The 55,769-nt window shown below is 69.1% G+C and carries 43 protein-coding genes (1 of these 43 only partly in view); 21 read left to right on the forward strand and 22 right to left on the reverse strand.

The annotated features are described in order from the left end of the window. On the forward strand, positions 1 to 1,169 hold the 3' portion of the coding sequence (gene fadJ / locus Q664_RS30290) for a fatty acid oxidation complex subunit alpha FadJ (RefSeq protein ID WP_043403510.1). 1,069 nt of this gene lie to the left of the window's left edge; 1,169 of the gene's 2,238 nt are visible here — the last part of the coding sequence; its start codon lies off the left edge, out of view; it ends in the stop codon at positions 1,167 to 1,169. A 54-nt stretch (positions 1,170 to 1,223) separates the two neighbouring features. Here the strand turns inward: fadJ and Q664_RS30295 are convergent, their stop codons facing one another. Further along, on the reverse strand, positions 1,224 to 3,143 hold the full coding sequence (locus Q664_RS30295; protein ID WP_043403551.1) for a CocE/NonD family hydrolase: 1,920 nt from the start codon (positions 3,141 to 3,143) through the stop codon (positions 1,224 to 1,226). Positions 3,144 to 3,304: 161 nt separating this feature from the next. On the opposite strand from Q664_RS30295, the gene Q664_RS30300 reads away from it, so the two are divergent. Both Q664_RS30300 and Q664_RS30305 read left to right on the forward strand, forming a co-directional pair. Continuing rightward, on the forward strand, positions 3,305 to 4,432 hold the full coding sequence (locus Q664_RS30300) for a mannosyltransferase family protein (RefSeq protein WP_043403511.1): 1,128 nt from the start codon (positions 3,305 to 3,307) through the stop codon (positions 4,430 to 4,432). Then, positions 4,429 to 5,121, forward strand: a complete 693-nt coding sequence (locus Q664_RS30305) for a class I SAM-dependent methyltransferase (RefSeq protein ID WP_043403512.1) — start codon at positions 4,429 to 4,431, stop codon at positions 5,119 to 5,121. Before Q664_RS30300 ends, Q664_RS30305 begins: the two co-directional genes overlap by 4 nt. Here the strand turns inward: Q664_RS30305 and Q664_RS30310 are convergent. Next, positions 5,070 to 5,984 (reverse strand): carbohydrate deacetylase, encoded by a 915-nt coding sequence (locus Q664_RS30310; RefSeq protein WP_052518862.1) that lies wholly within the window; start codon positions 5,982 to 5,984, stop codon positions 5,070 to 5,072. The two genes, Q664_RS30305 and Q664_RS30310, sit on opposite strands and share 52 nt — an antisense overlap. Beyond that, positions 5,947 to 6,741, reverse strand: a complete 795-nt coding sequence (locus tag Q664_RS30315) for a glycosyltransferase family 2 protein (protein ID WP_043403513.1) — start codon at positions 6,739 to 6,741, stop codon at positions 5,947 to 5,949. Before Q664_RS30315 ends, Q664_RS30310 begins: the two co-directional genes overlap by 38 nt. 249 nt (positions 6,742 to 6,990) lie before the next feature. Between Q664_RS30315 and Q664_RS30320 the strand changes: the two genes are divergently transcribed. The 5 genes from Q664_RS30320 (at position 6,991) to Q664_RS30340 (ending at position 12,891) form a co-directional block, all read left to right on the forward strand. Further along, positions 6,991 to 7,833, forward strand: a complete 843-nt coding sequence (locus tag Q664_RS30320; protein ID WP_235216939.1) for a GGDEF domain-containing protein — start codon at positions 6,991 to 6,993, stop codon at positions 7,831 to 7,833. Positions 7,834 to 8,043: 210 nt separating this feature from the next. Continuing rightward, positions 8,044 to 9,603: a response regulator gene (locus Q664_RS30325; protein WP_200883787.1), complete on the forward strand. Its 1,560-nt coding sequence runs from the start codon at positions 8,044 to 8,046 to the stop codon at positions 9,601 to 9,603. Next, positions 9,600 to 11,078, forward strand: coding sequence for a sigma-54-dependent transcriptional regulator (locus tag Q664_RS30330; protein ID WP_043403515.1), 1,479 nt, complete (start codon positions 9,600 to 9,602; stop codon positions 11,076 to 11,078). Before Q664_RS30325 ends, Q664_RS30330 begins: the two co-directional genes overlap by 4 nt. A 189-nt stretch (positions 11,079 to 11,267) precedes the next feature. Next, positions 11,268 to 12,113 carry an NAD(+)/NADH kinase gene (locus Q664_RS30335; protein ID WP_043403516.1) on the forward strand — a complete coding sequence of 282 codons (846 nt, stop codon included), beginning with the start codon at positions 11,268 to 11,270 and terminating at the stop codon, positions 12,111 to 12,113. Positions 12,114 to 12,120: 7 nt separating this feature from the next. After that, complete coding sequence (locus tag Q664_RS30340; protein WP_043403517.1) at positions 12,121 to 12,891, forward strand: YdcF family protein; 771 nt, start codon at positions 12,121 to 12,123, stop codon at positions 12,889 to 12,891. A gap of 6 nt (positions 12,892 to 12,897) precedes the next feature. Here Q664_RS30340 and Q664_RS30345 read toward each other — a convergent pair whose 3' ends face one another. The 6 genes from Q664_RS30345 to Q664_RS30370 form a co-directional block, all read right to left on the reverse strand. Beyond that, positions 12,898 to 13,632: a TfuA-like protein gene (locus Q664_RS30345; RefSeq protein WP_043403518.1), complete on the reverse strand. Its 735-nt coding sequence runs from the start codon at positions 13,630 to 13,632 to the stop codon at positions 12,898 to 12,900. Beyond that, complete coding sequence (locus tag Q664_RS30350) at positions 13,629 to 14,891, reverse strand: YcaO-like family protein (protein ID WP_043403519.1); 1,263 nt, start codon at positions 14,889 to 14,891, stop codon at positions 13,629 to 13,631. Before Q664_RS30350 ends, Q664_RS30345 begins: the two co-directional genes overlap by 4 nt. After that, the gene (locus Q664_RS30355; protein ID WP_152622423.1) at positions 14,888 to 16,051 is read right to left on the reverse strand and encodes a hypothetical protein; all 1,164 of its coding nucleotides are present in this window, start codon (positions 16,049 to 16,051) and stop codon (positions 14,888 to 14,890) included. Before Q664_RS30355 ends, Q664_RS30350 begins: the two co-directional genes overlap by 4 nt. A gap of 162 nt (positions 16,052 to 16,213) precedes the next feature. After that, on the reverse strand, positions 16,214 to 16,945 hold the full coding sequence (locus Q664_RS30360; protein WP_043403521.1) for a hypothetical protein: 732 nt from the start codon (positions 16,943 to 16,945) through the stop codon (positions 16,214 to 16,216). A 115-nt stretch (positions 16,946 to 17,060) separates the two neighbouring features. After that, positions 17,061 to 17,981, reverse strand: a complete 921-nt coding sequence (locus tag Q664_RS30365; protein ID WP_043403522.1) for an SDR family oxidoreductase — start codon at positions 17,979 to 17,981, stop codon at positions 17,061 to 17,063. 84 nt (positions 17,982 to 18,065) lie between these two features. Continuing rightward, on the reverse strand, positions 18,066 to 21,548 hold the full coding sequence (locus Q664_RS30370; protein WP_084610461.1) for a serine/threonine-protein kinase: 3,483 nt from the start codon (positions 21,546 to 21,548) through the stop codon (positions 18,066 to 18,068). 326 nt (positions 21,549 to 21,874) lie between these two features. Here Q664_RS30370 and Q664_RS30375 point away from each other — a divergent pair, with 326 nt between their 5' ends. Next, the gene (locus Q664_RS30375; protein ID WP_043403524.1) at positions 21,875 to 23,869 is read left to right on the forward strand and encodes a CHAT domain-containing protein; all 1,995 of its coding nucleotides are present in this window, start codon (positions 21,875 to 21,877) and stop codon (positions 23,867 to 23,869) included. 2 nt (positions 23,870 to 23,871) lie between these two features. After that, on the forward strand, positions 23,872 to 27,258 hold the full coding sequence (locus Q664_RS30380; RefSeq protein ID WP_043403525.1) for an ATP-binding protein: 3,387 nt from the start codon (positions 23,872 to 23,874) through the stop codon (positions 27,256 to 27,258). Positions 27,259 to 27,266: 8 nt separating this feature from the next. Here Q664_RS30380 and Q664_RS30385 read toward each other — a convergent pair whose 3' ends face one another. The 9 genes from Q664_RS30385 to Q664_RS30425 all read right to left on the reverse strand — a co-directional run bounded on the left by Q664_RS30385 (position 27,267) and on the right by Q664_RS30425 (position 37,050). Next, a complete protein-coding gene (locus Q664_RS30385) occupies positions 27,267 to 28,940 on the reverse strand; it encodes a bifunctional metallophosphatase/5'-nucleotidase (RefSeq protein ID WP_052518865.1) in 1,674 nt (557 codons plus the stop codon). Positions 28,941 to 29,133: 193 nt separating this feature from the next. Further along, a complete protein-coding gene (locus tag Q664_RS30390; RefSeq protein WP_043403526.1) occupies positions 29,134 to 29,880 on the reverse strand; it encodes an MBL fold metallo-hydrolase in 747 nt (248 codons plus the stop codon). Continuing rightward, entirely contained in the window at positions 29,880 to 30,377 is a 498-nt protein-coding gene (gene coaD / locus Q664_RS30395; protein ID WP_043403527.1) for a pantetheine-phosphate adenylyltransferase, read from the reverse strand. The genes Q664_RS30390 and coaD overlap by 1 nt, the downstream gene beginning before the upstream one ends. Next, positions 30,377 to 31,621 (reverse strand): MFS transporter, encoded by a 1,245-nt coding sequence (locus Q664_RS30400; protein WP_235216940.1) that lies wholly within the window; start codon positions 31,619 to 31,621, stop codon positions 30,377 to 30,379. The genes coaD and Q664_RS30400 overlap by 1 nt, the downstream gene beginning before the upstream one ends. After that, the gene (locus tag Q664_RS30405) at positions 31,618 to 32,223 is read right to left on the reverse strand and encodes a TetR/AcrR family transcriptional regulator (protein WP_075207548.1); all 606 of its coding nucleotides are present in this window, start codon (positions 32,221 to 32,223) and stop codon (positions 31,618 to 31,620) included. The genes Q664_RS30400 and Q664_RS30405 overlap by 4 nt, the downstream gene beginning before the upstream one ends. A gap of 138 nt (positions 32,224 to 32,361) precedes the next feature. Further along, positions 32,362 to 34,938 (reverse strand): MSCRAMM family protein, encoded by a 2,577-nt coding sequence (locus tag Q664_RS30410; RefSeq protein ID WP_084610459.1) that lies wholly within the window; start codon positions 34,936 to 34,938, stop codon positions 32,362 to 32,364. An 84-nt stretch (positions 34,939 to 35,022) separates the two neighbouring features. After that, positions 35,023 to 35,460, reverse strand: coding sequence for a hypothetical protein (locus Q664_RS52885; RefSeq protein ID WP_052518866.1), 438 nt, complete (start codon positions 35,458 to 35,460; stop codon positions 35,023 to 35,025). Positions 35,461 to 35,503: 43 nt separating this feature from the next. Further along, complete coding sequence (locus tag Q664_RS30420; protein WP_052518867.1) at positions 35,504 to 36,067, reverse strand: adenine phosphoribosyltransferase; 564 nt, start codon at positions 36,065 to 36,067, stop codon at positions 35,504 to 35,506. Then, positions 36,064 to 37,050, reverse strand: a complete 987-nt coding sequence (locus tag Q664_RS30425) for a 2-hydroxyacid dehydrogenase (RefSeq protein WP_043403529.1) — start codon at positions 37,048 to 37,050, stop codon at positions 36,064 to 36,066. Before Q664_RS30425 ends, Q664_RS30420 begins: the two co-directional genes overlap by 4 nt. Positions 37,051 to 37,210: 160 nt before the next feature. On the opposite strand from Q664_RS30425, the gene Q664_RS30430 reads away from it, so the two are divergent. The 4 genes from Q664_RS30430 to Q664_RS30445 all read left to right on the forward strand — a co-directional run bounded on the left by Q664_RS30430 (position 37,211) and on the right by Q664_RS30445 (position 44,431). Continuing rightward, a complete protein-coding gene (locus tag Q664_RS30430) occupies positions 37,211 to 40,513 on the forward strand; it encodes a DEAD/DEAH box helicase (protein ID WP_043403530.1) in 3,303 nt (1,100 codons plus the stop codon). 148 nt (positions 40,514 to 40,661) lie between these two features. After that, on the forward strand, positions 40,662 to 42,401 hold the full coding sequence (gene recN / locus Q664_RS30435) for a DNA repair protein RecN (protein ID WP_043403559.1): 1,740 nt from the start codon (positions 40,662 to 40,664) through the stop codon (positions 42,399 to 42,401). 93 nt (positions 42,402 to 42,494) lie between these two features. Further along, positions 42,495 to 43,256 carry a Stp1/IreP family PP2C-type Ser/Thr phosphatase gene (locus Q664_RS30440; protein WP_198956148.1) on the forward strand — a complete coding sequence of 254 codons (762 nt, stop codon included), beginning with the start codon at positions 42,495 to 42,497 and terminating at the stop codon, positions 43,254 to 43,256. A gap of 257 nt (positions 43,257 to 43,513) precedes the next feature. Then, on the forward strand, positions 43,514 to 44,431 hold the full coding sequence (locus Q664_RS30445) for a M23 family metallopeptidase (protein WP_043403532.1): 918 nt from the start codon (positions 43,514 to 43,516) through the stop codon (positions 44,429 to 44,431). A gap of 90 nt (positions 44,432 to 44,521) precedes the next feature. Here the strand turns inward: Q664_RS30445 and Q664_RS30450 are convergent, their stop codons facing one another. Next, the gene (locus Q664_RS30450; RefSeq protein ID WP_043403533.1) at positions 44,522 to 45,211 is read right to left on the reverse strand and encodes a diguanylate cyclase domain-containing protein; all 690 of its coding nucleotides are present in this window, start codon (positions 45,209 to 45,211) and stop codon (positions 44,522 to 44,524) included. 27 nt (positions 45,212 to 45,238) lie between these two features. Continuing rightward, positions 45,239 to 46,303, reverse strand: coding sequence for a 23S rRNA (cytidine(2498)-2'-O)-methyltransferase RlmM (rlmM, locus tag Q664_RS30455; RefSeq protein WP_235216942.1), 1,065 nt, complete (start codon positions 46,301 to 46,303; stop codon positions 45,239 to 45,241). A gap of 272 nt (positions 46,304 to 46,575) precedes the next feature. Between rlmM and secA the strand changes: the two genes are divergently transcribed. From secA to Q664_RS30485, 6 genes are all read left to right on the forward strand, one after another. Next, positions 46,576 to 49,416: a preprotein translocase subunit SecA gene (secA, locus tag Q664_RS30460; RefSeq protein ID WP_043403534.1), complete on the forward strand. Its 2,841-nt coding sequence runs from the start codon at positions 46,576 to 46,578 to the stop codon at positions 49,414 to 49,416. A 251-nt stretch (positions 49,417 to 49,667) separates the two neighbouring features. Further along, on the forward strand, positions 49,668 to 50,639 hold the full coding sequence (gene rpsB / locus Q664_RS30465) for a 30S ribosomal protein S2 (protein ID WP_063934780.1): 972 nt from the start codon (positions 49,668 to 49,670) through the stop codon (positions 50,637 to 50,639). A 140-nt stretch (positions 50,640 to 50,779) separates the two neighbouring features. Continuing rightward, entirely contained in the window at positions 50,780 to 51,433 is a 654-nt protein-coding gene (gene tsf, locus Q664_RS30470; protein ID WP_043403535.1) for a translation elongation factor Ts, read from the forward strand. Between the two features lie 163 nt (positions 51,434 to 51,596). Further along, the gene (gene pyrH, locus Q664_RS30475) at positions 51,597 to 52,349 is read left to right on the forward strand and encodes a UMP kinase (RefSeq protein WP_043403536.1); all 753 of its coding nucleotides are present in this window, start codon (positions 51,597 to 51,599) and stop codon (positions 52,347 to 52,349) included. Between the two features lie 41 nt (positions 52,350 to 52,390). Then, on the forward strand, positions 52,391 to 52,945 hold the full coding sequence (frr, locus tag Q664_RS30480; protein ID WP_043403537.1) for a ribosome recycling factor: 555 nt from the start codon (positions 52,391 to 52,393) through the stop codon (positions 52,943 to 52,945). 1 nt (position 52,946) lies between these two features. Beyond that, entirely contained in the window at positions 52,947 to 53,885 is a 939-nt protein-coding gene (locus Q664_RS30485; RefSeq protein ID WP_043403538.1) for a diguanylate cyclase, read from the forward strand. A gap of 91 nt (positions 53,886 to 53,976) precedes the next feature. On the opposite strand, the gene cyaY is transcribed toward Q664_RS30485, so the two are convergent. Both cyaY and Q664_RS30495 read right to left on the reverse strand, forming a co-directional pair. Next, on the reverse strand, positions 53,977 to 54,309 hold the full coding sequence (gene cyaY, locus Q664_RS30490) for an iron donor protein CyaY (RefSeq protein WP_043403539.1): 333 nt from the start codon (positions 54,307 to 54,309) through the stop codon (positions 53,977 to 53,979). Positions 54,310 to 54,336: 27 nt separating this feature from the next. Next, positions 54,337 to 54,846 (reverse strand): SixA phosphatase family protein, encoded by a 510-nt coding sequence (locus Q664_RS30495; RefSeq protein WP_043403562.1) that lies wholly within the window; start codon positions 54,844 to 54,846, stop codon positions 54,337 to 54,339. Between the two features lie 223 nt (positions 54,847 to 55,069). Between Q664_RS30495 and Q664_RS30500 the strand changes: the two genes are divergently transcribed. After that, entirely contained in the window at positions 55,070 to 55,765 is a 696-nt protein-coding gene (locus tag Q664_RS30500; RefSeq protein WP_043403540.1) for a hypothetical protein, read from the forward strand. Positions 55,766 to 55,769 lie beyond the last annotated feature (4 nt).

A 55,769-nucleotide genomic window follows, 5' to 3' on the forward strand; every position in this document is an offset into this window, starting at 1 on the left:
GAGGGCTGATGGGCGGCGGCATCGCCTACGTCAGCTCGGCGCTGCAGGGCGTGCCGGTGCGCGTGAAGGACAAGGACGACGCGGGCGTGGGCCGGGCCCTCAAGCAGGTGCAGGGGCTCTACGATGAGCGGGTGAAGAAGCGCTCGCTCACGTGGCGCGAGGCGGCCGCGAAGATGGCGCTCGTCACCGGCGGCACCGGCTACGAGGGCTTCAAGAGCGTGGACGTGGTCATCGAGGCCGTCTTCGAGGACCTGGCCCTCAAGCATCGCATCATCGGCGAGGTGGAGGCCGTCACCCGCGAGGACTGCATCTTCGCCTCCAACACCTCCAGCATCCCCATCACCGATCTGGCCAAGGGCTCCAAGCGGCCCGCCCAGGTCATCGGCATGCATTACTTCAGCCCGGTGAACAAGATGCCGCTGCTGGAGATCATCACCCACAAGGGGACCGCCGACTGGGTGACGGCCACCTGCGTGGAGGTGGGCAAGAAGCAGGGCAAGACGGTCATCGTCGTCAACGACGGGCCGGGCTTCTACACCTCGCGCATCCTCGCGCCGTACATGAACGAGGCCGCGCACCTGCTGGCCGATGGCGCCGACATCGCCGAGCTGGACAAGGCGCTCGTGGAGTTCGGCTTCCCCGTGGGCCCCATCACCCTGCTGGACGAGGTGGGCATCGACGTGGCGCAGAAGGTGGGCCCCATCATGGAGTCCGCCTTCGGCAAGCGCATGGCCGCGCCCCGCGCCCTGGAGAAGGTGGTGGCCGACGGACGGCTCGGCCGCAAGAACAAGAAGGGCTTCTACACCTACGACGGCAAGAAGAAGGAGGTGGACCCCACCGTCTACGAGCTCCTGCCGCACGGGAAGAACCGCAAGAGCCTCGACGCGCGCGAGATGGCCGAGCGGTGCGCCCTCCAGATGGTGAACGAGGCCGTGCGCTGCCTGGGCGAGGGGATTCTTCGCAGCGCGCGGGACGGCGACGTGGGCGCCATCTTCGGGCTCGGCTTCCCGCCGTTCCTCGGAGGTCCCTTCCGCTACGCGGACAGCCTCGGCCCCGCCGAGCTGCTGCGGCGCCTGGAGCACTTCCAGGACAAGTTCGGCGAGCGCTTCACCCCCGCGCCGTCCCTCGTGGAGATGGTGAAGGCGGGCAAGACGTTCTACCCGCGCTAGTCACGAGGCAGGGGAGGGCAGGGGGCTCGTGTGCTCCCCGCCCTCCCGTCCGTGTCAGTCGTCCACCGCGGGCAGCACGCCCACCTTGAGCGAGCTGGGGTGCGCCGCCGAGCGGTACACGCGGTGGAAGGCGCGCACGAAGTCCTCTTCCTTCGCCTCGAAGATGTTGGGCACGAAGGTCTGCGGGTTCCGGTCGATGAAGGGGAACCAGCTCGACTGCACCTGGATCATCACCCGGTGTCCACGCTCGAAGGTGTGGAAGACGTCGTTGATGACGAAGCGCACCTTCGTCACCTCGCCCGGCTTGAAGGGCTTGGGCTCGCTGTAGCTGTCGCGGAAGCGGCCGCGGAACGGCTCGCCGCGCACCAGCGTCTGCTGGCCTCCCCGGTTGCGCTTGTCTTCCTCCTGCTCGCCCCACACCGGGCCGGGCATCTTGCCCGGGTTGACGTCCACCAGCTTCACCACCCAGTCCGCGTCGGTCCCCGTGGTGGACACCCACAGCTCGGCCTCCAGCGGGCCCGCGAACGTCAGGTCCTTCTCCAGCGGCTCCGTCTGGTAGACGAGCACGTCCGGCCGGCGCGAGGCGAAGCGCTGGTCCTCCGTCATGTAGTTCTTGGCCCAGCCCGTCGTCAGCTCCGTGGTGTAGGGCACCGGCTTGCTGGGATCACTCACGTACTCGTCGAAGGACTCCTCGACGGCCGTGGGCGCGGAGTAGGTGAGGCCGCCCTTCGGCTGGAAGTAGAGCCGCGCCTCGCGCACGCCCTTGGGCGGCCACGTGTCGAAGCGCCGCCAGCGGTTGGCGCCCGTCTCGAACACCAGGGCCTCGGGCAGCTCCGGCTTGTCGCCTCCCTTGAGGTGGTGCTTGAAGAAGGCGAGCTCCAGCTCCTGGTAGAGCGCGCTCGTGCGGAAGCCGAAGTCGGCGTCGCCGAGCCCGGAGCCGTCCCCGCGCGTCCAGCCGCCGTGCGGCCATGGGCCCATGATGAGCGTGTTGGTGATGCCCGGGTTCTGCTTCTCGATGGCGGCGTAGGTGCGCAGCGGGCCGTACAGGTCCTCGGTGTCGTACCAGCCGCCCACCACCATCACCGCGGCCTTGATGTTCTTCAGGTGCGGCAGGAGGTTTCGCGCCTGCCAGAAGGCGTCGTAGTTGGGGTGCGCGACGATGTCCTTCCAGAAGGCGATGTCGCCCTTGAAGTGGCGCGTGTCCGCGTTGGACAGCGGGCCCAGGTCGAGGAAGAACTGGTAGCCGTCCGGCGTGCCGTGCTCGAAGCGGTCCCAGTGCTCCTTGACGATGGGCTGGGGCCGGGGCTTGCCGAACCCGGAGAAGAAGTTGAACGAGAGCGCCAGGTTGAAGGCGCCATGCCGGTGCATGTCGTCCCAGAACCAGTCGGCGATGGGGGCCTGCGGCGACACCGCCTTGAGCGCCGGGTGCGAGTCGATGGCGCCCGCCGACGCGTAGAAGCCCGGATACGAGATGCCCCACTGGCCCACGCGGCCGTTGTGGCCCGGCACGTTCTTCAGCAGCCACTCGATGGTGTCGTACGTATCGGTGCTCTCGTCGATGTCCTTGGGCCCGCTCTTCTTCGCCAGGTGCGGGCGCACGTTGATGAACTCGCCCTCGGACATGTTGCGGCCGCGCACGTCCTGGAAGGCGAAGATGAAGCCCTGCTTCTCGTACTCGGCGGTGGGCCCGAGCCCGCGCGCGTACCGGTCCTGCCCGTACGGCGCCACCGTGTAGGGCGTGCGCGTGAGCAGGATGGGGTAGCGCTTGTGGGGGCTCGCGTCGTTGGGGATGTAGACGGACGTGAAGAGCCTCGTCCCATCTCGCGTGGGAACGCGGTACTCGAACTTGGTGTAGCGCGAGCGGATGTAGTCGGCGCGCTCGGATGCGGCGTTGGGCGTCTGGGGCTTCGCGGCCTGGGCCCTCGCGGGACCGGCGAGCGCGACAAGCACGAGCACCATGAGGCTGCGGAACATGAGGTGCATGCACTCTCCTGTGGGGGAAGGCGGGCATTGTCGGCGAAGGGGGGGCGATGCGGAAAGCGCCGTCTCGTGCTCGTGGGGCGGGAGCGCCCTCGCACTCCATGTCCAGGTTCCGTCCTTGACCCCGGCGCCTTTCTGGACGATGCCTGCGCCGCATGTCCCGCTCCGCGTCCCGTACCCTGGCCCTCGTCATCCTGGCCGCCGTCCTGGCCTGTGCCGTGTCGGGGGGGCTCGCCGCCTGGCGCTTCCACCACAAGAATCCCCAGGCTCCCGTGGTGGGGCTCGACGAGTACGTCGTCATGGGCTGGGTGGGCTGGGATTCCAGCTGGTACATGCGCATCGCCCAGGAGGGCTACAGCTTCACGCCCGGCGAGCAGAGCTCCGTGGCCTTCTTCCCGCTCTACCCGCTGGCCATCCGCGCCGTCCAGGCGCTCGGGCCGGACGTGTACCAGGCCGGGGTGCTCGTCACCTTGTTGTGTGGACCGCTCGCCCTCCTCCTCTTCCTGCGCTGGGCGCGTTTCCGGGCGGAGGAGCCCCTCGCGCTCCAGGCCTCGTTGCTGCTCGCCCTCTACCCCTTCACCTTCTTCCTCTACGGGGTGATGTACTCCGACGCGCTCTTCCTCCTGCTGGTGGTGGGCGCCTTCCTGCTGCTGGAGAAGGGACACCTGGGGCTGGCCGTGCTGCTCGGCGCGGTGGCGACGGCGGCGCGGCCCGTGGCGCCCGCGGTGGTGCTCGGCCTGTTGGCCCGCAGGCTCGAGTGGAAGCGTGAGAGGGGAGAGCGCTGGACCGCGCTCGACTTCCTGCCCGTGCTGTCCGCCCTCGGCTTCCTCCTCTACATGCTCTACCTCGACAAGCAGTTCGGCGCGCCCTTCGCCTTCGCCGAGGCCCAGGCCGGGTGGGGTCAGGAGCCCGGCTGGCGCTCCCTGCTGAAGCTGTCCTGGTTCAAGACCGTGTTCCTTCCCGGCTCCAACGCGGAGACCCGCCTGCGCTTGTGCCTCCACGCGCTGTTGACGCTGGGCGCGCTCGCGCTGGTGCGGCCCACCTTCCGGAAGCTCGGGTGGGGCTATGGCGTGTACTGCGCCGTGCTGGTGGGCATCCCCACGGTGACCACCAAGGACTTCATGGGCATGGGGCGCTACCTCATCTCCGCCTTCCCCCTCTTCCTCACCCTCGCGCTGCTGCTGCGCGAGCACCCGCGCGTGCGCCAGGGCCTCCTCGCCGTGGGCGCCGTGTCGCTCGTCCTCCTGTCGGCCGCCTTCGGCCTGGACCACTACATCTCGTGAACGCTCCTCTCGCCCCCGCCCTGGCGCTGTTCTCCCACCTCCCGTTGAGCGAGCGCTTCCACGTGCACGCCCGGGCCTTCTCCGCCCCGCTCGAGGCCGTTGCCTCCCGCGTGCCCTCCGGCGGCACGGTGGCCGATGTGGGTTGTGGCCACGGCCTGCTCTCCGCCCTCCTGGCCCTGGGCGACTCCCGGCGCATCGTGCATGGGGTCGATCCCGACCCACGCAAAATCGAGTGGGCCCGGAGCGGCCCCGGCCGTCTGCCCAACGTGAAGGCCGAGGTGGGCACCGTGGAGTCGCTCGCCGAGCGGCTCCCTGGCCAGTTCGACGCGGTGGTGGTGAGCGACGTCCTCTACCTGCTCCCCGTGGAGCGCTGGCCCGGCTTCCTGCGCGAGGCCCGGCGGCTGCTGCGTCCCGGGGGGCGGCTCCTCCTGAAGGAGGCCGAGGGGGACCACTCCTGGAAGCACTACAAGTGCCTCGCCCAGGAGGTGGTGATGGTGAAGCTGCTCGGCCGGACGAAGGCCGGGGGCGCGCTGGTGCTCCAGCCTCGCGAGGCGATGGAGGCCCTGCTGCGTCAGGCCGGCTTCACCCCGCGCGAGACGGTGGAGCTGGGGGCGGGCTATTCCACGCCCCACATCCTCTATGTGGCGGAGGCCACCGCCGGAGACGGAGCGGCTTCCAGCGCGCCGTAGGTGGTGAGCTCCACCCCGAGCTGCTCGAGCCGGGCCCTCACCCGGGGGCTGGTGAGCGCGTCCAGCTCGGATTGCCAGCCGTACGTCCACGCCGGATCCTCCGGCACGTGCGGGCGGCCCTCGCCCGGGTGGCAGCCCAGCTCGAAGTCTCCCGGGGGCAGCGACTCCAGCAGCGAGAGCAGGGCGGACTCGGTGAGCTGGCCCGCCTCGAAGATGCCACCCGCGCTCACCCGCCGGACTCCCGGCAGCGGCCCCGGCGCGCTCCGGGCCAGCAGCGACAGCAGGGACGTCTTCACCGCCGGCCCGGGAGCCCTCAGCCACGACATCCGCGGCAGCCGGTCCGGCCAGCGCAGGGGCAGCCCCTCCCGGAGTGCCAGGGCCTCCACCAGCGGGCGCACTCCGGGCAGCAGGTGCAGGTGTTGGTGGCCGTCCAGGTGGTCCACCTCCGCGCCCAGCTCCCGCGCGCGCCGCACCTGCGCGGCCAGCTCCAGCTCCAGCTCCTCGCGGCGCACCTGTCCGGTGAGCCAGGCCCGCGCGAAGTCCGCCCAGCTCCCGCGCAGGCGCCCCTCCGGAGCCATGGTGGGCACGTGCGAGGCGGGCGCCGCCGGGGGCAACCGGGTACAGAAGGCCAGGTGGACGCCCAGGGCGAGGCCGCGCTTCCGGGCCTCGGGCACCGCCTCCCGGGCGCTCGGGCCGCTCACCAGCACGGTCGCGCTGGTGACGATGCCCTCGCGGTGCGCCCGGAAGATGCCCGCGTCCAGCGCCGGGTGCAGCCCCAGGTCATCCGCGTTGACGACGAGGCGTGTGCGTGCCCGTCCCACCTCGCTACCCGTGGCCGCGCGCCTTCTCGCGCGCCGAGCCATGCAGCGGGGCCACCGACGGCGGCAGCCGCACCGGGCGCTTCGCCGCCTGCGGATGGCGCGTCTCCGGGTACAGCTTCATCAGCTCCCGCACCATCTTCGCGATGACGGCGGGCGAGGACAGCGTGGACACCCCCCGCGTGCGCGGGAAGTAGTCCACCCCCATCTGGAACACCTTGAAGCCCTGGTGGATGGCCTTCACCACCAGCTCCGCGTCGATGAAGGAGCCCTGGCTGTTGAGCTCCACCGCCTCCAGCACCCGCCGGTGCATCACCTTGAAGCTGAAGTTGATGTCCTTCACGTGCACACCGAACAGCGTCCGGATGAGCAGGTTGTAGGCGAAGGAGTACACGATGCGCTTGGGCCCCTCGCTCGTGCGGTCGAACCGGAAGGCGCAGATCATGTCCGCCTCCAGGTACTTCATCAGGTGCAGCGCCCGCTCCAGCTCCTTCAAGTCGAAGGGCAGATCGATGTCCGAGTACACCACGATGTCCTTGGTGGACGCGGACAGGCCCGTGCGCATGGCCCCACCCAGCTTCAGGTTGACCGGGTGCGTGATGACCCGGAGCTGGGGGATGCGCGAGGCCATCTCCTCGCAAATCTCCTGGGTGCGGTCCGTGGAGGCGTCGTTGACGATGATGATTTCGAAGTCATCCGTCAGCCGGGGGAGCACCTCCATGGCTCGCGCGACCGAGCGCTCCACATAGTCCTCCTCGTTCCAGGCGGGAAAGAAGAGGCTGATGCTGGGAGATTTACCCACGAGGTGACCTCGGCGATGTGCCCCTGTGACAGGCGTGGCGGAAGCAGGCGGGGTGGCTATCAAACATCGCGGGGCAAGCGCAATCCAACGGTCGCGACTCCGCGCTCGGCCGTGGTAGCGTGAGGGCTTGGGTTGGTTTCGGGGATAGATGTGGGAGACAGGCGCCTCATTCTGTTGGTGGACGAAGTGCCCGAGCGGCAGGCCGAGCTGGCAAGCACTCTGGAGCAAGGGGGGTTCTCCGTCCGATTGGTGTCGGCCGGACCCGAGGCGCAGCGGCGCCTCGCCGAGACGGATCTCGTGCTCCTCGCCCTGGGTCCCGCCGGCGCGCCCTCGCGCGCGTTGCTGCAGCATTTGATGGCCCGGGACGACAATGGGTCCGGTCCCGGCATCATCGCGTTGGTGCCCGCGGAGGAGCGCGCCGCCGTCGTGGCCGTGCTGCGCCTGGGGGCCGAGGTGGTCTGCACCCCGGTGGGGCCCGAGGAGTTGATGGCCCGGATGGAGCGCTGCCTCCGGGAGCGCCAGCGCGTCAACGAGCTGCTCACCCGCGTCACCTCCCTGGAGCGCCTGTCCGTCACCGACGGCCTCACCGGCGTCCACAACCACCGCTACTTCCAGGAGCGGCTGCGCGAGGAGTTCCGCCGCGCCCAGCGCTACGACGACACGCTGTCGCTCATCCTCATCGACCTGGACCACTTCAAGGCCTTCAACGACACCCACGGCCACCAGGTGGGTGACATCGTGCTGTGCGACGTGGCGGGCTCCCTGCAGCGCAGCGTGCGCGAGACGGACCTGCTCGCCCGCTATGGCGGCGAGGAGTTCGCCATCCTCCTGCCGCGCACCCCGTTGGCCGGCGCCCTCACCGTGGCCGAGCGCGTCTGGCGCGAGCTGGGCCAGCTGCACACCGGCCCCCAGCGCACCCTGCGTGTCACCGCCTCACTGGGTGTCTCCACCTTTCCCCACCACGCCGTCAGCAGCGCGGAGTTGCTGGTGCGTGCCGCCGACCAGGCCCTCTACCGCGCCAAGGATGAGGGCCGGAATCGCATCTGCCTCTACGTCGCCTCCTCTCCCTTCGACAGACTCACCCCTCGCTAGCCCACTTCCCGTACTCGGAGTGGGTCAACATTGACCCGATTCATGGGTCGGGGTATGGAGGGACCCAGGGTGGTCGCAAGCCCCGGGTGCGGAAGCACCCGGTATCAATGGGGTTTGCGAGGTGGCGGACGTTGGCAGCGTCATTGCAAATGCTCGGGTCTCGGACCCAGGACGAGGTTGCCACTGGAACTGGCGCAGACACAGGGAGCGGTGCCACGCGGTCGGCTGCTGCTGGTGGACGACGAGGAATACATCCTGAAGTCCATCCGGCGGGTGCTCCGTCGCGGCGATTGGCAGATCGAGACGGCCTCTGATGCGGAGGAGGGCCTCAAGGCCCTCGAACGCTTCACGCCCGAGGTGGTGATCTCCGACTTCAGGATGCCGGGCATGAACGGCGTGGAGTTTCTCAGCCGGGTGAAGGCGCAGGTGCCGCGGGCCCAGCGCATCATGCTCACCGGACAGGCGGATCAGCAGGCCATCGAGGAGGCCATCAACCGGTCGGAGATCTTCCGGTTCATCTCCAAGCCTTGGAACGACAGCCATCTGGTGCTGACGGTCAAGAGCGCCTTCGAGCAGTACGCGCTCCAGGCGGAGAACGAGCGGCTGTTGCGGGTGACGCAGCAGCAGAACGAGGAGCTGCGGCGGCTCAACGCGGAGCTGGAGACGCGCGTGGCGCTGCGCACACACCTGCTGAGCCAGGCCAAGCGCGAGTGGGAGCTGTCGTTCGACTCCATCGAGACGCCGCTGGCGGTGGTGCGCCGGGACTTCGGGGTGCGCCGCGCCAACCGGGCGTACTCGGACCTGTCCGGGGACAGGCTCAAGGAGCCGCTGTCCGAGCTGTCCGAGGAGGGCGCGGAGCCGCTGTGCCACAAGCTGCTGTTCGACCGGGACACGCCGTGTCCGGGCTGTCCGCTGCCCGAGGCGCTGGAGAGCGGCAAGGGCGCGCGCGCGGAGATCAGCCAGCGGGGGCGCACCTACGCCATGGCGGCCTACCCGCTGACGACCGAGGGGCGCGCCGTGTGCTCCTACCGGGACATCAGCGACGAGCGCGAGATGACGCGCCGGCTCATCGACACGGAGAAGATGGCGGCGGTGGGCCAGCTCGCCGGCGGCGTGGCGCATGAAATCAACAACCCGCTGGGCGGCATCCTCGCCTTCGCGCAGTTGATGAAGCGCGACGAGGGCCGCAACGCCTCGGATCTGGAGTCGTTGGACCTCATCGAGGAGAGCGCGCTGCGCTGCAAGCGCATCGTGGAGAGCCTCCTGAAGTTCAGCCGCCACAGCCGGACGGAGGATCGCCGGGCCTTCCAGCTCAACAAGTGCGCGGAGGACTCGGCGGTGCTCTTCGGGGCCCAGCTCAAGGCGTACTCCAAGGTGAAGCTGGAGCTGCGCCTGGCGCCGGAGCTTCCGGAGCTGTTCGGAGACCCGAGCCAGCTGTCGCAGGTGATGCTCAACCTGCTGCAGAACGGGCTGCACGCGCTGCCTCCCGCGGGGGGCGTGCTGTGCCTGGAGACGGGGAAGGAGGGCGACCGGTGCTACTTCCGCGTCGCCGACACGGGCACGGGTATCGAGGAGCGCTACCTGGGCCACATCTTCGAGCCGTCGTTCACCACCAAGCCGCCCGGCCAGGGCACCGGCCTGGGCCTGTCGATCGCCTACCGCATCGTCGAGGACCACGGCGGCATCATCAAGGTGGACACCCAGATGGGTGAGGGCTCGCGTTTCACCGTCTACATCCCCATTCCCCTGCAGTTGGAGAGGTTGCCATGACGCCACAGCCAGTTGCTGCCCCCGGCGCCAGGCGCGCCAAGATCCTGGTCGTGGATGATGATCCGATCGTCCTCAAGGCGGTCACGTCCATCCTCAAGCGGGAGGACTACCAGGTCGTCTCCATCGACGACGCCGTGGAAGGCCTGACGGCGGCGAAGGATCCGTCCATCGACGTGGCCGTCCTGGACATCAAGATGCCCAACCTGTCCGGCATGGACCTGCTGCGCGGAATCAAGGCGGCACGGCCGGACGTGGAGGTCATCATGATGACGGCCTTCGCCACCGTGGAGACGGCGGTGGAGGCGGTGAAGGCCGGCGCGTACGACTACCTCACCAAGCCCTTCGAGAACATCGACGAAGTGAGCATGACGGTGGCCAAGGCCGCCGAGCGCAAGGCGCTGCGAGACAGGGCGCGGGCGCTGGAGGAGGCGCTCACCGCGCGCAACCAGTTCGAGGAGCTCATCGGCCAGTCGTCGCAGATGCGCGGCGTCTTCAAGCTGGTGGAGACGGTGAGCCACTCGACGGCCACGGTGCTCGTGCAGGGCGAGAGCGGCACGGGCAAGGAGCTGGTGGCCCGGGCCATCCACTACCGCAGCGCGCGCAAGGACAAGCCCTTCGTGGCCGTCAACTGCTCGGCGCTGTCGGACACGCTGCTGGAGAGCGAGCTGTTCGGCCACGTGAAGGGCAGCTTCACCGGGGCCACGTCCAACAAGAAGGGCCTCTTCGAGGCGGCCGACGGCGGCACCATCTTCCTGGACGAGATTGGCGACGTGCCTCCCGCCACCCAGGTGCGCCTGTTGCGCGTGCTCCAGGAGGGCGAGGTCAAGCGCGTGGGCGCCAACGAGCCGGTGAAGGTGGACGTGCGCGTCATCGCCGCCACGCACGTGGACCTGAACCGGGCCAAGGAGCAGGGCAAGTTCCGCGAGGACCTGTTCTACCGGCTCAACGTCATCACCATTGATCTGCCGCCGCTGCGGGACAGGCCCGAGGACGTGCCACTGCTGGCGCACCACTTCCTCAAGCTGTACGCGGTGAAGGTGGGCAAGCGGGTGACGGGCTTCTCGCCGCGCGCCATGGAGGCCCTCACCTGCAACCGGTGGACGGGCAACGTGCGCGAGCTGGAGAACGTCATCGAGCGCGCGGTGGTGCTCACCTCCAAGGAAGTGCTGGAGGTCGACGACCTGCCGCCGGGCTTCCAGGACGCGCCGCAGGCCGGGGCCCAGGTGGAGGTGTTCAGCCTGGCGCACCTGCCGTACGCCCAGGCGAAGCGGCTGGCCATGCGCGCCTTCGAGCGGCGCTACCTCACGGCGTTGCTCGAGAAGCACAACCACAACGTCTCCAGCGCCGCGCGCGCCGCGGGCGTGGACCGCTCCAACTTCCGCCGCCTGCTCAAGCAGTACGAGGTGGCCGGGCGCTCCATGAAGCGCGGCAAGGACGGCGACGGCGACGACGACGCCCTGGAGGCCGCCTCCTGAGTGTCGAGGGCTGAGGCCGCTCAGCCTTCCTCCCCCGGCTCGCGGGAGCGCTCCGCGAGCTGGCGTTGGATGTCCTCGTAGCGCTCGGCCAGCTCCCGCTCGAGGCCACCGGGTCCTGTCACAGGGTCATCGAAGCGGCCATTTCGTCCAGCGCCCCCCTGGCCGCCTGGACTAGAACCTGGACCCATCGTGCAGACCCTGTTGCTCGTCGCGAAGAAGGACAAGCCCGAGGCGGCGGAGCTGGCCGCTCGCATCCGGGAGCGCTACCCCACCCATGAGGTGCTGGGAGACCGGCTCCTGGCCCATACGCTCGGCTGGCCCCGGGTGGAGGACCGCGAGCTGGCCACCCGGGCGGACCTGGTGGTGGTGCTGGGTGGAGATGGAACCCTCATCCACGCGGCCCGGCTGCTGGACGGACGCCCCACGCCGATTCTCGGCGTCAACCTGGGCAGCCTGGGCTTCATGACGGAAATCCCCGTCGAGGAGCTGTTCCTCGCCCTGGACGAGGTGCTCGCCGGCCGCTTCAAGACGGACTCGCGGATGAAGCTCTGCTCCCGGCTGGTGCGCGACGGCAAGGTGCTGGTGCAGGACGAGGTCCTCAACGACGTGGTCATCAACAAGGGCGCGCTGGCGCGCATCGCGGACCACGAGGTGTCCGTCGAGGGCGTGCCCATCGCCACGTACAAGGCGGACGGCGTCATCCTGTCCACGCCCACCGGCTCCACCGCGTACTCGTTGTCCGCGGGAGGGCCCATCGTGCACCCCTCGGTGGACTGCACGGTACTGACGCCCATCTGCTCGCACGCGCTCACGCACCGCCCCATCATCGTGCCGGCGGACCGGACCATCCGCATCACCCTGGCCAGCGATACGGCGGACACCTTCCTCACGCTGGACGGGCAGACGGGCCACGGCCTGCAGTGCGGCGACAGCATCGAGGTGGTGCGCTCGCCCAACCGGGTGAACCTGGTGCGCAACACCCGCGTGGGCTACTTCACCATCCTCCGGCAGAAGCTCCACTGGGGCGAGCGGTAGCGCGGACGTGTTCGTCTTCCTGTCCAAGGTGTTGGATCTGCTGCTCGCGCCGCTCTCCTGGGGCCTGCTGCTGGGGCTGATGGGGCTGCTGCTGTGCCGGAGGCGTGCGCGGTTGGCGGCGGTGCTCCAGGGGCTGGGGCTGTTGGTGGTGTACGTCTTCTCCCTGGAGCCCACGGCCACGGGCCTGCAGCGGTGGGTGGAAGCGGAGGCGGTGTCCACGTACCAGCCGGACACGGTCTACGACGCCGTCATCGTGCTGGGGGGCGCGGTGGACGCGGACGCCACCGAGCGCTCGGGCCTGCCCGAGTACACCCACCCGGTGGAGCGGATCCTCCGCGGCTACGAGTTGCTGCGGCAGGGGAGGGCGCGTCAGGTGCTGATTTCGGGAGGCACGCTGGACACGCGGCCCGGGGCGCTGGTGGAGGCGGACATCCTGGCGTGGCAGTTGCGGCTGTGGGGAATCGAGCCGGAGCGGATGGTCCTGGAGAGGCGCAGCCGCAACACGCGGGAGAACGCGGTGGAGGCGGAGCGCCTCATCCGGGAGAAGGGCTGGCAGCGGCTGGTGCTGGTGACGAGCGCGGCGCACATGCCGCGGGCGCTGGGCACCTTCGAGGCGGTGGGGCTGAAGCCGGACACGCTGGTGGTGGACGTGCGCGCGCACGACTGGCACCTGCGTGGGTCGTGGTGGCAGCCGCGGGCCTCCAACCTGTCGGCGGGGACGGACGCCCTGCGTGAGCTGTTCGGGCGCTTCGTCTACCGGCTGCGCGGCTGGGCCTGACGCCACTCACCCGGAGTTCTCCCCGTGGCGGCAGGCTTCTTCCCAGGCATCGGTCCGTGAGAACCAATAGGTGACCTGTTTCGGACCGGGATGGGCCGCCAGCTCCTCGCGCATGGTGCGCAGCATGGCCAGGGCATCCTCCCGCTTCTGATTGACGCGGCCGTGGGGCAGCCAGGCGCGGAGCCGCTCCAGCTCGGTGGCTGGCAGTCCCTCCTGGTGCCCCCGGGCCAGCAGGGCGGGGTAGCTCCGCTCCGGGTAGTGGAGCCCCTTGGCGAGCCGCTCCAGGGCCATCCGTGTCGCCTCGCGGAGCACCTCCGCGCGTTCCGCTCCCGCCAGCGTGGCCCGGATGTTGACCATCGCCTCGGAGAGCGGGCGGAAACCCTCCTCCTCCGGGGCATGCACCACCGTGACCTCGTCATCGTCCTCGAGGTCTCCATGCAGGAACGCCTCGTAGGTGGCCCCCACTCCGCGCATGCCGAACGGCGTCAGCTCCGCCGCGCGCAGCGCCCCCATGCTGGCGCTGCCGTACACGTGGATGCCCTCGGCCATGGCCCAGAGGATCTCCTTGTGCCACACGGCGGGAACGCGCTCGAAGTACCCATCGATGATGCCGATGGCCTCGGGGTGCTCGCGTGCGACCCGGTACACGTCTCCCTGTGCCACCGGTGGCAGGAACACCGCGTCGAGCTCGGCCCTGCCTTCCCCGGTGGAGAGGGTCGGTCCAGCGAAGACGTAGATCATTGCAGACGCTCCTCCAGGAGCCGGCGGGCGCGGGCTCCCGGCATGTAGCCCGGGGCGTCGTGGATGGCCTCCAGGCCGGGAACGACCACCCGGGCCACGGCGATCCCGAAGGCGGGTTTGGACAGGTCCACCGCCACCACCTGCTCGAGCCCCGCCGCCGCCAGACGCGCCAGCTCCCAGGCCACGTCCTCGTCGAAGCTGCCGGACTCGAAGGTGGGGACCTCGTGGAAGTGCCGCGGAGACTCGCCCGAGCGCATCACCGCGTGGACCTGGCGCCAGAGGGCCGGGTCCTGCATGGCCTCGTAGTACCGGGCCGTGCCCAGATCGTCCCGGGAACCGGAGATCAGCGTGGCGCGCACCTGGGCCGCCTCGGTGAGCGCTCGGAGCAGGGCCACCTGGCGGGCGGGATGACACCCCGCGCCCGTGGTCGGGTAGAGCGGTCGGAAGGGCTCCGGCGAGCGCTCCGCGGTCATGCAGAAGAAGGAGGGCAGACCCACGTCCGTCGTCGTCTCCCAGACGGCCACGTCCACGCCGCCGCGCTCGAACTTCTCCAGCACCTCGCGGCAGCCCGGGTCCTCCACGGTGTCCAGGGCGAGCCGGGTCTGGTGCCGCTCCCCGGCGCTCCGCAGGTGCCAGAGGGTGGTGGCGTCGCGCTCGACCACCTCGCAGAGGCCGTGGCTGATCGCCTCCAGCAGGTGGTTGCCGGAGGCCAGCCCGTTGGAGCTCATGAAGAACGAGCCGCTGCCGGAGGGGAGGGGCACGGTGTAGTCGGTGTGCACCAGCTCATGGGGCAACCACATGGGCGAATTGCCGAGCAGCTCGCGTCCTTCGATCCACAAGAGCCGCAGGTTGGGATGGAAGGAGCCCACCGACAGCCGGGGAAGGCGGGTGACGTCCACCAGGGGGCGGTTGAAGCGCAGCTCGTTGTAGGTGGCGAGCGTGAGCGGGAGGGTGATGTGCTCGGCGTGGTACGTCTCCACGGCCTCCATGAGCCCGGAGGCCTTGGCGGAGGGGAGATCCAATCCCTTGCCCTGGGAGACGGCCAGGGAGCGCGAGTTGGGCCGGCAGACCGTCACCACGGGAATGCCCAGACGGTCCAGCCCGGTGATGTTGGCGATGCGGGTGATGCCCATGACCGCCATGAGGGGGCGCACCCGGCGCAGCGTCTCCTCCGGAGACATCAACCGGTGAGTCCCCTCCCGGTAGCGCTTGGGCGCCACCGGTCCAACGGCCCCGGTGCTGGCGGACGGCACAATCATTTCTTCCCACCTCGTGGACCATGGCGGGCCGTGGATGTCCGTTTTCCGGGCACACGCTTGCTCCGCGCCGAGGCGGTCTGAATCCTCCGCTGTCCTTTGCCAGGCTCGGATGGCGGCGGCTGCTCGGTTTGCAATTTGTCTTTCAGCGCGAGCAGGGGGACTCGTTTGGTATCGATGATTCGCAGTTGTTGCTCGATCTCCCTCTGGAGCTGAAGAACACCCGTTTTGCGTTTTTCCTCATCCTCCTCACGCCTGGCTCGGTCGAGCCATTTCTCCAGCCGGGCCATGTCCTCCTGCTTCTTTTGCAGGAGAGCGTCGTTCGCGGCTTTCCTTTCTGCCTTGAGCGTTGGGTGGAACCCTGGGCGCCTGGCGAGCTGGATGTTCTCCGCGAGGAGTTGAGCGGCATGACTGCTCCCACGCCTGACTGAGGCCAGGTTCAACAGGAAGCACGCCGTACCCGCTGTCGGTATCCTGGGGATGTCCGCGACCACCACGCCCAGCATCACCATGAGCTCGGGGGCGCTTCTCAGCTCTTCGTGGAGTTCTCTCGACGAAGAAGCATAGTCATCTTCCTTCACCCAATAGAACTTCTTGTCCTCGTTGAAGATCACCAGATCGTCCGGGCCGATTGTCTGGCTGTGGTTGCCCGTGCCTTCTTCCGCGGGAGTTGTGCGGCGGGATTCCTTGCCTGCAAGGTGCTTGCGGGCGCGGTGCTTGCCCGCATGGCGCTCGTTCCCAGGGGGAGCGAACTGCTTCCACGCCCTGCGTTCATGGCCGTCTGCTCGATGCATGAAGGTGATGGGCTTGTCCTTCTTTTCGCTGATCTGCCGGATGGCGGCCAAGTTCAACACAATGCATGCGCAGGTGTCCGTCAACTGCTTCCACGGGACTTCCCACTCGAAGGCCGAGACGTCCGCAACCACTGCACCCAATCCCACGAGGAACTCCGCCGTGCTTGTCAGCGAAGCGGGGAGCTCGTGCGCCGTGTATGTCGCCTTCTGGATCAGGTGGAATTGCCCGTCTTCGCCGAAGACAACCAGGTCATCCTGCTCGATTTGCAGGTTCCGCCGGAAGTTCATCATGGTTTCTTCCGGTCTACAGGGCGTCTGCTCGGCTTCGATGGGAGGTTCCTTCGTTTCAAGTATCGGTTTGTCTTCCATGGTGCTTCTCCCTCCTGGGTTGCTTCGCTCGATTCCTCAGGACCTCAAATGGCCAGGGGTAATCCTGGCAGCAGCGGATAGTGCTGATAGTGGCGTGAGATGTTCCTGCAGATGTGCTGATCCTGGGTGCAGAGTGAATCGAGTGTGGAATATGTCTGGTTCTCAGCGAGCCGTGACATCAGTTGCTTGGGGCTGTCGGGGTCCTCGAACTCCCAGACATTCAAGATTGAGATGGGGGGGGGGGCTCGTGGGTTCGGGTTGGGGCTCGTTTCTTCCCGGCGTGGGAAGAAGCTCGACCGCTTTCGCGTACTGGCCCGCGACGAGCAGGTTCAGGCCTGATTCCGCGAAGGTCTCGAGCAGGACTTTCATGCAGGCATTGAACTCGTCCAGGTATTGATCCGAGATCAGGGTGCATGTGACCTGCAGGAGGTAGGGGTCTTTCGCACGTGCCTGTGCGTAGTACTGCTGGCTCTTGAGTGTGAACAGGTAGTCCAGTTGGGTCAGTGTCTGCAGGGGGGGCGGAACTTCCTGCGAGGAGACCTGTCTCGAGGAGAGTTTGTCGTCGGAGGAGCGTTTGTTGTTTGGGGTGAGTTGATTCTCGGTGAGGAGTGAGTGGATGCGTACGTCCTCGATGAGTCGGTGGCATGCCTGGAAGGCAGGGTCCTTCGAGAGGAGGTACTCGAGGGTTTCGATGGGCTGGTAGTGCTCATCGACGTAGTAGATCTCGAAGACCCTGTCCGGGTTGCCCGTCAGCGCGGAGGACTTCACCTGCCGGTAGATGCCGTAGGGCTCCAACAATCGTTTCCGCACCTGGGCGGCGAGGAGATAGCGCAGCAACTCGCCGTGCTTCACCAGACTCGTGAAGAGCAGGTACTGGGGTTGTGTATGGGTCATCGTTGCCTCCTTGGGTGGAACAGCGTGTGTTGCAAGGGAATGAGCAGAGGTGCGCGCGAGGGCTCTCCCCTGAAGACATCCTGGGGGCGGAAACGTGGAATGGGACCGGCTCCGCTCAGGGTCGTGATTCGTGGGCGGTCACCTGCTGCCCGGCCAGCACGCGCTCCACGTAGTCACGTACGGGGAGGGGGCGTAGCTCCAGGGCCTCCATCGCCGGTCCGGGGTCGATCGGGCCGCCGAGCGCCACGTGGAGCATCATCGCCGCGAAGGAGCGCTGGAGTGGATCCGTGGCCGCCTCGAGCTGCTCGCGGAGCGTCTGCTCGGAGGTGTACGACAGCGTCCACGGGCGTCCGCTCCGCTCCTCGAAGAGGCGCACCACGTCGAGCTGGCCGAGCGCCTCCTCCGCGCCGAGCGGGAGGACCGCGTTCCAGGCTTGCGGCCGCTCCAGCGCCCGGGCGGCGCAACGGGCCACGTCCTCGAGGGAGATCCAGTTCAGCTTGCCGGTGCCCGTTCCGAAGAGCCGGGCCTGGGCATGGAGGTAGTCGAAGCCCAGGGCGGGGCCCAACCAGACCTCGGCGAAATAGGTGGGCTGGAGGAGGGTGTAGCGAGGCATGCCGCTCTCCCTCAGCGCCCGCTCCACCGCGCGCTTGGCGTCCTGCAGGGGGAAGCTGAGCGGGTTGGGCGGGAACGAGATGAAGACGAAGTGCTCCACCCCGGCGCGCCGGGCGGCCTCGACGAGGGCGAGCTGGCCTTCCAGGTCCACCGTCTGGAGCGAATCTCCCTCCTGCCGTGAGAGCGCGGCGGAGGCCGTCGAGATGACGGTCCGGGCTCCCTCGCACAGCGCCTCGAGCGAGGGCGGGTCCTTCAGATCTCCCCGACGCAGCTCGAGGCCCCAGCGCTCGAGTCGTGCGACCCGTTCCGGATCCGAGGTCGACCGGACCAGGGCTCGCGTGGGCTCCCCCGCGGCGGCCAACCGTGCGCAGATGGCTCCGCCCAGCAGTCCCGTGGCTCCTACGACGGTCGTGATGTGACTCATGGCCAGCCCCCGGCAATCACCCTCTGTCTTGAGGGTGAGGCGTCCCCGGGTGTGATGCCAGGGGGCCCCGGAGGCATCCCCGGCTCACAGGAATCTCAACCGCTGGGCGGATTGCACGGCGTGCTCCAGGTGTTCCCGTGACGCCTCCCGCTGGTCCTGGTCCCAGGCGGTGATGGCCGCTTCCAGGCTGGTGGTCAACGGTTCGGGCAGTCGTTGCTGCGTCGGGTCCAGCAATGCGCGCGCATGCTTCACTGCCTCCGCTACGTCCTGGCGCTGGAGCTCCACCGCCAGCAGCACCCACAATCCCTGCCACTGGATGGGATAGGGATAGACCGCCGACAATTCGTTCCAGCACTCCAGGGCCGCTCGGGCCGTCTGTCTGGCCTCGTCCAGCCGCCCCTCCTTCCAGGCCACCCATGCCAGGTTGGCCCGGGCCGCGCCCACGTAGTCGGGCATGCCCGAGGCGAGCACCACCTCCAGGTTCCGCTGGCCGTACTCGCGCGTGCGTTCCACCTGGCCGAGCTCGCGGTAGAGCAGCGTCAGGTACGTGAGGATGCGCGACTGGAGCGTCATGTCACCGAGTTGCTCCGCCATCTCCAACGCGGCGAGATCCTGCCGCTCGGCCTCCTCGAAGTCCCCATGGAACAGGAGGGCGAAGGCATTGTTGAAGCGGGTCAGCGCGCGCGTGGAGATGTCACCGGAGGCATCGGCGGCCTCCACCGCCAGGCGGCCATACTCCAGCGTGTCGGAGCCCATCACGTAGCGGCGCTGCCGCAGGGTCGTGTTGACGAGCAGCACGAAGAAGCGGGCCCGCTGCAAGGGCGTTCCCCGGGTCTCCACCACCGGGCGCACCTTCCTCAGCTGCGCGTCCATCTCCTCCCGCCGGTTCATCCAGTAATACGTCCAGTGCCGATCCTCGTGGATCTGCATCCATTCCTGCCACCACCGGGTCGTGTGCGGAGCATCCTCCGGGGGGACGGACCCGAGGGCGGCCTCGGCCTCGTCGTGGGCGCGCAGGGCCTCCTCGTGCTGGTGACGCATCTCCCAGGTCTTGCCCCTCTTGAGGTGGAGGCGCGCCTGGCGGAGCCGCTCGTCTGGCCCGAGCCGCGCCAGCGCCTCGTCGAAGGCCGCGCGGGCCTCCTCCTGCTGTCCGGTGAGCGCCAGCACATCTCCCAGGTTCTCGTGGAGGCGGCGCAGGGTCGGCCGCCAGTCCTCCAGCTCGTTCCGCTCCCGCGCCAGGTGCTCGCGGGCCTCGGCCAGGGCCGCCCGGTAGAAGGTGATGGCCTGCTCGTTGGCATGGGCCACGCGCGCGCGCTCGCCCGCCCGCAGGAAGTAGCGGCTGGCCCGGTCGTGGAGACCGGCCTTCGCCCAATGGTTGCCCAGACCCGGGAAGTACAGGGCGAAGTCGAGCGCCTGCCTGTAGCGGTGCTCGATGGCCTCGGCGGCCCGGTGGTGGTGCTGCCGGAGCCGCTGGGGCGGGATGCTGGCGTAGGTGAACTCGCGCAGCTTGTCGTGGAGGAAGCGCGACTCGTTGCCCGCGGACTTCTCGAGGATCTGCCGCACCCGCAGCGTCTGCAGCGCCTCCATGGCCACCGGGCGCTCCAGGGGCACCGTCTCCAGCAGGAGCTCGGTGTCGAACTCGCGCCCGAGCACGGCCGCGGCCTCCACCAGCACCTGGGCCCGGGAGTCCAGCTCCCTCAGCCGCCGGTGGATGATCTCCGCGATGGCGCCAGGCAGCGACAGCTTCTCGAGCAGGCCCACCGTCCGTGCCCGCTCGTCCAGGCGCCACTGCCCGGCCTCGTCGCGGTGGAGCAACCCCTCCGAGATGGTGGCCCGCAGGTACTCGGCGACGAAGAACGGGTTGCCCTCGGAGCGGTGGACCAGCCTGTCGAAGTCCCGCGGCAGCGAGGGCAGCGCGAGCATGCCGCGCGCCATGGACTCGATGCTGCGCTCGTCGAGCCGCCCCAGCTCCAGCTGGAGGGAGCCCCGAGCGGACACCACCTCGCGCAGCGGGTCGCCCATCTCCTCCATGCGGTAGGTGCCCAGCAACAGCACCCCGTGTTTGACCAGCTCCTCGTGCCGTAACTGCCGCAGGAAGGCCAGGGTCATCTCGTCCGCCCACTGGAGGTCATCGATGATGAGCAGCATGGAGTCCTCCTCGGCGAGGGCGAAGAGGACCTCCTGGAGGGCGGCGAAGATGCGGGCGCGCGCGGCGTCGGGATCCGCGAGAGGGCGCGGCGGGGGCAGCTCCCGCTGACCGGGAAGCTCGTCCAGGGTGGGCTCATAGGCGACCAGCAACTTGCCCCGGGGCCCGAGCAGGTGCGCCGTCTCCTGCCTGCCACCATGCTTGCAGCGGTCCGCCACGGCGGCCAGCAGCGAGCGGAAGGGATGGAGCGGTGAGGCCTTCATGCCGGTGTCCACCCGCGTGCCGGAGAGACCGAGCGGGATGCACTCGCAGGTCACCACCGGGAGCTCCCGGTAGAGGGCCTCACGGGCCACCTCCAGGGCCAGCCGTGTCTTGCCCACGCCGCTGCCCCCGCCGATGAAGGCCCTGCCGCCCCTGGCGGACAGCAGGCCGTCCAGCAACTCGCGCAGCCTGCTCATGACCACTTCTCGCCCCTGGAAGGGCGGGCGGTAGAGGTAGGGCCGGGGCCGGGGCAGCTCCGCGGGCTCGTCCGTCCGCAGTCCCAGCTCCGAGAGCACCCGGGCCACGTCCTCGGCATAGCCCATCCGGTCCTCGGGCCGCTTGGCGAGGAGCTTGAGGATGAGCCACTCCAGCTTTTCCGGCAGCGGCTCCTGGAGGAGCTCGGAGGGGCGGGTGGGGGACTCATGGAGGTGAGCGCGGCGGAGCTCCCGGACCGTCTGGCCGCGGAAGGGCGCGAAGCCGGTCACGCATTCGTAGAGGATGCAGCCGAGTGAATAGAGATCGGCGCGGGCGTCCACGAGGTCTCCGCGGATCTGCTCGGGTGCCATGTACAGCAGCGTGCCCAGCCCGGTGCTGTCCACCTGGAGGACCTCCCGTCCGAAGGCCCCGCCGAACTCCACCGAGACGCCGAAATCCCCGAGCGCTGGAGTGCCATCCTGGCGGATGAAGACGTTGCCGGGCTTGAGGTCGCGGTGGACGAAGCCGCAGCCGTGCATATAGGCCAACGGCGCGCACAGCCGCCGCACCCACTCCAGCAACGGGCGGGCGGGCGGTCCCCGCGTTCCCTCCCGCGCGCCGGGTGGACCGGCCCGCGGGTGGTACCGCTCGATGCGTTGCCGGAGGGTGTCTCCCTCCACCAGCTCCATGGCGTACCAGGGCAGCCCCCTCCAGACGCCGTGGTCGATGATCCGCACGATGCCCGGATGATGGATGCGGCTGAGGGACTGGACCTCGCGCCGGATGCTCGCCAGGGTGATGGTCCGGGTGACACGCACGGTCTTCAGCGCCACGCGCTCGCCCGTCTCCCGGTGGACCGCCAGGTAGACGATCCCCATGCCGCCGCTGCCGAGGATTCCCTGGAGCAGGTAGGGGCCCATCTCCCGAGGGACGGACGGCTCCTGCGTCGATGAAACGCTCTCCATCTGGTTCACGGCTCCCCCTGTTCCAAAGGGCCCCCCACCCAGGCAGCACATCGAGGGCCGCGCCGCTCGCCAGCGAGCCGGTGGTGCCCGCTACCCCAGGCTCTTCATGCCCATATGGGTAGGGAGGGCACGGGCGAAGTGACAACGAGACACGGCGGGCGGCTCCAGCCCTTGTTGTCATCCTCTCCTCACGGGCAGGCCTCCATCGGGCTCGAGCCGTGGCTCGCCCGCCAGGTTCCTCGAAGTCGTATGGCGGGTACTAGTTTTCACGTCGGGAGGGATGGAGCCCGCCCTGGCGCGGCGGGACACCGAGGGAAGGAGCCGCCGTGGCGCTCGACGGACAGGCGAAAGGGTTGTCGTGCCGCTTCGAGCTGGTGCGTGGACCGGAGGGGTATCTCGTGCGCTTCGTGGCGGATGGGGGCGAGCCCATCGAGCGCCCGTTCGGCTTCGAGCTCTCGTCCACCTCCAGGTCCCGGGGCGTCATCGCCCGCATCGAGCAGGGCATCTGCACGCGGCCGGACCTGCAGGACGTGGGCAGCCAGTTGTGGAACGCGCTCCGTCCTCCGGGCATCCAGGAGGCCTTCGCCGCGCTGGAGCGCCAGGCCGACGAGTCGAGGCCCTTGCAGGTGTGGCTGGACATCCCCGCCGAGGCCGAGGTCGAGCGGCTGCCGTGGGAGGCGCTCCATGACGAGATGGCGAGCAGCTTCCTGGGGACCGACCTGCGCTACTGCCTGTCGCGCATGCCCCCGCGGGGCTGCCCGCCCTGTCAGCTCCAGCCCCGGAGCGAGCAGCCCATCCGGGTCCTGGTGGTCATCCCCGAGGGCAGCGGCCTCCAGGTGCAATACGAGTGGAACAACCTGCGCAGCGCGGCCAGGGATCTACGGGACGTGCTGCACCTCGGGCTGATGGAGGGGAGGGTGACGCCGGATCAGCTCCTGAAGGAGCTCCGGTCCTCTCCCTGGGACGTGTTGCACTACATCGGCCATGGCGAGGTGAGCGACGAGGGTGTCTGCATCCGGCTCAATGGCGAGGAGCCGGGCACGGACCTGTGGATGGATGCCTCCACCTTCGCCAGCCTGGTGCAGGGCCAGCGCCTGCGGCTGGCGTTGCTCAACTGCTGCCTGGGTGCCTCGCCCTCGGTGTCGCGGACGCTCTTCGGGCTCGGGCCCCACCTCATGCGCACGGCGCGTGTCCCCGCCGTCATCGCCATGCGGTATGAAATCCCCGACGCCGTCTCCATCCGGTTCGCGGACGGCTTCTACCGCGAGCTGCTCACGGGCCGGGAGCCCGGGCGGGTGGACATCGCCATCCAGCAGGCGCGGCGCGCGCTGCGCATCAACGCGAGCGGCGACACCGTCCGGGGTTTCGTCACCCCCGTGCTCTACCTGAGCCCCGGTTGCGAGCACCTCTTCGACGTGCACCCGGTGCAGGAGACGCTCGTGTCTTCCCGGGTGGAGCCGGTGACGCAGACGCCTGTCGTCCCGTTGCCGCGGGCGCTGGTGGCGAGCTTGCGCGAGGGCCGCTGCATTCCGGTGGTGGGGCCCGGGTTGTACCAGCTCCCCGGAGTGACGCGGCGGCACGTGGTGGATGCTCCCGTCCCCGCGCCCACCCTGGGGCAACTCATCCACCACCTCGCGAGCGAGAGTGGCTATCCGGAGGAGGAGGAGCTGCTGCGGATGCAGACGGCGGGTGACTGGTACCTCTCCCTCCTCCTGGCGCGTGTCTGCCAGCACTTCCAGCGCGACGGCCATCGCTACCGCCTCATCGCCTCCCTTCAGGCCGCGTGCGGACGGGCGGAGCCTCCGGCGACCCTCATGCAGCTCGCCGCCTGGAACGTCCCCGGCATCTTCTACCTGCACTTCGACGGGTTGATGGAGGAGGCGCTCAAGCGGGCCCGGAAGATGGCCCGGGTGCTCAACCGCGTGGAGCAGGCCCAGACGGGGGGGGAGCACGCCGCGCCGCTGCTGGTGAACGTGTTGGGCACGCTCACCAACGCTCCCTCGCTCATGCTCACCGAGATGGACCACGAGCACGTCTGGGAGCGGATGTCGCACGCCAGCTCGGACGTGGTGGACCTGGTCCGCCAGATGGGCCGCAGCTTCCTCTTCCTGGGCGTGTCTCCTCGCGACCAGCTCGCCCGCCGGCTCTCCTGTCTGCTCGAGACGGGCGATGCCTCCATGCAGGGCCCCTGCTTCTTCGTGTCCCGGGAGGCCACCGAGGTCGACACCGCCTACTGGCGGCCCTTCAACGTGCTGTGGATTCGCGAGGAGCCGGCCACGGTCATCGAGGCGCTCACCGCCCGGATGGATGCGGAGGGATAGGGATGAACGAGGACGCATGCCAGGAGCCCACCGGGACTCCCTTCAAGTACTTCGACCATTTCGAGGAGCACGAGCAGTGTCTCTTCGCCGGGCGCGAGGATGAAATCCAGGAGGTCCTGACGGGGGTGGCGCGGGGCCGGACCTTCGTGCTGTATGGCCCCTCGGGCGTGGGCAAGACGTCGTTGCTGCTCGCGGGCCTGTTCCCCCTCTGGCGCCAGCGGGGCTTCCATCCGCTCCGGGTGCGCATCCTCGAGTCGCCCGTGGAGGAGCTGTGCGCCGCGCTGGCCAGCGAGCTCCAGTGCCCCGAGCTGGCCCGGGAGAAGGCCCCGCACCTGCTCGTGGAGCTCTCCGCCCGGCAGCCCCTCATCATCGTGCTGGATCAGTTCGAGCAGTTCTTCATCCGGTTCAAGCACCGGCCCCAGGAGCGCGAGGACTTCATCGCGTTCCTGGGCCGCATCTACCGGGAGGCCGCCGCCAACGTGCGGCTCGTCTTCTGCCTGCAGGATGACTCCTACGCCCGGTTGGAGGAGCTGCGCGCCGAGCTGCCGGACCTGACCCAGCATGGGCTGCGGCTGCCGCCACTCACCGCCTATGGGGCGCGGCAGGCCATCATCCGGCCGTTGCTCCAGGTGGGCGCCCACTACGACGAGGCCTTCGTCAACGCCCTGGTGGACCAGTTGGCCGGCTGGCAGCTGGAGCCGTTCGTCCTGCAGGTCGTCTGTGGGGAACTCTACCGGGATTCCGTCGAGCGCCGGGAACGGCCCGTGCGGCTCACCCGGGAGGACCTGGAGCGGATGGGGGGGGTGGCGGGCATCCTCCAGGGTCATTCCCGTTACCTGGCGGCGAAGCTCTCGGCGGAGCGGTTGTTGCTCTTCCGCGGAGTGTTGGTGGGCCTCATCACCTCCGAGCACACCCGGAGGACCGCCCGCGTCGAGGATCTGCTCGCGGGCATCACCCGGATGGAGCCAGGGGAGACGCGGGAGGTGCTCCAGCGCCTCGTCGCGCGGCGGCTGGTGCGCGTGGTGAACCGCCCGGATGGAACCTGGTACGAGCTGATGCACGAGAAGCTCGTGGCCATCATCGAGAAGTGGCTGGACGAGGACCCGGAGTTCACGCGCTTCCGGATGACGTGTCACCTCGTCTCTTCCTTGAGCGAGGATACCCAGTGGCGGGCGGACCCCCACTGGCTGCTCACGGCGGAGCAGCTCGCGGAGCGGGTGGACCCCTGGAAGGAGCGGTTGCGGCTGGGCGAGGAGGCGACGGAGTTCATCCTGCGCAGCAGCCTCCACGCGCATGCGGACACCATCGCGTACTGGGCGTCCCGCCATGACGAGTTCGGCCCCGGGCGCACGACGGAGCTGCTGCTGAAGCTGTTGGAGCACCCGGACCCCGCCGTGCGGGTGGGCGCGGCCCTCGCGTGCGCGCGCCTGGAGGACGGCTCGGGCCGGCTCACCACCCGGTGCCTGAAGCTGGCGCTGGAGGCGCCGGACAAGGAGACACGCCGCGCGGCGGGAAGCTCGTTCGCCCGGCTCATGCGTCCAGAGGATGCCGCCACGCTCCAGCGCGCGTTGACGGTACCGGAGCAGCGGGTCCGTGCGCTGGAGGTGATGGCGGACCTGGACGAGGCGGGGCGCTCGTTCCGGGCCGCTCCAGCCAGGGAGCGGTTGCGCGCGAGGCTCATCGTCCGCAGGAGGCGCGTGGAGCGCAACCAGCCCCTCATCCAGCGCCGGGCCGCCATCGGTGCCTTGACGGGCGCGAAGATGACCCTGGTCTGGGTGTTGACCATCGGTCTGGCGCTCATGTTCGTCCTGTTCATCACCGTCTACCCGCAGCAGGTGACGCTGCACTGGTACCGGGATTTCCTCCGCAACAGTTTCGGCGTGGTGCTCGTCCTCGTCCCCTTCGTCCTGGTGCCCATCGGGATGCTCATCGGCTGGCGGGTGGCGAGGCGGACCGCCATCCTGCTCGCGCTGCACGGGCACGAGCATTGGGGCTACCCCACCTTCCGCAGCGGGACGATCATGCTCAGCTCCGTGCTGCTCTCCTGCCTGGGGCTGCTCTTCCTCGTGGAGCGCTCGGCGGTGGTGGATGCGCTGTCGCTCAGGGTGGGCGTACCGTCGTGGCTCCTGTTGCCGCTCATCGTGCTGGCCTCCTCCTTCGGGGCCTGGATGCTGACGTGGCTGCTCGTCGCGCTCGCCAGCCATTGCATTCCCGAGAAGGCGCGTGCCCCCATCATCTATCTCTGGGCCTTCCTCGGCAGTGCGTGCCTTCCCATCGCCTTCGAGATGTTCCTGTCCCGTTCCATCCTCTGGGCGGGGAGCTGGGACCGCGACCTCCCGGCGCTGGTGAGCTTCGTCGCGGCGGTCTCGTCCGTCATCGCCAGCTTCCAGTCCTTCGTCGTCACCTGTGCGCTGGCCGTGGCGCGCAAACGGCTCGGTGCAGATCAGCCCTCCCCGCGGCGCTTCGCCATCCGGCTGGCACGCGTCGGCCTCGTGCTGACGGCCCTCCTCGTCGTGGGCAGCAGCATCTTCTTCTGGGGGGCCGATACGCTGCCTTTCCGGCTTCCCCTCGTGCTCGGGCAGGAGTTGTCCCTGGAGGGAGCCGTGTGGAAGGTCCGGGATACGGACTACTTCACCATCCAGGGACCGGGCTCGGAGAGCTTCGCGATGTCCGTCCAGGGCGGGGACGTCCGGACCCGGCTGCTGCTCGACGGGATTGATGTCACCGAGGGCTCGATCCTGGTCTCCGCGCGCCCGCGGGTGCTCGCGGCCATCACCCCCGAGCCCCCGAATCCGGACCCGGACCCGGACAGTCCAGCGCCCGAGCTCCCGCCCCGCGTGCGCTACCACTACGGGCTTGCCGAGGAGCCCATCCAGTGGAGCGCTCCCGAACGGGTGGATGGACAGCACTGGACGCTGCTCTCGCTCCCGCTCTACTCCTTGCCATCGACGCCGCTGGGGGATGCCCAATGGCAGGCCCGCGTGGAGAGCGTCTTGCCCCCGGATTGGAGGAAGGAGGGCGCGGTGGTGCTCGTGCATCCCGTGCTGCTCCATCTTTCCGGCATGGAGAAGGGTCGGTGCCTGGGCGTCTTCGGCTCCAGTGACAGGGTGTCCGGCTTCATGAACGCGCTCGTCATCCGCAATCGGGATGACTCCGCCCTCGTGCCTCCTCCCAACTCCCAGGCCGAGCTCTTCCTGGACGCCTTCCGCGTGGCGCCCGGGCCCGGGGGCCACTGGTCCCTCTCGATGACCGTCTCCCCGTCGCGCGACGTCGATCCCCAGCAGTGCGTGCCGGTCCGCGGCCTCTCCATGGTGATGGAGGACGGGCGCAAGGAGCCCAGGCTCTCCGGTGATACCTCATGGATGCTGGTGGCCATGAAGATGTACTGAGGGGGTTCCTACTTCCCCGCGCTCGCCGGACCCGGGCAGAGCGGAGCGTCATGGCCGTCCTTGCTCGCGACCTCCCGGGCGCCCCCGCGCAGCCGCTCGATGCGGCCGGTGGTGGTGGGGGCAATGGCCTCGGCGGAGGCGAAGGCATCGCGCAGCACGTCCTGCGTGGTGCGGCCCTTGTCCGGAGAGACGCGGTACTTCGCGCCCTTGAACATGGAGTACCCGTCACCGCCGCCGGACATGTACGAGTTGGTGGCCAGCGTGTACGTGCGCTTCACGTCCAGCGGCTCGCCATTCACGGTGACGCGGACGATCCGGTCGCCCGCGGGGCGGCACACGTCGAAGGCGTACTGGATGCCGGAGACCTGGGGGAAGCGGCCGGGGTCCGTCTCCTCGGCGCTGCGGCTGACACCGTGCTCGAGCGCCTGGCGCAGCACCGCGCCCGACACCTCGATGCTCACCACCGAGCCCGGGTAGGGGTGGATGGCCAGCACGTCGCGCCGGGTGAGCGGGCCCGGCCTCAGCACCGAGTCCGAGCGGATGGAGCCCCCATTGATGAGCGCCACCTCCGCGCCGGCGGCCTCGCGGTAGGCGTCCGCGACGAAGGAGGCCAGGTTCGTCTCGTGGCTGCGGTTGGAGCCCTCGAGGGCATCCAGGGGCACCCGCGTGCGGCCCACGGGCTGGGAGAGATCGGCCATCATCGCGTCGTACTCGCGCATGGCGCTGGCGAAGGCGGGGTCCTCCGGCACCTCGGGCGTCACCGGCAGCACGTCGAAGTCCATGCTCTTGAGCTTGCCGCTCTGGGTGCCCACATGCAGGGTGACGCGCCCCAGCTCCCGCGCCTCGGAGGACATCTTGACGATGGGCGTGCCGTTGGACACCGCCTGCATCATCACGTGCTCGTGGCCACCGATGATGAGATCGATGGGGGCGCAGCGGGCGAGCACCTTGTCCTCGGCGACGAACAGGTGCGTGAGCCCGATGACGATCTGCGCGCCCTGCTTGCGCATCTGCGGCACCAGCTCGCGCGCCTTGGCGCACGTGTCCGTGAAGAACACGTCCGGGCCGGGCTTGGAGCTGTACTTCGTCTTGCCCAGCAGGACCCCGAAGATGCCCACCTTCACGCCGCCCACGTCGCGGATGACGAAGGGCGGGGTATCCGCGAAGGTGCGGCCCGTCTGCTTGTCCATGACGTTGGCGCCCAGCCAGGTGAAGCGGGACTCCTGGATGCGCTCGCGCATCACGTCGGGACCGAAGTCGAACTCGTGGTTGCCCAGCACCGCGAAGTCCAGGCCCAGCGCGTTCCACGCGTCGATCATCTGCTTGCCCTTGTGGACGGTGGACTCCACGGAGGGCCCCAGCGTGTCACCGGCCATGAGGAACAGCGTGTTCGGCGACTCGGCGAGCACCTGCTTGCGCAGCGTGGAGAGCCGCCCCAGTCCGCCCCGGGCCCCGAAGTCCACCGGGGTGAACTGGTACACGTCGTTGACGTGCAGCAGCGTGAGCGTGACGGTGGGCTCCTCGTCCTGCGCCGCCTCGGTGGCCGCGTCGTCGGCCGGTTTGGGCTCCGCGGCCGAGGAGGACGTGGGGGCGCTCCCGGGCAGCGAGGCGCAACCAGCGGCGAGAAGCAGGGCGGCCAGGAGTGTGGCCAGGGGGCTCGGCGGGCGGAACGGGAGGGCCATGGGTGTTCGTCGGTGGGGCCAATGTCCCATGTCCGGCTCGCTTGTGCATCCTTTCGCGTGACCTCACCGTGACGCGGTGTGGCGATGCCCGGCTCCCTCCTCGCCCGGGGGGCGGCACCGGGCGGAAGCGCTTCACTACGGGTGGGAGACGCGGACGGAGATGGAGCACGCCCGCTCGCTCGGGAAGCGGAGCTCAGACGGTGTAGCGGCGCCCCTGCGTGAGCGGCTCGATGTTGCTCGCCCCGAGGTCGAAGTCATCCGGGTAGTGGATGAGCCGCATCTTCGCGCGCAGGGCGGCGGGCAGCGCGGCCAGCTTCTCGTAGGGTGTGTGCACGCCGTAGTTCGTCTCGTGCACCACGAGGTCCGCCTCGGCGAGCCAGGAGATGAGGCCCTCGTCGTAGGCGGTGTCGGCGCTGTAGCCCAGGCAGCGCCCGCCAGCGCGGATGCGCAGGGCCGTGGTGGGCACGTGGTGGTAGGTGAGGCGGCTCTCGATGGAGAAGGGACCGAAGCGCACGGCGGCCTCGGTGGAGAGCGGGAGGGGCTCGAAGTAGTCCTCGAAGCCATGGCGCTGGGGCTCGCCGCCGGGCTTGCGGATGAGGTCCTCCATGCCCGCGGCGAGGTGGCCGTCCCACAGCCGGCGCGTCACGTCCGGGTGGGCGAGCAGCCGCAGCTTCCGTTTGAGCACGAAGAAGGAGAAGTATCCGAGCCCCTCCACGCCAGAGCTGTGGTCCGCGTGCAGGTGGGTGAGGACGAGGCCCGACACGCGGTCCGCGTCCAGCTCCACGCCCGAGGAGAGGCTGGCCTCGCGCATCATCTTGCGGATGGGGTGGGGGCAGTCGATGAGCAGCACCTGGCCCTCGGCTTCGAGCGCCAGACACGAGGAGTAGTGCAGCGCGGAGAAGGCATCGCCAACGCCGAGGGTGACGAAGGACAGGCTCATCACGGGCTCCGGAGGGAAGGGGGGCTCAGTCGCGACCGCAGCTTCGCCGCGACGGCGGGCGGGCAGAAGTCGGAAACGTCCTCGCCGCGCGCCAGCTTCTCCTTGAGGCTGCTGCTGCTCACCTCGGCGAGGTGGGACTCGGCGGGGAGGAAGAGGGTGGCCAGGTCCGGGGCGAGCGCGCGGTTGGCCTGGGCCAGCGTCGTCTCGAACTGGGCATCCGTGGCGCCACGCACCCCGCGCAGCAGCACGCTGGCGCCGATGGCCCGCGCGTAGTCCACGATGAGGCCCTCGGTGCTGGCCACGGTGACGTTGGGGTGGAGCGCCACCACCTCGCGCAGCAACTCCACGCGCTCGGCCACGGAGAGGAGGGTGCGCTTCTCGGGGTTGATGGCCACCACCACCACGACATGGCCGAAGAGGCGCGCGGCCTGACGGATGACGGAGAGGTGGCCGGCGGTCACCGGGTCGAAGCTGCCGGCGTAGACGGCGATGGTCATCACGACACCTCCGGGTGAGCCCCGGGCGCGAGCGTCCGGGGGGTATGAAAGGTGAAGGCCACCCAGACGACGGCCAGGGCGCAGACGGCCGCCGAGAGCGTGAAGTGCCACGCGTAGCCGAAGGCCTGGGCGCTGAAGCCACTCACGGCCGCGGCGGCGCCGGTGGCGAGCACCACGAGCGAGGCCTGCAGCGTGTAGTCGGAGGCGGCGTGCTCCGGGCGGCACTGGTCCATCATCACCGTGAAGAGGGTGGCGGTGGCCATGCCGCTCGCCAGGTGCTCCACGCCGCAGACGAGGGCGAGCACGGGCACGGAGGCCCCGAGCGCGGCCAGGGCGTAGAGGAGCACCGCCGCCGCCTGCAGCGTGCCGAAGACGAGCAGCGCGCGCCGTTGGCCCAGCCGGTTGACGAGCGCCCCGCCGATGAGCGCGCCCAGCAGCCCCGTGGTGAAGCCCACGATGCCGAGCATCCATCCCACCTGGGCCAGCTCCAGCCCCACGTCGACGAGGAAGGTGCGGAGCATGCCCGTGGCCAGGTGCTCGCCCGCCTTGAAGAGGACGAGCAGGGTGAGCCACGTGCCCGCGCCGGGGCGCCGCGTCCAGGACAGCAGGGATTCGCGGAGCCAGGGCCCGAGGCGCATGGCCTCGTGTCCGGACGCGGGGGAGGCGGGCTCGCGGAACAGGGCCACCGGCACCGTGGCCACGAGCAGCATCACGCCCATGCTCAGCAGGGTGGAGCGCCAGCCCAGGGTGTCGATGAGGATGAGCATCAGCCCGCCGCCGAGAATCATGCCCACGCGGTAGCCGGCCACCTGGATGCCGTTGCCCCAGCCGCGCTCGTGGCGCTCGAGCAGCTCCACCGCGAGCCCGTCCGTGGCCACGTCCTGCGTGGCCGCCAGCAGGTTGACGAGCAGCACGGCTCCGAGGAGCGCGGGGATGCTCACCGTGCCCTCGGGAAGGGCGAGCCCCAGGAGCAGCGCCGCCGAGAGGACCTGCAACGGGAGGATGTAGCCGCGCCGCCGGCCCAGGCGCTCCGAGCCGTACCGGTCCATGAGCGGGGCCCAGAGGAACTTGAGCGCCCAGGGCAGCGCGAGCAGGTTCGCCAGGCCGATGTCCGGCAGCGACATGCCCTGCATGCGCAGCAGCACGGGCAGCGTCTGGGTGAAGAAGCCGAAGGGCAGGCCCTGCGAGAGGTAGAGGCTCGTGAGCAGCCCGAGCTTCATGGGAGTGTTCAGCGAGGTCTTCATGTGCCCTCCGGAGACTCGGCCGCGTCGAGCAGCCCCGCGGCCATGCGCTTCACCGTGCCCGCGGCGGAGCCCGGAGGCGTGAGGCCCGGTGCCGCCGTCGAGAGGACGAAGTAGCCCTGCACCGCCGCGAAGAGGCCCGCCGCCACCGCTCGCGCCCGTCGGCGGCCGATGACCGCGCCCACCAGCTCCTCCAGGTGCTCGAGGTCCGCGCGCACCACCTTCTCGTAGGCCGCGCGCACCTCGGGCTGCCGCACGGCCTCCGCGCTGATGGTCACCCACGCGGCCACCGAGGCGGGGTCCGCGTCCTCCCCCGTGGCCAGGAAGGCGTCGAGGAACGCGTCCACCTGCGCCCGGGCTCCGCCCTTCACCCGCTCCAGCCGCGTCTTCACCCGCTCGCGCACGCGCCCCGCCAGTTGCTCCACCAGCGTCAGGAGGATCTCCTGCTTCTCCGTGAAGTGGTAGTGCACCAGCCCCGGGCTGAGCCCCGCCGCCTTCGCGATTTCCGCGATGGACGCGCGCTCGTAGCCGCGCTCGGCCATGACGCGCAGCAGACCCTCGACGATCTGCTGCCGGCGCTCCTCCGTGTTCGATGGGCGGGCCATCCGCGGCTCCGTTTCTAGGTTGGTCAACCAACTTATAAGCCCGTGGACCCACGGCGTCAACCCGGACGCTGGGGTTCAACCTGGGGTGCGAGATACCCTCACCCCGTCCCTCTCCCGGGGGGAGAGGGGAGTTGTGCGTTATTCGGACGGGACGCTCACGAGGGGCTGCCAACGCGGTTTCACGGTGAGGGACATCGTCTCCCGGGCGGGGACGTCCACCTCCTCGCGATGGAGGGAGATCTCGAGCGCGTGCCAGTCTTGTACGGCGAAGAGGGTGTAGTGGCCCGCGGGCAGCATCCGGAAGCGGAAGTGGCCCTCTCTGTCCGGCTCGGTCCGGTGTCCGAAGGAGAAGCGCTGGTAGATCTGCTCTCGCGATCCTGGGAGGGGCTGCGCGCCCGTCACGAGGATGACCTCGGCGGCTTCTTCGGCGATGCGCACGTCCACGGCGGTTCCAGTCCGCTGGGCCTCGAAGTCCAGCGTCACCGTCCCGCTCGCCGGTACCTCCACCTCTCTGGGCAGGAATACGGGAGCCGGCTCCTCTCCTGGCAGGTGGATGCTGTCCACCTGCGCGATGTAGCGCCCCGCCTTCACCGGCCCCAGTGAGTACGTTCCTTCATCGAGGCTCGCGGAGTCCGCGTACTCGCCCTGGGGGGTGCTCAACTTCACCAGTCCGTGGTCGAGCAGCGTCCCTCCGGCGCGGATTTCACCCTGCACCCAGGCGCCCGCGCGCAGGGGGACCGTCACCTCCCGTGCCTCCGCCCCGAGCGGCACACTCGCCTTGAGGTACTCCGGGTGGCTCACGAGCACCAGCAAGGGCCTCGACTCCACGTTCTCCAGCACCAGTGTCCCATCGAAATCCGACTGGGGCGGGGGACGCGCTTCGTACTGGTGGGTGCCATCGGGTCCGGTGTGGACCTCGCGGATGTCGTAGATCAGCGAGCGATTCTCTTCAGGGTCCGCGCCCGAGGGATCTCTCAAGTCCACGATGGCGCTGTGCACGGGTTCGGACGTGGCCGCGTCCACCACGCGCACCCGCACCTGCCGCCCGCGGCTCAGCACCACGTCACCCAGATTCGAGTCCTCACCCTCGCGTCCCAGCACCTTGCGCACCGTGCCCGCCAGCCCGGATGCGGCGAAGGCCAGCACCATCTCGCCATTGCCGTGGATGGGCCAGCGGAACTCTCCCCGTGCGTCTTCTTGCACGAGCTCGTTGAGCAGGAAGCGGGTGACGGGCGAGCCATCCGGGCCCACCACCCGTCCGCGCACGTAGCCCAGGGACTCCAACACCAGGCGCACGTCGCTCGTCCCGGCGGAGAGCAGCACCCCCGAGAGCGGCCCGAGCGGCCGTCTCGTGCCTCCCGTGGCCCGGCTGTCGAAGGCGTAGCCGTCCTTGAGCGCCGTCACCAGCCAGGTCCCTGGACGCAGGTGGGGCACGGTGAAGCGTCCGTCAGGCCCCGTCTGGTTCGTCTGCCCGGTTCCCGAGAACCACGCTTCATCCAGTCGATCCGTGTAGGGCTCCAGCTCGGGATGCTCGTACTTGTGCGGGTCGACCATGGAGGCCGGAGCCAACCGCACCTCCGCGCCCGCCACGGGTCTTCCCTTCTGGTCCACCACCACGCCCGACAGCCGCAGGCCCTCCTCGAATTGCAGCCGGACCCGCTGCCGTTCCGAGTCGCGCAGCTCCACCACCCGCCGCACCGTGCGCAGGGGCGTGCTCTCCGGCATCGCGGCCACCACCGCGTATCGGCCGGGCTCGAGCCCCCTCAGCGTCACCCGTCCGGTCTCGTCCGTGTGGCCGGGCTTGTCATGGTAGGGGCTCTGGATGGGCTCGGGGAGGACATGGAGCTCGGCCTTCGCCACGGGCCGTCCGGACTCGTCCACCACCTCGGCTTCCACCGCCGCGCCCGAGCGCAGCACCAGCCTTGCTCCCTTCGCCGGGGCCTGCACCGGCCGCTCGGTCTCGACGAACTCCGCGTGCATCATGCGCACGGAGTACTCCCCGGGCTCCGGCGCATCCATGCGGAACGTCCCGTCCTCGCGGGAGTCCGTGAAGTCGAGGAGCCCTTCCGCCCCCGTTGCTTCCTCTCCAGGCCTGCGCAGCCAGAGCGACACCGCGCCCACCGGTTGGCCGGCCTCGTCCACCACCGTGCCCTCCACGAGCACCGCGTGCCGCAGCGTGAAGTCCAGGGTCTCCGACTCGGAGGCGATGGGGTGCGCCTGGCGTTTCGTGCCGACGTAGCCGTCCCCATCGGCGAAGACGGTGTAGAGCCCCGGCGCGAAGGGCCCTATCCGGTAGCGGCCGTCCGCGTCCGTCTGGGTCTCCTCGAAGACCCGCAGCAACGCGCGTCCCATGCCATCCGTCACCTGCACCGTGGCGCCTGGAAGGGGCTGGCCGTCCTCGTCCGAGATCCGGCCGCTCAGCCAGCACTCGCGAGCGAGCCCGAACCGCCAGCGCGAGCCCCATCCTCGTGAGGGCCATATCCTCCAGCCACCCTGGGAGGAGCCCTGTCCTCCTTCCGAGCCCGATAGCAGGCCCCAGAGGGAAAAGCCTCCGGGTGTTTCCCGCGGCTCGCCGTCACCGCGTGCAGTGGTCTCCGCGGAGGTGGGACTTGCTTTCGTGGAGGCAGCCGTCTTCGCGGGTGCTTCCCAGTAGGCGAACCAGAGCGCCGCGGCCAGCAGCGCGGCGCCGATGAGGATGCCCAACCATCGCCCCATTCGGATGTCTCCCTCGCGAGTGATGTTACAGGAGGCTCCAGCGCTGGGTCGCAGGTCACTCTCCCGTGGGCCGGGCGGCGGGCCTCAATAGTCGTAGTCGATGGCGTGGCGCTCCCAGTCGAGCTCCCTCAGGTGCTTCATCACCGCGGGGTCGATGGGGAAGGCGAACTCGTCCTGGAACCAGAGCACGGCCAGCCCCGAGTAGTCCTTGGAGGGGTCACTGGCCTCGTAGTGCGAATAGAAGCGGGCGATGCACACCACCGGGGGGAGGAGCATCGGCTGACTGCTTTGGGCGAACGGGGGCAGTGGGTCCCCGATGGGCCGCTCGGGAGGAGGGATCAAGTAGGGCGCGTACCCATTGGAATGTTTGCGTGCCCTCTCCAGGATGCGTTCGACGAAACGCTGGCTGTCCTCCCATTTCGGAACTCCCGGAATCGGCTCCTCGTACACCAGTGACTGCTCAAGGAACCGCAAGTGGATGGTCCGGCCCGATACCAGCTCTATCGTGTTCTGTTTCGCCATGGTTGCTCCCGGGGAATGGCCCTCACCGCCATGAGCTCGGCGCTCAGTAGGACAGCAACGCGCAGACCTTCTCTCGGCCCAGCCGCTCGCGCCCGGGCAGGAAGTCCAGCGAGATGAGGACGCTGAAGCCCACCACCTCTCCGCCGAGCTTCGTCACCAGGCGCGCCGTCGCCTCCGCGGTGCCGCCCGTGGCCAGCAGATCGTCCACGATGAGCACCCGGTCCCCACGGCCCACCGCGTCCTCGTGGAGCTGCAGCCCGTCGTCGCCGTACTCCAGGGAGTAACGCTCCGTCACCGTCTTGTAGGGCAGCTTCCCCGGCTTGCGCGCTGGAGCGAAGCCCGCGTGCAGGGCCAGGGCGATGGGCGCACCGAGGAGGAAGCCGCGTGCCTCCACGCCCACCACCTTGTTGATGTGGCGGCCACGGAAGGGCGCCGCCATCGCGTTCACCACCCGCCCGAAGAGGTGGGGATCCGCCAGCACGGGCGTCACGTCCTTGAAGAGGACTCCCGGCTTGGGAAAGTCCGGCACGTCGCGGACGCGGGCCTTCACGTCCTCGACGAGGTTGGAGTCATGACCGGGGACGAAGAGGGGAGGGGTGTTGCTCATGTGAAGAGCTCCGGGTTGACGCAGTGAGGGGGCTTCCGCCCTTCCAGCGCGGCGAGGAGATTATCCACCGCCATGGAGGCCATGCGTCCACGGGTTGCGTGGCTGGCGCTCGCGATGTGGGGGGCGAGCAGGACGTTGGGAAGGGTCATCAATGGGCTGTCGGAGGGCAGGGGCTCCGGGTCCGTCACATCCAGCGCGGCGCCGCCCAGGTGTCCGACGGACAGCGCCTCCACCAGGGCGGCCTGGTCCACCACCGGCCCCCGGGCCGTGTTCACCAGCAGGGCTCCCGGCTTCATGGCCGCGAATTCCGCCCGGCCCAGCCAGTGCCGGGTCTCCGCGTTCAGTGGCACGTGCAGCGAGACGAAGTCCGACTCGGCCAGCAGCGTGGCCTTGTCCACGCGGGTGAGGCCCAGCTCCGCCTCCAGGTCCGGCCGGGCCCGGCGGTTGACGTAGAGGAGCCGCATCCCGAAGCCGCGCGCCCGCCGGGCCATCGCCGCGCCGATGGCTCCCATCCCCACGATGCCGAGGGTTGCCCCGTGCACGTCCGTGCCCAGCAGCAGGCCGGGCTCCCACGTCCTCCACCGGCCCGCCCGGACGTACGCGTCCGCCTCGGCCACCCGCCGCGTCAGCCCCATCAGCAGGGCGAAGGCGAAGTCCGCCGTCGTCTCCGTGAGCACCCCCGGCGTATTGCCCACGGGGATGCGCCGCGCGGTGCACGCCGCCACGTCGATGTTGTCGTACCCGACGGCCACGTTGCTGACGGCCCGGAGGCGGTGGGCGCGGTCGAGCAGGGGCTCGTCCACCTGGTCGGTCAGCAGGGTGATGAGCCCGTCCACCTCCCGGGCCTCCGAGAGCAGCACGTCGCGTGGGGGAGGCAACTGCTCTTCCCACACCCGGAGTGAGACCTGAGCGGCCAGCCGGGCCAGCGCGTCTCCGGGAAGTTGTCGCGTGACGAAAACTCGGGGGCGTGTGGGGCGTTCCATGTCGACCGCCGATGCTCGCACAGCCGCGAGCCGTGCGGTGGATGACCGAGCAACCATCGCCCGTTCATCGACCTGCATTTTTCCCACGACGGAGGCTGCCCCGTCTGTGGTAATCGAATGGATTCCCCTCGCCACCGGGGGGGAAGGGACTTGCGAGAACGTGCCCTCCACCGCCGACAACCGAGAAGCTTCTTTCCCGCCTGATGGCCAGTGGCTGCGCGCCCTCAAGGCGGAAGTTCAGCCCACCACCTTCAAGAAGGGCCGCGAAGTCGCGGAAACGCGCCGCGTCTTCGGCCTCCAACGGGAGGGGGATCTCATCCGGGCCCAGGTAGCCGGCTCCAACTCGCCGCAGGCGCGCTACGACGTGTCGCTCGAGGTGGGCAACGGCAAGCCCACCTCCAAGTGCACCTGCCAGTCGTGGAACGTCTACGGGCCGCACTGCAAGCACGTGGTGGCCGCGGCGCTCGTCTATGCCGCCCGGCTGCGCGCCTCGATGATCGCCTCCTCGGCGGCCGCCGCATCCGCTGCCTCGGCTGCCCCCAAGCCGGCCCCCCCCGTGGCCGACGCCGCTCCCGATGAGCCCTCGGTGGACGGCGAGGTGGACACTGATTCCGAGGTTCCCGTTCCCTCGGTGGACTCGCCCCTGATGGACGCGGTGAGCCTCCCCGCGCTCGCCAAGGTGGAGAGCTGGCTGGGCCTCTCCGCCCTGCCGGACTACGAGTTCCTCTACCGGCTCACGCCCTCCAACACGGGTCCCGGTGGCCGTCACTGGCTGATGGACGTGCGCCGCCAGGACGCGCAGATGAAGGGGCCCGTGCACATCAAGCGCATGCTCCAGGCCGGCACCCGCATCGCCCCGGCCGACGAGCGCGTCTTCATCCTGCTCGCCAGGCACGAGCAGCGGTACGACTCGCGCATCGTCCTCTCCGACGAGGACCTGTGCGAGATGTTCGAGTTCCTGCGCCAGCGCCGCGTCATCTACCGTGGCACCGCGCTGCTCTTCTCGGACGAGCCGGTGCGGCCGCAGATCCACCTCGAGTCCCGCCCGGACGGAGCCACGGCCCGTATCGAGCTGCTCATGCCGGATGGGACGAGCCTGGCCCTCAAGGACGCGATCCTGCTGGCGGGCATGCGCACGTACATCATCACCGCGCAGACGCTCTCGCCGGTGGAGCCGGACCTGCCTCCGCGCCTGGTGCGCAAGTGGCTGCTGGAGCCCACCATGTCCTTCCCGGTGGGGCAGTTGGATCGGGTGCTCACGTTCTTCGCCGCCCACCTGCCGCGCTTCCAGATGGCGCTCAAGGCGGACGACATCGACGTGGACGAGTCGGTGGAGCCCCGCTTCCTGCTCACGCTCGAGGGGACGCCCGAGCGCGTGAAGGTGCAGCTGGCGGCGCGCTACGGGCAGACCACCGTGCCCGTGTCCCCCACGGCCTCGCACCTGGGTTATGCCAGTGGCGTGGGCACGGATGGCCGCAAGCTGTACCGGCGCCGCGAGGAGCTGGAGCGCGCCGCGGGCAAGCGTCTGCAGGAGCTGGGCATGCGCTACGACGGCCACACCCACGCCTACGAGACGAGTGGGGATGGGGCCATCGAGTTCTGGGCGCGCGGGCTCGCGTCGCTGCCCGAGGACTGGGAGCGCTACGGGGTGCAGGCGCCCAAGGTGAGGCTGCGGCCCAAGCTGCGTCCGCGCATCCGCGTGGGCATGAGCGGGGTGAGCTGGTTCGAGCTGGATGCCGAGTTCATCACCGATGATCAGGCGGTGGACCTGGGCGCGGTGCGCATGTGGCTCGACTCGGGCCGGCGCTTCGTTCCGCTGAAGGACGGCACCTACGCCGAGGCGGACCTCGCGGAGCTCAAGCGCGCCGCGGACCTGTTGGAAGAGGCGGGTGCCATGCCCGGCCGCACCCGCACGCGCCTGCCACTGCACCAGGCCGTCGCGTTGGATCTGCTCATCGAGCTCGGCGAGTTCACCGAGGTGGAGGCCAAGGCGCGCAAGGCGATGACCGAGCTGCGCGACACCAACGGCGTGCCCAAGGTGGCGCTGCCCGAGGGCCTCCAGGCCACGTTGCGCCACTACCAGGAGGCGGGTCTGTCCTGGCTGTGGTTCCTCCACCGGCACGGGCTGTCCGGCATCCTCGCGGACGACATGGGTCTCGGAAAGACGATCCAGTCCTTGAGCCTGCTGCAGAAGGTGGCCAACGATGAGGGCCGCAAGCCGTCGCTCGTGGTGGCGCCCACCAGCGTGCTCGCCAACTGGGAGCGCGAGGCCGAGCGCTTCACCCCGGGCCTCAAGACGGTGGTGTGGCACGGCCAGGACCGCAAGGAGCGCGTGGAGGATCTCAAGGGCGCGGACCTCGTGCTCACGTCCTACGCGTTGGTGCGCAGGGATCTGGAGGCGCTCAGCGAGGTGGGCTTCCGCTACGTCATCCTCGACGAGGCGCAGAACATCAAGAACGCGGACAGCGCCACGGCGCAGGCGTGCAAGTCGCTGCCGAGCGACACGCGGCTCGCGCTCACGGGTACGCCGCTGGAGAACCGGCTCAGCGAGCTGTGGAGCCTCTTCGACTTCCTGATGCCGGGTTTCCTCGGCAGCGCGGAGGGCTTCAGCGACCGTTTCGAGCAGCCCATCCAGGTGGCCAACGACAGCGCGGTGCGTGACCGTCTGCGCCGCCGCATCCAGCCCTTCATCCTGCGCCGTCTGAAGACGGAGGTGGCCAAGGACCTGCCGCCCAAGACGGAGAGCGTGGCGTGGTGCGAGATGGAGCCCGGGCAGGCGGCGCTCTACCGCGAGGTGCTCGAGGAGAGCCGCCGCAAGGTGAACGAGTCCATCGAGAAGATGGGCTTCAAGCGCAGCCGCGTCTCCATCCTCGCGGCGCTCATGCGCCTGCGCCAGGTGTGCTGCGATCCGCGCCTGCTCAAGATGCCGCCCGGCACGTTGCTGCCCAGCAGCGCGAAGCTGGAGCGCTTCGGCCAGTTGGTGGACGACCTCGTCGCCGAAGGCCACCGCGCGCTCGTCTTCAGTCAGTTCACCGAGATGCTGGAGCTGCTCAAGGGCGAGGCGGACCGCCGGGGCCTGCGCTACCTCTACCTGGACGGCCGGACGAAGGACCGCATGGGCAAGGTGGACGAGTTCAACCGTCCGGACGGGCCGCCGCTCTTCTTCATCAGCCTCAAGGCGGGTGGCACCGGCCTCAACCTCACCGCGGCCGACTACGTCATCCACTACGATCCGTGGTGGAACCCGGCCGTGGAGGACCAGGCGACCGACCGTACCCACCGCATCGGCCAGACGCGCGCGGTCATCAGCTACAAGCTCATTACCCGCGGCACCGTGGAGGAGAAGATTCTCAGCCTCCAGAAGCGCAAGAAGGACCTGGCCGCGGGCGTGCTCAGCGCGGATGGAGACTTCGGCAAGCTGCTGACCGAGTCGGACATCGTCGACCTCTTCCAGGGCGAGTGACCCGGGAGGGCTACAAGAGAGTCCGACTCCTCACATCACCCTCCGTGCATGCAAGCTGCCGCACGAGCCTCGGGACGGAACGCTTGTGCAGTGTCAGAGCCCACTGCTAGGTTGTTCAGGTACGGTCCGAATGGCGAAGGAGGGCACCGTGCTGCTGGGCTTGCGCATTTCGAATGTGGCGGTGATCGAGGAGGTGGAGGTGACGTTCGGGGCCGGCCTGACCGTGCTCACGGGCGAAACGGGGGCGGGCAAGTCCATTCTGGTGGACGCCCTCGGGCTGCTGCTGGGCGGGCGGGCGGATGCGGACGCCATCCGCGCGGGATGCGACGAGGCCTCGGTGGAGGGTGTCTTCGAGCGCACCCCCGTGCTGGCCACCCGGATGGAGGAGTTGGGCGTGCCGGACCTCGGGGACGAGGTGCTGGTGCGCCGCGTGGTGGGCCGCAATGGCCGCGCCAAGGCCTACATCAATGGTTCGCTGGTGACGGTGGGCGTGCTGGCGCGCTTCATGCGCGGCACGGTGGACATCGCCGGCCAGCACGAGCACGTGAGCCTCTTCGACGCCGGACTGCACCGGGTGCTGCTGGACCGCTACGGGCGGTTGGAGGAGCAGCTCGCCGCCTATGGCCGTGACTACGCGGCGGTGGCGGAGGTGGTGTCCCGCATGGAGGCGCTGGGCGGGGACGAGTCCCGGCTGCGCGAGCGCGCCGAGTTCCTGCGCTTCCAATTGGATGAGATCTCCCGCCTGGAGCCGGAGTCGGGCGAGGACGTGCGGCTGGACGCCGAGCGGCGCCGGCTGGCGGGCTCGGAGAAGCTGAAGCGGCAGGGCGCCGAGGCGGAGCAGCTGCTGTCCGGTGAGGAGTCGAGCGCGGTGGAGACGGTGGGCCGCGCGCTGGGGCTGGTGACCGAGGCGGCGAAGTGCGACGCCACGCTGGCGCCGGTGGCGGAGTCGCTGGGGTCTGCCCTCGCGGAGCTGGAGGAGGCGCAGCGCCGGCTCGGCCGGTACGTGGAGGGTCTGGAGTCCGACCCGGCCCGGTTGAGCGAGGTGGAGGATCGCCTGGACGCCCTCAAGCGGCTGTGCCGCAAGCACGCCACCACGCTGGACGGTGTGCTGCAGAAGCGCGACGCGCTGGAGACGGAGCTGTCCACGCTGGACAACCGGCAGGAGGTGCTGGAGCAGCTCGCCCGGGAGCGCAAGGCCGCGGAGGAGCGGGCGCGCCGCAGTGGCGAGGCCCTGTCGCGGGCGCGCTCCGCGTGCGCCGTCTCCTTTGGAACGCAGGTGCGGGAAGGCCTGGGGATGCTCGCGCTGGGCAAGGCCGCCTTCGAGGTGCGGGTGACGCCCGGCACCCAGCTCAAGGCCGAGGGCCTGGACGAGGTGGAGTTCTTCTTCAGCGCCAACCCGGGTGAGCCTCCCCGGCAGCTGGCCAAGGTGGCTTCCGGCGGTGAGGCCTCGCGCCTCCTGCTGGCCCTCAAGCGTGCACTGGCGGACAGTGATGGCTGCGGCTGCTACATCCTGGACGAGGCGGACTCGGGGGTGAGCGGCGCCATCGCGGACGTGGTGGGCCGGATGATTCGGGACGTCAGCGGGCACCGTCAGGTGCTGTGCATCACCCACCTGCCGCAGGTGGCGGCCTACGCGGATGCCCACCTGCTCATCCGCAAGGGGCTCAAGGGCGAGCGGACCGTCTCGGAGGTGGTGCCTCTGGAGGCGGGGGCGGCGCGCACCCAGGAGCTGGCGCGGATGATGTCCGGTGTCGAGGTGACGCGAGAGGCCCTGGGAGCGGCCGAGGCCCTGGTCCGCTCGGCCCACCGGGCGTCGGGACCCCCCCGGTCCCGGAGGGAGCCGGCCCCGGATGGTGGCCCCCGGAACAGGCTGCGCCGCAGTGCGTAGCCGGGTACGTGCAACGCCTCCTTGCTCCGATAAGGTCCCTCACATAGCATCCAGCCCGTGTCCAGAACCGCAGGGCAGACCGCGGCTCCCCGCATGAAGGTCGTCTCGGCCGGCCTCACGGATGTGGGGCGTAAGCGCAACCATAATGAAGACAGCTTCCTGATCGACGACGAGCTACAGCTCTATGTCGTCGCGGATGGCATGGGCGGCCATGCCGGGGGCGGTACCGCCTCCCGCATCGCCGTCGAGACCATCGACAAGGAGCTTCGACGGGCCCGTGAAGGTCGGGACAACCCGTTCGTCACCACCTCCAACCTGCAGGACGCGCTCCTGCCGGATGCCTTGCGTACGGCGGTGGAGAGGGCCTGTCTGGCCATCTTCACCACCGCGCAGGAGGATCCGCGCCTCTCGGGCATGGGAACCACGGTCATCTCGCTCGTCGTGCGAGACAACCAGGCGTTCTTCGCGCACGTGGGCGACAGTCGCGCCTACCTCGTCCGGGGTCCCCTCATCCAGCAGATCTCCGAGGACCACTCGCTGGTCAACGAGCAGATCAAGGCCGGGATGATCACCCCCGAGGAGGCCAAGCACTCCCGCTACAAGAACATCATCACGCGTTCGGTGGGCTTCGAGGAAGAAGTCCAGGTGGACGTGATGGGGGTGGTGGCGGAGCCAGGAGACGTCTTCCTGCTGTGCTCGGACGGTCTCGCCAACATGGTCGAGGACCGGGAACTGCACGAGGCGGTGCAGTCCTCGGCCAGCCTCGCCGACGTTCCCAAGCGGCTCATCGACCTGGCGAACGAGCGTGGCGGCGACGACAACATCACCGTCATCGTCGTTCAGGTTTCAGCCTGAAATCAGGGCGCTCCGAGTGGGCGCCTGGAATTGTTCCACGCGACTGGACGTGGAACGTCGGGTGTCGTGTGTCCTCACTTGACACCCTGAGAAGTCGGGTGGTAGCTGCCCAAACGATTCCTGTGTCCTGAGAGGCACGATGGATGACGGATGGGCGGGTGTCGGGGCGTGGGGGAGATGAAGCGCACTCGGGCATGACCTAGATTCTGGCCCCGGGTGCGCACGCCGAAGCGCTGAGGCGCACAAGGGAGCTGGCATTGGCGAAAAAGTCCTACACCCTGATCGTGGTCCCGGACCACGAATCTCCGGTCAAGCGCTACCGCGTGCAGAAGTCGCTGTTCCTCCAGGTGGGGGGCGGGGCTCTGCTGCTGGCGGGATTGGCCCTGGGGGCCACCTTCCACTACTTCCAGGTGGCTCGGGACGCGGCGGAGAATCGGATTCTTCGTGAGGAGAACCTGACGCTGCGCGGGCAGTTGAAGTCGGTTCGGGAGCGCATCGAGCACATTGGCTCCACGCTGGACCGGGTGGAGCGGTTCGACCAGAAGCTGCGGGCCATCACGCTGTTGTCGGATCCGCAACGCAACCTGGCCATGGGTCCGGTGGAGCAGGAGCCGGGGGTGGGTTCTCCGGCGGCGGAGACGGCGTTCACCGAGCTGGCGAGCATGGAGTCGCCCAAGGCGCTGACGGGGAAGCTGGACCGGCTGAGCGCCGAGGCCACCCGGCAGGAGCAGAGCCTCCACGAGCTGCAGGCGTACTTCCAGGATCAGAAGTCGCTGTTGGCCTCCACGCCGTCGCTGTGGCCGACGCGTGGCTGGGTGACGAGTGATTTCGGCTCGCGGTTGGATCCGTACACGGCGGACCGGGTGATGCACGCGGGCATGGACATCGCCGCGCCGCACGGCAAGGACGTCTTCGCGCCGTCGGACGGCACGGTGGTGTTCGCGGGCCTGGAGGGCGGTTACGGCAACGTGATCGTCATCGACCACGGGTACGGCATCAAGACGCGCTACGGCCACCTGGCGAAGATCCTGGTGAAGGCGGGTGACCGGGTGAAGCGTGGCGGGCTGATCGCGGCGGTGGGCAACACGGGCCGCTCGACGGGTCCGCACCTGCACTACGAAGTGCGCGTGAACGGCATCCCGCAGAACCCGCGCAAGTTCATCCTCGAGGAGTAATCACCCCTCAGGTTGAATCCCGCGGAAGCCCCCTCTCCCTCTGGGAGAGGGTTGGGGTGAGGGTCATCGGACCTTCACCCCATTCGCATTTCAGGGCTCCGAGCGTCCGGGAACGAACCCCCCGAGCTGAAGCCGCCGCTTCTGTAGCCCTCCAGCGTTCCCCATGCGCTCCAGGGTATAGGCGCGCTCGAGCTCGCCCCACACGAGAGGCCCCAGCACCTGCCAGTGGGTGGGCTGCTCGATGGTGAGCTCCAGCAGGGCGAGCGTGAAGTCCGGAGCCTCGGCGCCCGCCGGCAGCACCGCACGAGCGTCCGCGGAGAGCCGGGAGCGGGTGGGCTCGCGGAGCGCCTCCGTCACCGTGAGGCCCGAGGTGGGCACCAGCAGCACGGCGAAGTTGTCCCCCTGCAGCCGCACGAGCTTCGCTCCGGGAAACTGGGAGCGCAGGGACTCCACCACGGCCCGCAGCATCGCATCGCCGGCGGGGAAACCGTGGCGCGCGTTGACGTGGATCATCCCCTTCACGTCGGCGATGAGCGCGCCCAGCGTCCAACCCGCGTGGTGCGCGTGGGTGGAGAGGTCGAACTCCTCCTTGAGGAGGGTCCCCTGCGTGAGGGCGAGGGGATTGAGCGCGCCCGTCGCATCCGGCACGCCGCGGCGGGCGTGCTCCTCGTCGAGCAGGCGTTGGAGCGCGACCTTCACGGGCTCGGGCGAGCGCTGCACGAGCCGGGGGTAGAGGGTCACCAGCGCGGTGGCCATGGCTTCGTCGATGGCGTAGGGCATGGCCGTTCTTTAACCGCGAGGGGCGCTCTAGGTCACCTTGTGCGCGGTGACGGTGACCTCGTCGCGGTCGTGGTAGAGCTGGCGCATCGTCAGGCCCTGCCAGCCGCCCTCCTGGGTGAGGATGTGCCGCACCCGCACGAGGATGGGGTTCTTGTCCTTCATGGGCAGCTTGATGTTGGCCACCAGGTGCGAGGCCCAGCCGCGCCGGCCCCACTTGGCCAGGAGCTGAGCCACCTCGATGGGCCGCCAGGCCATGTCGCAGAAGAGCCAGTCAGCGGGCTCCTCGGGGGCGTAGGCGAAGGCGCTCTCCTGGATGTGCTCCACGCGGGGCTGCCGGGCCAGCTCGGGCATGAGCTTCGCCGGGTCCACGGCGATCACCCGCGCGCCGCGAGCCACCAGCCGCTGCGTCCACCCGCCGGGCGCCGCGCCGAGGTCCACACACACCTCACCCCGGCCCGGCTCGAAGGGCAGGTTGACGAGCGCCTCTTCCAGCTTCATCGCCGCGCGAGAGGGGGAGTCGGCCGAGCGCCGCATGCGCTGACGTCCACCTGGCGAGAGCGACAGGGCCTCGCGCGCGGGCACCGTGCCCACCAGCACCACTCCGGGCGCCACACACAGCTCGGCGAGCGTGGCCCCGGCCTCACGCGCCCGCCATGTCTCCTCCAGCAGCCGCTCCGGGGGCAGTCGTGCCCGCACCGCTTCCAGCAGGGCATCCGCCTCGTCGGCCATCCGGTTGCCGGCCGGGCTGTCCGGCGTGAACGCTTGGAGCACCAGCGAGCCGGTGGGCACCGCCTCGAGCACCCGGGCGGAGATGGACTCGGCGAGCTGCTCGGGAGGTTGATCGGACGGCAGCGAGGCCTGCACGCGGATGCCCGTGCGGGCGAAGACGGGGGGCTCGGCCGGGCGCTTCTCGCTCTCCACGAGCACCTCGCCCAGCAGCCGGGGGGACGCTCCTGCCCACGCCAGCTCCTCGAACAGGTGGGGCTCGAAACCGGCACGGCAGGTCCAGAGCCACCGCCCGGGTTGTGAAGGGAGAGTGGGCGCCGGTATGGGCGGTGGCTTCACCCGGGGTGGAACCGCGGGATGTGGCATGGGCGCCGGCTTCGCCCCCCGAGCAGGGGGGGAACCCTTCTGAGGGCGTGGAGCTGGGCGCCTTGCGGGACGATGGGTCTCTTTTCGACGGGAGGGCATTGCGTGGCCTCGGTTCCGCTTTACTCTGTCCTGCCGCTCGCGCGGCGGCCAATCGGGTGGAATGACGCGGGAGAAACGCATGGTTTCCTTCCTGCATCCCACCTACAATCCAGGGATTTCCCTTCACTCGCCGCGTCCCTTCGAGGATTCTCCGGCGAGAGAGTCAGAATCGCATGATCGAATGGACGCTGAAGAAGATCATCGGGACGAAGAATGAGCGCGAGCTCAAGAAAACGTACCCGAAGGTAGCCCGCATCAATGAGCTGGAGAGCAAGATGCGGGCGCTCAAGGATGAGGATTTCCCCGCCGCCACCGCACGGATGAAGCAGGAGGTCCAGAACGGCCGCCCGCTGGACGAGCTGCTGTACGACGCCTTCGCGATTACCCGCGAGGCCGCCCGCCGGGTGATCGGCCAGCGGCACTACGACGTGCAGATGATCGGCGGCATGTTCCTCCACCAGGGGTGCATCTCGGAGATGCGCACCGGTGAGGGCAAGACGCTCACCGCCACGCTGCCCTCGTACCTCAACGCCCTGTCCGGCCGCGGCGTGCACGTGGTGACGGTGAACGACTACCTCGCCCGGCGCGACGCCGAGTGGATGGGCCGCGTGCACCGCTTCCTGGGCATGACCACCGGCTGCATCCTCCACGAGCTGAACGATCGTCAGCGCCAGGAGTCCTACCGGGCGGACATCACCTACGGGCAGAACAACGAGTTCGGCTTCGACTACCTGCGCGACAACATGAAGTTCCGCCTGCAGGACTACGTCCAGCGCGAGCTGAACTTCGCCATCGTGGACGAGGTGGACTCCATCCTCATCGACGAGGCCCGCACCCCGCTCATCATCTCCGGTCCCACCGACGACACCACCGACAAGTACTACAACGTCGACAAGGTGATTCCGGGCCTGGTGCCGGACCAGGACTACATCCTGGACGAGAAGCACAAGTCGGTGTCCCTCACCGACGCGGGCATCGAGAAGATCCAGCAGCGGCTGAAGATCAACAACCTCTACGATCCGGGAGAGATCGAGACCCTCCACCACGTGGAGCAGGCCCTGCGCGCCCACACGCTCTACAAGCGTGACCGCGACTACGTGGTGCGCGACGGCGAGGTCATGATCGTCGATGAGTTCACCGGCCGCCTCATGGCGGGCCGCCGCTGGTCGGACGGCCTGCACCAGGCCGTCGAGGCCAAGGAAGGCGTGAACATCGAGAACGAGAACCAGACGCTGGCGACCATCTCGTTCCAGAACTACTTCCGCATGTACTCCAAGCTCTCGGGTATGACCGGCACCGCCGACACCGAGGCCGAGGAGTTCGCGAAGATCTACAACCTCGAGGTCCGGGTGGTGCCCACCAACCGGGCGATGATCCGCAAGGATCAGGACGACGTCGTCTACAAGACGGAGCGCGAGAAGTTCGAGGCGGTGGCCAAGGACATCGTCGAGCTGCACAAGAAGGGGCAGCCGGTGCTGGTGGGGACCGTGTCCATCGCCAAGAGCGAGGTGGTGGCCAACTTCCTCAAGTCTCAGGGCATCCCCCACAACGTGCTCAATGCGAAGCAGCACGAGCGCGAGGCGGAGATCGTCGCGCAGGCGGGCCGCAAGGGCGCGGTCACCATCGCCACCAACATGGCCGGCCGAGGCACGGACATCCTCCTGGGTGGCAACCCCGAGGTGATGGCCAAGTCCGAGGTGGGCGCCGAGCCCCAGGCTCCCGCCGTGACGACGACGCCGGACGGCCAGCCGGTGGACATGACCGGCTACCAGCAGGCGCTCGCCGACTACAAGCAGCGCTTCGAGGCCGCGCTGGCGAAGTACAAGGAGCAGACGCAGAAGGAGCGCGAGGAAGTGGTGGCCGCTGGCGGCCTCTACATCATCGGCACCGAGCGTCACGAGTCGCGCCGCATCGACAATCAGCTGCGTGGCCGCGCCGGCCGCCAGGGTGACCCGGGTGGCAGCCGCTTCTACCTGTCGCTCGAGGACGACCTGATGCGCATCTTCGGGTCCGAGCGCATCTCGGGCCTGATGGAGCGCCTGGGCATGGAGGAGGGCGAGGTCATCGAGCACGTGTGGCTCAGCCGCGCCATCGAGAGCGCCCAGCGGCGTGTCGAGGGTCACAACTTCGACATCCGCAAGAACCTGCTCGAGTACGACGACGTGATGAACCAGCAGCGGCGCACCATCTACAAGCTGCGCCGCAAGGTGCTGGCCGCCGGTGCCGGCATCCCGCTGGTGGAGTACGACGAGGACAAGAAGACCCGCGCGAAGATCCGCTCCGAGCAGATCGTCTCCTGGGCGGATTACCGGGAGCTGCTCCTGGACGCGGTCGAGGACGTCATCGTCTCGCAGACCGACACCTACTGCCCGTCCAGGAACCCGGCGTCGTGGGACCTGGAGGCGCTCACCCGCGGGGTGAAGGAGTCGCTCAACCTGGAGCTGTCCTTCGAGAACGTGGGCTCGCGCGAGCAGCTGCAGGAGGACATCTACAAGGCGGCGGAGAAGGTCATCCAGACGCGTGAGCAGGAGTTCGGCGAGGAGTTCCTGCGCTTCCTCCAGGTGCGCTACCTGGTCACCATCGACACGCTGTGGAAGGACCACCTGCTGGCGATGGACCACCTGCGCCAGGGCATCGGCCTGCGCGGTTACGGCCAGAAGGACCCGAAGCAGGAGTACAAGAAGGAGGGCTACAACGGCTTCATGCAGATGCTGGGCGCCATCAGCACCCAGTTCGCGATGCAGATGATGCGGGTGCAGGCCAAGGGCGCCTCCGACGCGGCCGAGGAGGCCGCCCGGCTGGCCCGGCAGATGGCCCAGCGCCAGCGTCAGATGCAGGAGGGCCGTGCGGACTCCGAGGGCAAGCTGGCCGAGGCCGCCGCCCCCCGTCCGGCCGCCGCCACCCGCCAGGGCGCTCCGGCCGGAGGCCCCAAGCTGGGCCGCAATGATCCGTGCCACTGCGGCAGCGGCAAGAAGTACAAGAAGTGCCACGGGGCGAGCGAGGCCAGCGTCTAGGCGCCCCCCGGCGGGCCGGGCCCCAGCCCTCCTGGGTGCCCGGCTTCCGTCCACCATTTCCCACCCCGCGTCGCGAAGCTTGCACCGGCGGCATGGGTTTTGTTAGAGAAGCCCGCCCGCCGCCAGCCCCTGGCTGGTGGTGGGTTTGTCGTTCCAGTCAACCCACTACACACACGTTCTTGCCGGCCCTCGGTGCTCCTGTTCGGGAGCAAACGGCCGGAATCCTTACGGAACGTGGAGGAAGAACCGAGATGGAAACGCAAGACAATACGACTCAGCAGCAGGCCATGGCCGCCGCCAGCGGCATCACGATGCGGCAGCTCCTGGAGGCCGGTGTTCACTTCGGCCACCAGACGAAGCGCTGGAACCCGAAGATGAAGCCCTACATCTTCGGCGCCCGCAACGGCATCTACATCATCGACCTCCAGAAGACGGTCAACATGGCCCGCGCGGCCTTCCGCTTCGTGTCGGACATCACCGGCCGCGGCGGCTCGGTGCTCTTCGTGGGCACCAAGAAGCAGGCGCAGGACGTCATCCAGGAGGAGGCGCGCCGCGCCGGTCAGTTCTTCGTCACCAGCCGTTGGCTGGGTGGCACGCTGACCAACTTCAAGACGATCAAGCAGGGCATCGACCGCCTGAAGACGCTCGAGAAGATGGCCGAGGACGGCACCTTCGAGCGCCTCCCGAAGAAGGAAGTGGCGGCCCTCGAGCGTGAGCGCGAGAAGCTGGAGAAGAACCTGGGCGGCGTGAAGGAGATGACCAAGCTGCCCAAGTGCATCTTCGTGATCGACCCGAAGAAGGAGCACATCGCCGTGCACGAGGCCAACCGCCTCGGCATCCCGGTCATCGGCGTGGTGGACACCAACTGCGACCCGGACGGCATCGACTTCGTCATCCCGGGCAACGACGACGCCATCCGCTCCATCAAGCTCTTCACCTCGAAGATCGCCGAGTCGTGCATCGAGGGCGGGGCTCGCTACCGCGCCAGCGGGGCGGCCGACCGTGAGGAGGATGAGGGCCGTGAGGAGCGTGGCGATCGCCGCGACCGTGACGACCGGGGCGACCGCCGTGGGCCGCGCCGCGGTGACCGGGGTGGTGAGCGCCGGGGTGGTGACCGGGGCGGCGAGCGCCGCGGTCCCCTCGTGGAGATGAAGGGCGCTGCCCCTGCCTCCGCGGGCGAGGCCTCCGAGGGTGGCGAGGGCGGGGAGACGACCGCCGAGTAGTGCCGCCGCGCTCCCTCCGAGGAGCGCCTGGAGTCCAGCCGGGCGGCGCTTGGTCGCTGCCCGGCTTTTCCTTTTCAACCCCAGCAGTACCTTCAAACTCAATTCCCCCCCAGTCACGGGGTGGGTCCCTGGAGACGAACATGGCCGAGGTCAGCGCCACGATGGTGAAGGAGCTCCGCGAGAAGACCGGCGCGGGCATGATGGATTGCAAGAAGGCCCTCGCCGAGACCGGCGGTGATTTCACCAAGGCCGAGGAGTGGCTGCGCAAGAAGGGCATCTCCCGCGCCGCGGGCAAGGCCAGCCGCGTGGCCGCCGAGGGCATGATCGGCACCTACGTCCACGGTGGCCGCATCGGCGTCATCGTGGAGGTCAACTGCGAGACGGACTTCGTGGCCCGCAACACGGACTTCCAGGACCTGGTCAAGGACGTGGCCATGCAGGTCGCCGCGGCCAACCCCAAGTTCGTGAGCCGCGAGGAGGTCCCCACCGAGCAGCTGGACAAGGAGAAGGAGATCCAGCGCGAGCTGCTCAAGCAGGCGGGCAAGCCCGAGGCCATGTGGGAGAAGATCCTCGTGGGCAAGGTGGAGAAGTACTACGAGCAGGTGTGCCTCGTGGACCAGCTCTGGGTGAAGGACGACAAGAAGAAGGTCGGTGAGATGATCACCGAGCGTGCGGCGAAGATCGGCGAGAAGGTCGCCGTGCGCCGCTTCGTCCGCTACGAGGTGGGTGAGGGCATCGAGAAGAAGAAGGATGACCTGGCCGCCGAGGTGGCCAAGACGCTGGGCCAGGCCTAGCCGTCCGCCGCCCGCCGTGCCGAGGGCCGCACGTTCCGGTATTCCCCGGGGCGTCGCGGCCCTTGCCGTTCGTGGGGCCGGGAGCCAGGGGAGGGGCTACTGGCGGACGGCCGAGGCACTCGGGCGTTGATCGCCGCCGGGGCGAGGGATACAAGCGGGGCCAATGTCCGCTCCAGCCACGGCCCGTCGTTACAAGCGCATCCTCCTCAAGCTGTCGGGCGAAGCCCTGATGGGGGAGGGGAAGTACGGCATCCATCCTCCCACGCTGTCGCGCATCGCCTCGGAGCTCAAAGAGGTGGCGGAGGCGGGCGTGGAGCTGGCCGTGGTCATCGGCGGCGGCAACATCTTCCGCGGCGTGGCGGGCTCCACCGAGGGCATGGATCGCGCGAGCGCCGACTACATGGGCATGCTCGCCACCTGCATCAACTCCATGGCCATGCAGGACGCGCTGGAGAAGCAGGGCTGCCACACCCGGGTGCTCTCGGCCATCAAGATGGAGCAGATCGCCGAGCCCTACATCCGCCGGCGCGCGGTGCGCCACCTGGAGAAGGGCCGCATCGTCATCTTCGCCGCGGGCACCGGCAACCCGTACTTCACCACGGACACCGCCGCTTCCTTGCGCGCCATGGAGATCAACGCCGAGGTCATCCTCAAGGCGACCAAGGTGGATGGCATCTACAGCGCGGATCCGAAGAAGGATCCCACGGCGCGGCGCTACCGGACGCTGACGTACATGGACGTCCTCAAGCAGAATCTGAACGTGATGGATTCCACGGCCATCTCGCTCTGCATGGACAACAAGCTGCCGATCATCGTGTTCGATCTGACCCAGCGCGGTAACATCGGCAAGGCCATCCTGGGCGACGCGGGCGAGATCGGAACCGTGGTGGGCGTGGGCGAGACGGCCTGGGCCTGAGAGAAGCACGGACGCGCTTCACTTCATAAGGAGACCTGCACATGGCAGACGCCGTGACCGAACTGAAGGGCCGTATCGACAAGACGCTCGATGATCTCCGTCGGGAATTGACGAAGGTGCGCACGGGCCGCGCCAGTCCCAACCTGCTCGACGGCATCCGGGTGGACTACTACGGCACGCCCACCCCGCTGAGCGGCGTGGCCAACATCACCTCGCCCGAGCCCCGGCTCATCATCATCAAGCCGTGGGAGAAGAGCGTCCTCAAGGACATTGAGAAGGCCATCCGCGAGGCCAACCTCGGCATCAACCCGATGAACGACGGTGAGGTCATCCGCCTGCCCTTCCCGCCCCTCACCGAGGAGCGGCGCAAGGAGATCGCCAAGCAGGTGAAGACCAAGGGCGAGGAGCACAAGGTCGCCATCCGCAACATCCGCCGCGACTCGAACGAAGCCATCAAGGCGCAGCTCAAGGACAAGAAGATCACCGAGGACGACTCCAAGCGCCTGACGGAAAAGGTGCAGAAGGAGACGGACGACGGCGTGAAGAAGGTGGACGAGATCATCTCCAAGAAGGAGAAGGAAGTGATGGAGGTCTGAGATGGCCTTCATTCTCGTCGCGGAGCCATCCGCCTCGGTGGCCGGGGCGCTGCGCAAGTTCCTGGAGAACGCCGGCCATGAGGTGACGGTCGCGTCCGAGGTCCGGGATGCGCTGGAGCGGGTGCGCGAGCTGGCGCCCGCGTTGGTGCTGGCTTCTGTCACGGAGAGCTTCGACGGCGAGACGCTCTGCCGGCAGGTGAAGGAGGAGGCACCGACGATTCCGGTGCTCCTGCTGTACCTGCCGGAAGAGGAGCAGCCGGAGGCGCGCGCGGCCGCCGCGGGCGCGGAGGCGTGCCTGGTGGGTCCGCTGAAACGGGCCACCGTGGTGTCCTGCGTGAGCCTGATGATGCAGCTGGCGCAGGCCCGGGAGACGGTGTCGGTGGTGCGCACCGAGATGCAGTTGATGCAGCATCAGGGGCCCCGCCGTGAGCCGAGCTCGTCCGGAGCGGACCTGGAGTTCCTCAAGCGGCTGCTCTTCATGGAAGTGAAGCGCAGCCGCCGGTACCGCTACCCCATTTCCTACCTGTTGCTGGAGCCGGACCGGTACGCGGAGCGGCTTGCCACGCTGCCGGCGGCCCAGCGCACGTCCGCGCTGGCGGAGGTGCTCCGGCGGCTCTCCGAGGCGCTGCGAGACATCGACGTGGCGGTGCCGTTCGCCGAGGGTCGCTTCATCGTCTTCCTGCCGTACACGCCGCACGAGGGAGCGATGGTGGTGGCGGAGCGGCTACGGCAGCGGGTGAAGGAAGTGGAGTCGGTGCCGGGGCTGACGGCGTCCATGGGCCTGGCGGTGTTCGAGCCGTCGGCGCAGAAGGGCCAGGCGCAGGTGAGCTTCGGCAGCCTCATGAAGGAGGCGGGAGACGCGCTGCGCCGGGCTCAGGCCGCGGGCGGAGATCGCGTCGAGGGCGGCCGTCAGACGCCCGCGGAACCCGCCGCCGAGTAACCCACCCTCTCAACCCAGGCTCCCCACTCCTCCCTCTCCCTCTGGGAGAGGGTCGGGGTGAGGGTGTCGGGCATCTCGGGTCGAGCCGGGATTACCCCGGGTACACCAGCTCCTGACCGGAGATGTCCCGCACCACGTCCGCCACGAAGCGGAACAGCTCGAGCCCCTTCCCCTTGTCGTCCAGCCAGGAGCCGCTGGCGGTGTCATAGGAGAAGTGGATGCCCTGCGAGCGGCCCGCGACCCAGATCTGCCGCACGGCGCGCTGGGTGTTGACGATGCACTTCTCGCGAGAGGGCGTGGTCAGGGTGACCATGTCACCCATGCTCTCGGCCTCGAGGTCATCCGGGTCGAGCGCATCCGCGGCGGCCATGATGCGCTTGAACGCCGCGGAGACGAGCTGGTTGTAGCTCGCTTCGTCCATCATCGGTGGAGCCTCCAGGAAACGGAGCGGCTACTGGATGACGTCGAGCACCTGCTGGCCGGGAGCGGCGAAGAACAGCAGCTTCGCCGGGGCGGGCGCGACGCCGGGCTCGGTGGAGTCCGGGCGCTCGATGGCGATGATGGTGCCCGGGTTCACCTGCTTGGGGAAGGACTGCATGCCCAGCAGGTGGGTGGCCAGCGCGCCCATGGACGGCTGGTGGCCCACGAGCACGATGTTCTCACCCGTGTGATCGTCGAGGACGGGGGTCACGGCGCCCACCGGCATGTCCGGCAACAGGCAACGGTGGGCCCGCAGGGTGCCCTCGTGCTTGAGGATGGTGGAGAGCAACTGCGCCGTCTGAACCGTGCGCACCAACGGGCTCGTGAGCACGAGCGAAACCGGACCGATACGCTCCGCCAGCGACGCGAAATGCGCGGCCGTGCTGGCTCGGGCCTTGGCAGTGAGCGCGCGTGCCTCGTCACCGAGTCCCTCGGGGGCCTCCGCGTCCGCCTCGCCGTGCCTTACCAGGAAGATCCTCAAGGTGCCTCCACCGCTCTGAACGGACCGCGGTTCGTACACGACCGCGCCCGGGTTGGTCAAAGGTAATACGGCGATTGTTGGTTGGTGGCGGCCCCTCCCGCCGGTGGGCAGGCAGCCTGGGGCCGTTCCGCCCGGAGCGGATGCAATCCCGTCCGTGGCCGACTGTGTGTGGACGTATACTCCGCCCCTCGTGTGACCGGGGAGGACCCCTGGAGGAGTGTGGATGCGCAAGCTGCTGTGGGTGCTATTCGCCGCGGGAGTGCTGTCCGGCTGCAAGAAGGAGGAGGCCCCCGCGCCTGCCCGGCAGGCCGCCGGGACGGAGGCCGGAGAGGGCTCGCGGGAGGCCCCCACCGAGGCCCCCGAGGCGTTCGATGACAGCAAGCCCTATGCCCTCACCCAGGCGAAGCTGGACGCCTACGTCGGCTACCAGCGCCAGGTGCTGGACGCCTACGCCGCCATGGCCCGGGAGCTCCAGGCCGCCAAGGCCCGGCTCACCGCCGGCACGCTGGACGCGCAGGGCAGGCCCGTGGGCATGACCGAGTCCATGAAGGCCATCGAGAGCAAGGCCGAGTCCGAGGCCCAGGCCCGCCGCGCGGCTGGCCTCTCCGAGGAGGACGTCAACCGCATCGGCTCCCTCATCACGGACGTCATCACCCAGCGCCACATGGCCGCCATGCTGGACCTCGCCGGCGAGCTCGAGAAGCTCGAGGAGATGCAGGCCCGCCTCAAGCCCGAGCAGCAGAAGGAGCTGGCTCCCCAGATCGAGGTCATGCGCCAACGCGTGGAGGAGACCGAGAAGCTCGTCTCCGTCCGGAAGATCCACGGGGATGCCAATGTGGACCTCGTGCTGACCCGCGAGCAGGACCTGATGCGGAACTACCAGGACATGCTCAAGTCCTTCGGCGGGAAGGCGCAGTAGGGGG

Origin of the sequence: Archangium violaceum Cb vi76 (assembly GCF_000733295.1) — a bacterium.
Taxonomy (GTDB): Bacteria; Myxococcota; Myxococcia; order Myxococcales; family Myxococcaceae; genus Archangium; species Archangium violaceum.

Excerpts from the sequence above, each read along its gene's own strand:
- Q664_RS52885 (WP_052518866.1), bottom strand. The coding sequence starts at position 35,460 with ATGGCGAAACAGAACACGATAGAGCTGGTATCGGGCCGGACCATCCAC.
- Q664_RS30380 (WP_043403525.1), top strand. The coding sequence starts at position 23,872 with ATGAACGAGGACGCATGCCAGGAGCCCACCGGGACTCCCTTCAAGTAC.
- Q664_RS30310 (WP_052518862.1), bottom strand. The coding sequence starts at position 5,984 with ATGGCTCGGCGCGCGAGAAGGCGCGCGGCCACGGGTAGCGAGGTGGGA.
- Q664_RS30440 (WP_198956148.1), top strand. The coding sequence starts at position 42,495 with ATGAAGGTCGTCTCGGCCGGCCTCACGGATGTGGGGCGTAAGCGCAAC.
- frr (WP_043403537.1), top strand. The coding sequence starts at position 52,391 with ATGGCAGACGCCGTGACCGAACTGAAGGGCCGTATCGACAAGACGCTC.
- coaD (WP_043403527.1), bottom strand. The coding sequence starts at position 30,377 with ATGACCATCGCCGTCTACGCCGGCAGCTTCGACCCGGTGACCGCCGGC.
- Q664_RS30485 (WP_043403538.1), top strand. The coding sequence starts at position 52,947 with ATGGCCTTCATTCTCGTCGCGGAGCCATCCGCCTCGGTGGCCGGGGCG.
- Q664_RS30370 (WP_084610461.1), bottom strand. The coding sequence starts at position 21,548 with ATGGAGAGCGTTTCATCGACGCAGGAGCCGTCCGTCCCTCGGGAGATG.
- Q664_RS30365 (WP_043403522.1), bottom strand. The coding sequence starts at position 17,981 with ATGAGTCACATCACGACCGTCGTAGGAGCCACGGGACTGCTGGGCGGA.
- Q664_RS30345 (WP_043403518.1), bottom strand. The coding sequence starts at position 13,632 with ATGATCTACGTCTTCGCTGGACCGACCCTCTCCACCGGGGAAGGCAGG.
- Q664_RS30295 (WP_043403551.1), bottom strand. The coding sequence starts at position 3,143 with ATGTTCCGCAGCCTCATGGTGCTCGTGCTTGTCGCGCTCGCCGGTCCC.
- Q664_RS30390 (WP_043403526.1), bottom strand. The coding sequence starts at position 29,880 with ATGAGCCTGTCCTTCGTCACCCTCGGCGTTGGCGATGCCTTCTCCGCG.
- rpsB (WP_063934780.1), top strand. The coding sequence starts at position 49,668 with ATGGAAACGCAAGACAATACGACTCAGCAGCAGGCCATGGCCGCCGCC.
- secA (WP_043403534.1), top strand. The coding sequence starts at position 46,576 with ATGATCGAATGGACGCTGAAGAAGATCATCGGGACGAAGAATGAGCGC.
- Q664_RS30420 (WP_052518867.1), bottom strand. The coding sequence starts at position 36,067 with ATGAGCAACACCCCTCCCCTCTTCGTCCCCGGTCATGACTCCAACCTC.
- pyrH (WP_043403536.1), top strand. The coding sequence starts at position 51,597 with ATGTCCGCTCCAGCCACGGCCCGTCGTTACAAGCGCATCCTCCTCAAG.
- Q664_RS30425 (WP_043403529.1), bottom strand. The coding sequence starts at position 37,050 with ATGGAACGCCCCACACGCCCCCGAGTTTTCGTCACGCGACAACTTCCC.
- Q664_RS30500 (WP_043403540.1), top strand. The coding sequence starts at position 55,070 with ATGCGCAAGCTGCTGTGGGTGCTATTCGCCGCGGGAGTGCTGTCCGGC.
- tsf (WP_043403535.1), top strand. The coding sequence starts at position 50,780 with ATGGCCGAGGTCAGCGCCACGATGGTGAAGGAGCTCCGCGAGAAGACC.
- Q664_RS30355 (WP_152622423.1), bottom strand. The coding sequence starts at position 16,051 with ATGGAAGACAAACCGATACTTGAAACGAAGGAACCTCCCATCGAAGCC.
- Q664_RS30410 (WP_084610459.1), bottom strand. The coding sequence starts at position 34,938 with ATGGGGCGATGGTTGGGCATCCTCATCGGCGCCGCGCTGCTGGCCGCG.
- Q664_RS30385 (WP_052518865.1), bottom strand. The coding sequence starts at position 28,940 with ATGGCCCTCCCGTTCCGCCCGCCGAGCCCCCTGGCCACACTCCTGGCC.
- rlmM (WP_235216942.1), bottom strand. The coding sequence starts at position 46,303 with ATGCCACATCCCGCGGTTCCACCCCGGGTGAAGCCACCGCCCATACCG.
- Q664_RS30300 (WP_043403511.1), top strand. The coding sequence starts at position 3,305 with ATGTCCCGCTCCGCGTCCCGTACCCTGGCCCTCGTCATCCTGGCCGCC.
- Q664_RS30450 (WP_043403533.1), bottom strand. The coding sequence starts at position 45,211 with ATGCCCTACGCCATCGACGAAGCCATGGCCACCGCGCTGGTGACCCTC.
- Q664_RS30330 (WP_043403515.1), top strand. The coding sequence starts at position 9,600 with ATGACGCCACAGCCAGTTGCTGCCCCCGGCGCCAGGCGCGCCAAGATC.
- Q664_RS30405 (WP_075207548.1), bottom strand. The coding sequence starts at position 32,223 with ATGGCCCGCCCATCGAACACGGAGGAGCGCCGGCAGCAGATCGTCGAG.
- Q664_RS30350 (WP_043403519.1), bottom strand. The coding sequence starts at position 14,891 with ATGATTGTGCCGTCCGCCAGCACCGGGGCCGTTGGACCGGTGGCGCCC.
- cyaY (WP_043403539.1), bottom strand. The coding sequence starts at position 54,309 with ATGATGGACGAAGCGAGCTACAACCAGCTCGTCTCCGCGGCGTTCAAG.
- Q664_RS30360 (WP_043403521.1), bottom strand. The coding sequence starts at position 16,945 with ATGACCCATACACAACCCCAGTACCTGCTCTTCACGAGTCTGGTGAAG.
- Q664_RS30400 (WP_235216940.1), bottom strand. The coding sequence starts at position 31,621 with ATGAAGACCTCGCTGAACACTCCCATGAAGCTCGGGCTGCTCACGAGC.